The organism is Vibrio sp. Vb1980, assembly GCF_033338615.1.
GTDB lineage: Bacteria > Pseudomonadota > Gammaproteobacteria > Enterobacterales > Vibrionaceae > Vibrio > Vibrio alginolyticus.
Genome location: NZ_JAWOSZ010000005.1, coordinates 173,015 through 230,685 on the forward strand (window position 1 = coordinate 173,015; position 57,671 = coordinate 230,685).

At 46.0% G+C, this 57,671-nt stretch carries 50 protein-coding genes (2 of these 50 running past the window's edge); 30 read left to right on the forward strand and 20 right to left on the reverse strand.

Annotation, left to right across the window (positions count from 1 at the left end):
• Positions 1–1,353, forward strand: partial view of an alpha-glucoside-specific PTS transporter subunit IIBC gene (locus R7F64_RS11000; RefSeq protein WP_318071683.1) — the 3' portion only. Its footprint begins 198 nt before the window's first position; the window shows 1,353 of its 1,551 coding nt (coding positions 199–1,551); its start codon lies beyond the left edge, outside the window; the stop codon is at positions 1,351–1,353.
• 178 nt (positions 1,354–1,531) lie between these two features.
• On the opposite strand, the gene R7F64_RS11005 is transcribed toward R7F64_RS11000, so the two are convergent.
• The 3 genes from R7F64_RS11005 to R7F64_RS11015 all read right to left on the reverse strand — a co-directional run bounded on the left by R7F64_RS11005 (position 1,532) and on the right by R7F64_RS11015 (position 5,325).
• A complete protein-coding gene (locus R7F64_RS11005) occupies positions 1,532–3,562 on the reverse strand; it encodes an acetoacetate--CoA ligase (protein WP_258475464.1) in 2,031 nt (676 codons plus the stop codon).
• Positions 3,563–3,649: 87 nt separating this feature from the next.
• The gene (locus R7F64_RS11010; protein WP_239945278.1) at positions 3,650–4,576 is read right to left on the reverse strand and encodes an electron transfer flavoprotein subunit alpha/FixB family protein; all 927 of its coding nucleotides are present in this window, start codon (positions 4,574–4,576) and stop codon (positions 3,650–3,652) included.
• Positions 4,573–5,325: an electron transfer flavoprotein subunit beta/FixA family protein gene (locus R7F64_RS11015; RefSeq protein WP_042523555.1), complete on the reverse strand. Its 753-nt coding sequence runs from the start codon at positions 5,323–5,325 to the stop codon at positions 4,573–4,575. The genes R7F64_RS11010 and R7F64_RS11015 overlap by 4 nt, the downstream gene beginning before the upstream one ends.
• A gap of 155 nt (positions 5,326–5,480) precedes the next feature.
• Here R7F64_RS11015 and R7F64_RS11020 point away from each other — a divergent pair, with 155 nt between their 5' ends.
• The 9 genes from R7F64_RS11020 to R7F64_RS11060 all read left to right on the forward strand — a co-directional run bounded on the left by R7F64_RS11020 (position 5,481) and on the right by R7F64_RS11060 (position 16,221).
• Positions 5,481–7,118: an electron transfer flavoprotein-ubiquinone oxidoreductase gene (locus R7F64_RS11020; RefSeq protein WP_262671654.1), complete on the forward strand. Its 1,638-nt coding sequence runs from the start codon at positions 5,481–5,483 to the stop codon at positions 7,116–7,118.
• A gap of 241 nt (positions 7,119–7,359) precedes the next feature.
• A complete protein-coding gene (locus R7F64_RS11025) occupies positions 7,360–8,160 on the forward strand; it encodes an ABC transporter ATP-binding protein (RefSeq protein ID WP_005373297.1) in 801 nt (266 codons plus the stop codon).
• The gene (locus tag R7F64_RS11030) at positions 8,160–10,112 is read left to right on the forward strand and encodes a long-chain fatty acid--CoA ligase (protein ID WP_318071684.1); all 1,953 of its coding nucleotides are present in this window, start codon (positions 8,160–8,162) and stop codon (positions 10,110–10,112) included. The genes R7F64_RS11025 and R7F64_RS11030 overlap by 1 nt, the downstream gene beginning before the upstream one ends.
• Complete coding sequence (locus tag R7F64_RS11035; protein ID WP_005373295.1) at positions 10,112–11,005, forward strand: branched-chain amino acid ABC transporter permease; 894 nt, start codon at positions 10,112–10,114, stop codon at positions 11,003–11,005. The genes R7F64_RS11030 and R7F64_RS11035 overlap by 1 nt, the downstream gene beginning before the upstream one ends.
• Positions 11,006–11,016: 11 nt before the next feature.
• Positions 11,017–12,084, forward strand: a complete 1,068-nt coding sequence (locus R7F64_RS11040; RefSeq protein WP_005382737.1) for a branched-chain amino acid ABC transporter permease — start codon at positions 11,017–11,019, stop codon at positions 12,082–12,084.
• Positions 12,085–12,129: 45 nt separating this feature from the next.
• Entirely contained in the window at positions 12,130–13,374 is a 1,245-nt protein-coding gene (locus R7F64_RS11045) for an ABC transporter substrate-binding protein (protein WP_005373285.1), read from the forward strand.
• A gap of 80 nt (positions 13,375–13,454) precedes the next feature.
• On the forward strand, positions 13,455–14,276 hold the full coding sequence (locus R7F64_RS11050; RefSeq protein WP_005373283.1) for an ABC transporter ATP-binding protein: 822 nt from the start codon (positions 13,455–13,457) through the stop codon (positions 14,274–14,276).
• 9 nt (positions 14,277–14,285) lie between these two features.
• Positions 14,286–15,488, forward strand: coding sequence for a phenylacetate--CoA ligase family protein (locus R7F64_RS11055; RefSeq protein ID WP_005382734.1), 1,203 nt, complete (start codon positions 14,286–14,288; stop codon positions 15,486–15,488).
• 136 nt (positions 15,489–15,624) lie between these two features.
• On the forward strand, positions 15,625–16,221 hold the full coding sequence (locus tag R7F64_RS11060) for a methyltransferase domain-containing protein (protein ID WP_033906432.1): 597 nt from the start codon (positions 15,625–15,627) through the stop codon (positions 16,219–16,221).
• 288 nt (positions 16,222–16,509) lie between these two features.
• On the opposite strand, the gene R7F64_RS11065 is transcribed toward R7F64_RS11060, so the two are convergent.
• The 3 genes from R7F64_RS11065 to budA are packed head-to-tail and all read right to left on the reverse strand — an operon-like array spanning position 16,510 to position 19,783.
• Positions 16,510–17,268 (reverse strand): SDR family oxidoreductase, encoded by a 759-nt coding sequence (locus tag R7F64_RS11065; protein ID WP_318071685.1) that lies wholly within the window; start codon positions 17,266–17,268, stop codon positions 16,510–16,512.
• Entirely contained in the window at positions 17,265–18,968 is a 1,704-nt protein-coding gene (gene alsS, locus R7F64_RS11070) for an acetolactate synthase AlsS (protein ID WP_318071686.1), read from the reverse strand. Before alsS ends, R7F64_RS11065 begins: the two co-directional genes overlap by 4 nt.
• A gap of 29 nt (positions 18,969–18,997) precedes the next feature.
• Positions 18,998–19,783, reverse strand: coding sequence for an acetolactate decarboxylase (gene budA, locus R7F64_RS11075; protein WP_318071687.1), 786 nt, complete (start codon positions 19,781–19,783; stop codon positions 18,998–19,000).
• Positions 19,784–19,880: 97 nt separating this feature from the next.
• Between budA and R7F64_RS11080 the strand changes: the two genes are divergently transcribed.
• Complete coding sequence (locus tag R7F64_RS11080) at positions 19,881–20,762, forward strand: LysR family transcriptional regulator (protein WP_158173446.1); 882 nt, start codon at positions 19,881–19,883, stop codon at positions 20,760–20,762.
• A gap of 177 nt (positions 20,763–20,939) precedes the next feature.
• A complete protein-coding gene (locus R7F64_RS11085) occupies positions 20,940–21,704 on the forward strand; it encodes a PhzF family phenazine biosynthesis protein (RefSeq protein WP_213961566.1) in 765 nt (254 codons plus the stop codon).
• A 47-nt stretch (positions 21,705–21,751) separates the two neighbouring features.
• On the opposite strand, the gene R7F64_RS11090 is transcribed toward R7F64_RS11085, so the two are convergent.
• Genes R7F64_RS11090 through R7F64_RS11100 form a run of 3 tightly spaced genes read right to left on the reverse strand, consistent with a single transcriptional unit; the run spans position 21,752 to position 24,301 of the window.
• A complete protein-coding gene (locus R7F64_RS11090) occupies positions 21,752–21,880 on the reverse strand; it encodes a DUF2474 domain-containing protein (RefSeq protein ID WP_005373267.1) in 129 nt (42 codons plus the stop codon).
• A gap of 20 nt (positions 21,881–21,900) precedes the next feature.
• Positions 21,901–22,908, reverse strand: a complete 1,008-nt coding sequence (cydB, locus tag R7F64_RS11095) for a cytochrome d ubiquinol oxidase subunit II (RefSeq protein WP_047101326.1) — start codon at positions 22,906–22,908, stop codon at positions 21,901–21,903.
• Between the two features lie 28 nt (positions 22,909–22,936).
• Positions 22,937–24,301: a cytochrome ubiquinol oxidase subunit I gene (locus R7F64_RS11100; RefSeq protein WP_182015882.1), complete on the reverse strand. Its 1,365-nt coding sequence runs from the start codon at positions 24,299–24,301 to the stop codon at positions 22,937–22,939.
• 154 nt (positions 24,302–24,455) lie between these two features.
• On the opposite strand from R7F64_RS11100, the gene R7F64_RS11105 reads away from it, so the two are divergent.
• The gene (locus R7F64_RS11105; protein WP_318071688.1) at positions 24,456–25,871 is read left to right on the forward strand and encodes a PLP-dependent aminotransferase family protein; all 1,416 of its coding nucleotides are present in this window, start codon (positions 24,456–24,458) and stop codon (positions 25,869–25,871) included.
• Between the two features lie 9 nt (positions 25,872–25,880).
• Here R7F64_RS11105 and R7F64_RS11110 read toward each other — a convergent pair whose 3' ends face one another.
• A complete protein-coding gene (locus tag R7F64_RS11110) occupies positions 25,881–26,429 on the reverse strand; it encodes a sugar O-acetyltransferase (RefSeq protein ID WP_318071689.1) in 549 nt (182 codons plus the stop codon).
• A gap of 334 nt (positions 26,430–26,763) precedes the next feature.
• Here R7F64_RS11110 and R7F64_RS11115 point away from each other — a divergent pair, with 334 nt between their 5' ends.
• Positions 26,764–27,630, forward strand: coding sequence for a mechanosensitive ion channel family protein (locus tag R7F64_RS11115; RefSeq protein WP_005373258.1), 867 nt, complete (start codon positions 26,764–26,766; stop codon positions 27,628–27,630).
• A gap of 98 nt (positions 27,631–27,728) precedes the next feature.
• Here R7F64_RS11115 and R7F64_RS11120 read toward each other — a convergent pair whose 3' ends face one another.
• The 7 genes from R7F64_RS11120 to R7F64_RS11150 all read right to left on the reverse strand — a co-directional run bounded on the left by R7F64_RS11120 (position 27,729) and on the right by R7F64_RS11150 (position 35,360).
• Positions 27,729–28,049, reverse strand: a complete 321-nt coding sequence (locus R7F64_RS11120; protein WP_318071690.1) for a DUF1840 domain-containing protein — start codon at positions 28,047–28,049, stop codon at positions 27,729–27,731.
• Positions 28,050–28,224: 175 nt separating this feature from the next.
• Complete coding sequence (locus R7F64_RS11125; RefSeq protein WP_318071691.1) at positions 28,225–29,127, reverse strand: hydroxymethylglutaryl-CoA lyase; 903 nt, start codon at positions 29,125–29,127, stop codon at positions 28,225–28,227.
• Entirely contained in the window at positions 29,108–31,156 is a 2,049-nt protein-coding gene (locus R7F64_RS11130) for an acetyl/propionyl/methylcrotonyl-CoA carboxylase subunit alpha (protein WP_318071692.1), read from the reverse strand. Before R7F64_RS11130 ends, R7F64_RS11125 begins: the two co-directional genes overlap by 20 nt.
• The gene (locus R7F64_RS11135) at positions 31,149–31,931 is read right to left on the reverse strand and encodes an enoyl-CoA hydratase-related protein (RefSeq protein WP_054702315.1); all 783 of its coding nucleotides are present in this window, start codon (positions 31,929–31,931) and stop codon (positions 31,149–31,151) included. The genes R7F64_RS11130 and R7F64_RS11135 overlap by 8 nt, the downstream gene beginning before the upstream one ends.
• A gap of 104 nt (positions 31,932–32,035) precedes the next feature.
• On the reverse strand, positions 32,036–33,643 hold the full coding sequence (locus R7F64_RS11140) for a carboxyl transferase domain-containing protein (protein WP_053304724.1): 1,608 nt from the start codon (positions 33,641–33,643) through the stop codon (positions 32,036–32,038).
• Positions 33,644–33,758: 115 nt separating this feature from the next.
• Positions 33,759–34,928, reverse strand: a complete 1,170-nt coding sequence (locus R7F64_RS11145; RefSeq protein ID WP_033906445.1) for an isovaleryl-CoA dehydrogenase — start codon at positions 34,926–34,928, stop codon at positions 33,759–33,761.
• A 45-nt stretch (positions 34,929–34,973) separates the two neighbouring features.
• The gene (locus R7F64_RS11150) at positions 34,974–35,360 is read right to left on the reverse strand and encodes a MerR family transcriptional regulator (protein WP_005373242.1); all 387 of its coding nucleotides are present in this window, start codon (positions 35,358–35,360) and stop codon (positions 34,974–34,976) included.
• Positions 35,361–35,569: 209 nt separating this feature from the next.
• Here R7F64_RS11150 and R7F64_RS11155 point away from each other — a divergent pair, with 209 nt between their 5' ends.
• From R7F64_RS11155 to choV, 14 genes are all read left to right on the forward strand, one after another.
• Positions 35,570–36,748 carry a thiolase family protein gene (locus tag R7F64_RS11155; RefSeq protein ID WP_046264876.1) on the forward strand — a complete coding sequence of 393 codons (1,179 nt, stop codon included), beginning with the start codon at positions 35,570–35,572 and terminating at the stop codon, positions 36,746–36,748.
• A 70-nt stretch (positions 36,749–36,818) separates the two neighbouring features.
• Entirely contained in the window at positions 36,819–38,312 is a 1,494-nt protein-coding gene (locus tag R7F64_RS11160) for a CoA-acylating methylmalonate-semialdehyde dehydrogenase (protein WP_318071693.1), read from the forward strand.
• A gap of 95 nt (positions 38,313–38,407) precedes the next feature.
• Positions 38,408–39,562 carry an acyl-CoA dehydrogenase family protein gene (locus R7F64_RS11165; RefSeq protein ID WP_006741037.1) on the forward strand — a complete coding sequence of 385 codons (1,155 nt, stop codon included), beginning with the start codon at positions 38,408–38,410 and terminating at the stop codon, positions 39,560–39,562.
• A 49-nt stretch (positions 39,563–39,611) separates the two neighbouring features.
• Positions 39,612–40,388, forward strand: a complete 777-nt coding sequence (locus R7F64_RS11170; protein ID WP_005382662.1) for an enoyl-CoA hydratase — start codon at positions 39,612–39,614, stop codon at positions 40,386–40,388.
• A gap of 10 nt (positions 40,389–40,398) precedes the next feature.
• A complete protein-coding gene (locus R7F64_RS11175; protein ID WP_064376640.1) occupies positions 40,399–41,529 on the forward strand; it encodes an enoyl-CoA hydratase/isomerase family protein in 1,131 nt (376 codons plus the stop codon).
• Positions 41,530–41,548: 19 nt separating this feature from the next.
• The gene (gene mmsB, locus R7F64_RS11180) at positions 41,549–42,445 is read left to right on the forward strand and encodes a 3-hydroxyisobutyrate dehydrogenase (protein WP_054702305.1); all 897 of its coding nucleotides are present in this window, start codon (positions 41,549–41,551) and stop codon (positions 42,443–42,445) included.
• Between the two features lie 9 nt (positions 42,446–42,454).
• A complete protein-coding gene (locus tag R7F64_RS11185) occupies positions 42,455–43,213 on the forward strand; it encodes an SDR family oxidoreductase (protein ID WP_318071694.1) in 759 nt (252 codons plus the stop codon).
• Positions 43,214–43,676: 463 nt separating this feature from the next.
• Complete coding sequence (locus R7F64_RS11190) at positions 43,677–45,698, forward strand: diguanylate cyclase (protein WP_412034463.1); 2,022 nt, start codon at positions 43,677–43,679, stop codon at positions 45,696–45,698.
• Positions 45,699–46,303: 605 nt separating this feature from the next.
• The gene (gene betI, locus R7F64_RS11195) at positions 46,304–46,903 is read left to right on the forward strand and encodes a transcriptional regulator BetI (RefSeq protein ID WP_017820329.1); all 600 of its coding nucleotides are present in this window, start codon (positions 46,304–46,306) and stop codon (positions 46,901–46,903) included.
• A gap of 18 nt (positions 46,904–46,921) precedes the next feature.
• Positions 46,922–48,382, forward strand: a complete 1,461-nt coding sequence (betB, locus tag R7F64_RS11200) for a betaine-aldehyde dehydrogenase (RefSeq protein WP_064354705.1) — start codon at positions 46,922–46,924, stop codon at positions 48,380–48,382.
• Between the two features lie 180 nt (positions 48,383–48,562).
• Positions 48,563–50,278 (forward strand): choline dehydrogenase, encoded by a 1,716-nt coding sequence (gene betA / locus R7F64_RS11205; RefSeq protein WP_005373209.1) that lies wholly within the window; start codon positions 48,563–48,565, stop codon positions 50,276–50,278.
• 36 nt (positions 50,279–50,314) lie between these two features.
• Positions 50,315–51,253, forward strand: coding sequence for a choline ABC transporter substrate-binding protein (locus tag R7F64_RS11210; RefSeq protein WP_318071696.1), 939 nt, complete (start codon positions 50,315–50,317; stop codon positions 51,251–51,253).
• A 77-nt stretch (positions 51,254–51,330) separates the two neighbouring features.
• Positions 51,331–52,173 carry a choline ABC transporter permease subunit gene (gene choW / locus R7F64_RS11215; protein WP_005392552.1) on the forward strand — a complete coding sequence of 281 codons (843 nt, stop codon included), beginning with the start codon at positions 51,331–51,333 and terminating at the stop codon, positions 52,171–52,173.
• 2 nt (positions 52,174–52,175) lie between these two features.
• On the forward strand, positions 52,176–53,354 hold the full coding sequence (gene choV / locus R7F64_RS11220) for a choline ABC transporter ATP-binding protein (RefSeq protein ID WP_042523602.1): 1,179 nt from the start codon (positions 52,176–52,178) through the stop codon (positions 53,352–53,354).
• A gap of 96 nt (positions 53,355–53,450) precedes the next feature.
• On the opposite strand, the gene R7F64_RS11225 is transcribed toward choV, so the two are convergent.
• Positions 53,451–54,107, reverse strand: coding sequence for an NAD(P)H-dependent oxidoreductase (locus R7F64_RS11225; RefSeq protein WP_064354707.1), 657 nt, complete (start codon positions 54,105–54,107; stop codon positions 53,451–53,453).
• A gap of 243 nt (positions 54,108–54,350) precedes the next feature.
• On the opposite strand from R7F64_RS11225, the gene R7F64_RS11230 reads away from it, so the two are divergent.
• Positions 54,351–54,785, forward strand: a complete 435-nt coding sequence (locus R7F64_RS11230) for a globin (RefSeq protein WP_213906663.1) — start codon at positions 54,351–54,353, stop codon at positions 54,783–54,785.
• A gap of 41 nt (positions 54,786–54,826) precedes the next feature.
• On the opposite strand, the gene R7F64_RS11235 is transcribed toward R7F64_RS11230, so the two are convergent.
• Together R7F64_RS11235 and R7F64_RS11240 are read right to left on the reverse strand one after the other, a co-directional pair.
• Positions 54,827–55,609 (reverse strand): slipin family protein, encoded by a 783-nt coding sequence (locus tag R7F64_RS11235; RefSeq protein ID WP_005382637.1) that lies wholly within the window; start codon positions 55,607–55,609, stop codon positions 54,827–54,829.
• A 10-nt stretch (positions 55,610–55,619) separates the two neighbouring features.
• Positions 55,620–56,996, reverse strand: coding sequence for a nodulation protein NfeD (locus R7F64_RS11240; protein ID WP_318071697.1), 1,377 nt, complete (start codon positions 56,994–56,996; stop codon positions 55,620–55,622).
• A gap of 498 nt (positions 56,997–57,494) precedes the next feature.
• Between R7F64_RS11240 and R7F64_RS11245 the strand changes: the two genes are divergently transcribed.
• On the forward strand, positions 57,495–57,671 hold the start of the coding sequence (locus R7F64_RS11245; RefSeq protein ID WP_005373180.1) for a cytochrome-c peroxidase. 792 nt of this gene lie beyond the right edge of the window; the window shows 177 of its 969 coding nt (coding positions 1–177); the start codon lies at positions 57,495–57,497; the stop codon falls past the right edge of the window.

Here is a 57,671-nt window from a genome sequence, read left to right on the forward strand (position 1 = left end):
CTTATTTTTGCCGTTGGGTTACCTATCGCTTTAGCTAAAAAAGCATCTGGTCGCGCTGTACTTGCAACACTTGTTTCCTACATTACGTATAACTACGTTATTGGTGGAATCCTTCAATTTTGGGGGCCAGAACTGGGCGTTAACTATACGGAAGGTGAGCGAGGTTTGACTGAAGTTGGTGGCATTCTAACGCTTGATACCAACTTGCTAGGTGCGATTTTAATTGCAAGTCTCTCTGTTTGGGTTCACAACCGATTCTTTGATAAAAAGCTACCGGATTGGGCGGCTGTATTTGGCGGAACGCCATTGGTTGTGATCATTAGCTTCCCAATTATGGTCGTGATGGCAATTCTAACTTGTTTGACTTGGCCAAGTATTCAGCATGGTATTAATAATCTGCAATCATTTTTGGTTTCTGCTGGATCGTTAGGGGTATGGCTATTTACGTTTTTAGAGCGAATCATGATACCAACGGGGTTGCATCATTTCGTATATGGTCCCGTTTTTTATGGGCCAGTTGCAGTCGATGGCGGAACGGTTGCCTATTGGATTCAAAATATACAGACATTCGCCCAGAGCTCGGAAAGTTTAACGACACAATTTCCTCAGGGTGGTTTGATGTTGACGGGAATGGGTAAAGTGTTTGGTTGTACGGGTATCGCACTAGCACTCTATTCAGTTGCGAAAAAAGAAAATAAAAAGATGGTGATGGGGTTAGTGCTCGGAGCCGCAATCACAGCAATTCTTACAGGGATCACCGAACCAATAGAGTTTACATTCTTATTTATCGCACCTGCGCTGTTTGCTTTGCATGCGTTGTTATCTGCGACAATGGCAACGATCGCCTTTATGTTTGGTGTTTCCGGTAACTTTCAGACTGGCTTGATAGACTTCATTTTCCAAAACTGGTTGCCTTTGGCTGGTAACCATGCAGGAACATACGTGATTCAGATTATTATTGGTCTCATGTTTACTGGTGTTTACTTTGTTACGTTTCGCGCGCTTATTTTAAAATACAACATACTTACTCCGGGACGTGAAGGTGCAGATAGTAAGTTGTATTCCAAAGCTGACTACAAAGAAGCGAAAGCGGTCCATAACAGTAGCGCAAGTTCGTCACAAGCTAGTGCCTTTATTGAAGGTTTGGGTGGAAAAGAAAACATTGAATTGTTAACTAATTGCGCGACGCGTCTGCGTGTTAAAGTTAAAGATGTCTCTCTTGTAAAGGAGAACGCATTTTTCACACAGCACGGAGCGGTGAATATTGTTAGAAATCAAGAGAGCCTTCAAATCATCGTTGGTTTAACGGTGCCACAAGTTCGCGAAGATATGAGCCAACTGATAAAAGCTTAACCCCCAAACTAATGCTCCAGCTCATATGGCTCAAAGGTGAGATATAATTATCTCACCTTTTTTGTGTACATGAAGCATATTTCGCGCAGTTTCCACGAAAGTGGGGAGGAGTTATCGAGCGAGCTAAAAATACAGTTAGGTTATACCCGTCTGTATTGTTGGAAGACTTGTTGAGTCTCTAATTGACAGTGGCGCCACTTTCTATGTTGAAAAGCGTTTTAATTTCTTCCAGCACTTCTGGGTTAGCAATAGCACCAATGTTTTTTACAGCTTGTCCGTTTACCAATTGTTTCACTGCTAGCTCAACCAATTTGCCTGAGCGCGTTTTAGGAATATCACTGATGGCAAAAATTTGTCGTGGGACATGGCGCGGTGAACATTTTGTTTTCAATGTTTGGCGAATTGAATCGGTGAGTTGTTGGGTTAACTCGACGTTGTGAGCGAGTTTTACTAGTAACCAGATTTCTTCAGACTGCTGGTTTAACTTGCCGACAGCGATGGAGTCTTCAACCTCGGGTAACGCGTTCACTTGCTGATAGATTTCAGCGGTACCGATGCGTACGCCGCCTGGATTTAAGGTTGCGTCACTACGGCCATAAAAAATGAAGCCGCCATGTTCGGTTTGCATCACATCGTCGCCATGGTGCCAGATATCGGTAAACTTGCTCCAATAAGCGTTGTGATAGCGTTCGCCGTTGTCGTGCCAGAAGCCAATAGGGAAGTTAGGTAGTGAGTTATTGCAAGTTAGTTCGCCGCGTTGCTGTGTAATGGTTTTTCCCTCGTCGTCCAAAACACGCACGTCGATTCCCAGCCCTGCGCCTTGGCATTCACCTTTGTAAACTGGTGAGATAGGGTTTCCCAGTACAAAGCATCCGCAAATATCCGTGCCGCCAGCAATAGAAGCGAGATGCAAGTCCTGCTTGATGTGCTGATAGACATAACTAAATTGTTCTGGGTAAAGCACCGAACCAGTTGAGCAAAGAGTTTTGAGTGACTTCAGGTTATGTTCTAGTTTTGGAGAGCAGTTTGCCTGTTCCAGTGCTTCTAAGTATTTCGCTGAAGTACCAAACAGCGACACGCTATGTTCTTCTGCTAATTGCCATAAGACGGAGTGATCAGGGTAAACCGGACTACCGTCGTAAATCACTAAGGCTGCACCACTCGCAAGAGCGGAAACATGCCAGTTCCACATCATCCAACCACATGTTGTGTAGTAGAAAACCTTGTCTTGCGATTTGATGTCGCAATGCAGTTGATGTTCTTTGAGGTGATTGAGCAAGGTACCGCCTGCGGAATGGACAATACACTTAGGTTGACCTGTTGTACCAGAAGAATACAAAATGAATAACGGGTCATTAAACAGCACTGATTGATATTGAATTGATTGTGGAGAAAAGTGGTGAGTAATATCGGACCAAGAAACAAACTCAGAAGTGCTAGCACTCTCAGCGTTTTGTAAATATTCGATTTGGCATACGCTAATAGTAGTCTCTTCGGAGGCACTGCTTAACTTACTACTAAGAGTGGTGTTCTTGTCCGTCATATCGAAAGCTTTGCCTCCGAACTGGTAGCCATCACAGCAAAAAAGAACTTTCGGTTTGACCTGACCAAAACGCTCTACGACGCTATCGATACCAAAATCAGGAGAGGTTGAAGTCCAAATGGCACCAAGACTGGTGGTGGCCAGCATGGCAATAACGGTTTCAGGAAGGTAGGGCAAATAACCCGCAACGACATCGCCTTTACCGACACCACAATTGAGTAGCCATTGTTGAATGGCAGAAACTTGTTCAAGCAACTGTTTACCGGTGAGTTGTCGGTGTTCACCGCTTTCATTGCTAAAAACAATAAACTCACGCTCTGGTGATTGTTCAGCCTGAGATAGGAGGTTCTCTGCGTAGTTCAGCGTGGCGTCAGCAAACCATACTGTGTCTCTATTTACATGATGATGATTAGAACCTGTTTGTGTCCATTTGGGACTGCCAAGGCTCTTGATTTGCGAACCTATATCTCCGATTACGTTGCAAAACTGCCAAGTATGTCGCCAAAATTCATCATTGTGCTCAATGGACCACTTGTGTAGAAACGTGTAATTGTTGATTACGGTACCTTCGGCTTTGTCTTTATTAACCTTTTCGATGAACCGTAATAAGTTGCTATTGCTGACGCGCTCAGCAGATGGTGACCAAATAGGTGCAGAATTTGGCATAGGTCCCTCTAATTTCAATTCTTTTGAATATGACCAAAAACAAAATAAAGGGGCGAACATAGCAGTGTTCGCCCCTTATCTGATCGTTTAAAGTTGTTCGGCAAGCTGAGGTAGTACCTCAAATAAATCGCCAACCAATCCATAGTCGGCAACTTCAAAGATAGGAGATTCTGGATCTTTGTTGATCGCGACAATCACTTTGGATTCCTTCATTCCTGCAAGATGCTGGATGGCACCGGAAATCCCAACCGCTATATAAAGCTTAGGTGCAACGATTTTACCGGTTTGACCCACTTGTAAGTCGTTGGCAACAAACCCGGCATCAACCGCCGCGCGAGAAGCGCCAATGGCAGCACCTAGTTTATCGGCCACTTGTTCGATCAACGCGAAGTTCTCTTTGCTACCGACCCCGCGTCCACCTGACACTACCACCTCTGCCGCGCTTAATTCAGGACGTTCTGACACGGTTTTATCGACAGAAACCAATTCAACCATTGGAGCTGAGATAGTGACCTGCTGATGCTTAATATCAGCTTGGTTGTGACAAGTAACCGGCTCAAACGCAGACGCGCGCACGGTGATGACGCGAACCTTGTCGCTGGTGGTCACTTTGGCAAATGCGTTTCCCGCGTAAATAGGGCGGATAAAAGTGTTTTCATCGATAACTTGGACAATATCGGAAATTTGCCCAACGCCGAACCTCGCTGCTACTCGCGGTGCAAGATCTTTCCCTTTTGATGATGAGCTAGCCCAGATTGCGTCAAAACCTTCAGCAATACTCACTACAATAGGTGCGATACTCTCGGCAAATTGATGCTTAAGTTGCTCATCATCGACACAAATTACGTTTGATATACCATCAACGCGACAAGCTTGCTGAGCGACTTCTTCACACTGGTGGCCCACTACGATCAAAACATTGTCTTGGCTGACTTGTTTTGCTGCATTAACCACTTTGAGTGTGTCCGCATGCAATTGGTTATTGTCATGCTCTGCTATGATTAAGTTCTTCATGAAATCACCTTCGCTTCGTTACGCAGCTTATCGAGAAGCTCTGAGACAGATTCAACCTTGATGCCACCTTTTCTTTGCGCTGGCGGTGTGATTTCTTGAATGGTTTGGCTAAATACCACTTCAACACCCAGACTGTCAGGTGTGATGGTATCTAACGGCTTGCGCTTAGCTTTCATGATATTAGGCAAAGAGGCAAAACGCGGTTCATTCAGGCGTAAGTCAGTACTGATCACCGCAGGTAAGTTCATCGCGACCGTCATCAAGCCGCCGTCCACTTCTCTCACGACCTGAACTTTTTGATCTTCAATCTTCACGTCGGAAGCGAAAGTTGCTTGAGGCCAGTCAAGTAGGGCGGCCAGCATCTGAGCCACTTGGTTGTTGTCCGTATCAATGGATTGTTTACCCGTAATCACAAGCTGTGCTTGTTCTTGCTCAACTAGAGCTTTGAGCAGCTTAGCAACAACTAATGGCTCTATTTTGTCTTCAGTATCGACATGAATAGCGCGATCGGCGCCTAATGCAAGCGCGGTACGTAGTTGCTCCTGACACTGGCTACCGCCAGCACTGACAACGATGACTTCATCTGCAATACCTTGCTCCTTTAGTCGTACGGCTTCTTCAACGGCTATTTCGCAAAATGGATTAATCGTCATCTTGACGTTATTGGTTTCAACATCGCTATGGTCCGCTTTCACGCGAACTTTAACGTAGGGATCAATGACCCTTTTGATTGGCACTAGTATTTTCACGTTAGATTCCTTTTACAGTGAAGACTATGTGTTTACAGTGAAGACGATGTGATGACGTCTTTAAAATGATGTTAATTTACCTTTACGTTTGCGTCAACTTTAAATATATTGTTGATTAACAAGTTGGCAACATGCAAAGAAAAAGGAATGCAATCATGGAAAGAGACTGCATGGAATTTGATGTTCTGATTGTAGGCGCTGGTCCCGCAGGTTTGTCTGCGGCATGCCGAATCAAACAATTAGCAGCAGAAAAAAAACAAGACCTCTCTGTTTGCGTGGTAGAAAAAGGTTCTGAAGTTGGAGCGCATATTTTATCGGGTGCGGTGTTTGAAACGCGGAGTTTGGATGAGCTTTTTCCCGACTGGGAAGAGAAAGGCGCTCCGCTCAATACCAAAGTAAACCAAGATAAAACCTACTATCTAGGCAATGACATCAATGGTCATGAACTGCCTTCTTGGGCGGTGCCTAATACGTTACATAACAAAGGTAATTACATCATAAGTTTGGGCAGTCTATGCCGATGGATGGCGTTGCAGGCTGAGAACTTGGGGGTGGAGGTCTACCCAGGTTTTACCGCCAGTCAAGCGATCATCGATGAAGATAGTCGTGTTTGTGGCGTGATCACGGGCGATATGGGATTAGATAAAAATGGTGAACAAAAAGGAAATTTCGAACCTGGTATTGAACTGCGAGCGAAGTTTACTTTATTTGCTGAAGGCGCACGGGGGCATATTGGTAAGCAGTTGATTAACCGATTTAATCTTGCTGAAGAGAAAACGCCTCAACACTACGCTATCGGTTTTAAAGAGCTGTGGGAAATCCCATCAGAGCAGCATCAGCAAGGTTTAGTAGTGCACGGATTAGGTTGGCCGTTATCAAATGAAGCTACAGGTGGCAGTTATCTCTACCATTTAGAGGGAAACCAAGTTGCCGTCGGGTTGATTGTTGACTTGAATTATAAGAATCCGCACTTGAGTCCATTTGATGAGTTTCAACGTTTTAAACACCACCCGTTGATTGAGCAATACCTCAAAAATGGGAAGCGTATTAGCTATGGCGCGAGAGCGATCACCAAGGGCGGCTTTCATTCGCTTCCCACGCAGCAGTTTGCTGGTGGCTTGTTAATTGGCTGTGATGCAGGAACACTTAACGGCGCTAAAATCAAAGGCACACACACCGCAATGAAATCTGGCATGCTTGCCGCTGAAGCAGTATGTGAAGCCCTTGAGAGTCAGTCAGTTACTGCTGATTATCAAAAGCATTTCAAACAGTCTTGGCTGTATGAAGAGCTTTATCAAGCACGTAACTTCTCAAGTGGTATTCACCGCTTTGGATCGTGGCTGGGCGGTGGTTTAGCGCTGCTGGAACATAACGTATTAAAAGGCAAAGCTAAGTGGCATATCCGCTGTGATAAGCCTGATCATCAGTCTCTGTTATTGGCGGAAAACAGCAATGAAATTGTCTATCCGAAGCCTGATGGCGTGTTAAGTTTCGATCGCCTCTCTTCTATTTATCTATCCAATATCTTCCATGAGGAAGATCAACCATGCCACTTACGACTGGAGAACCAGCGGATTCCTATTGAGCAGAACCTTGAATTATATGCAGAGCCAGCACAGCGCTATTGTCCGGCTGGCGTGTATGAAATCGTACAGGGGGAGCAGCAGCCAGAGCTTCAAATAAATGCGGCCAACTGTATCCACTGTAAGACCTGCGACATCAAAGATCCAAGTCAAAATATTACCTGGACTCCACCAGAAGGTGGTGGTGGTCCGAACTATCCAAATATGTAAGCGTTTGAGAATAATTTTTATTAACAATTTATTTACTTAAAGTTTGCGTTAGTTCAAATCTTTCTCGATGAACTCGATTGCAACTTAATCTTTCAGGCACTATTCTGATTTTAAATTGACGTTTACGTAAACTGAATACAAAGTTGATGCATAGGTGTAAAAGCGGTTACCAGTATCAAAGTTAGGTTTGATCAAATAGTGCTCAATGGAACGCACTTAAATAACGAAAGGGAGATCAACTATGGTATCGGAATCGCCTCTGTTGCAGGTAAACGATATTTCATTGGCTTTTGGTGGGGTGAAAGCTTTAACTGACGTGAGCTTCCATGTGAATGAAAAGGAAATCTTTTCAATCATTGGTCCAAACGGTGCAGGTAAAACCTCAATGCTCAATTGCATCTCTGGTCGATACACACCAAACAAAGGCTCTGTAATCTTCGCTGGAGATGATGTAACTAAACGGACACCTAGCCAACGAGCTGAGTTAGGGCTGGGAAGAACCTTCCAAAACTTAGCGCTCTTTTCTCATATGTCGGTACTGGACAACATCATGGTTGGCCGACACCACCTACTGAAAAACAACTTCGTCACGGGGCCACTCTATTGGTTCTCCAATGCTCAGAAAGAGGAGATGGCGCACCGCAAATATGTGGAAGACGTGATCGATTTTCTAGAAATCCAGCACATCCGAAAAGCGACTGCAGGCACGCTATCTTACGGCTTACGTAAGCGTGTAGAGCTTGCTCGTGCCATTGCCTTAAAACCTAAGTTACTGCTGCTTGATGAACCAATGGCAGGTATGAACTTGGAAGAAAAGGAAGACATGGCACGTTACATCATGGATCTGAATGAAGAATTAGATATCACGATCATCATGATTGAGCACGACATGGGCGTGGTCATGGACATCTCTAATCGCGTTTTGGTTTTGGATTTCGGGAAACACATTGCTACAGGTGAGCCTGAAGAAGTGATGGCCAACCCACATGTGAAACAAGCGTACTTAGGCGAAGAGTTACCGACATTAGAGGAGAGTGCATAATGGCACAGCAACATAATGATTGGGCAGATATAACCCGCTTAGATACCTTTCCAAAAGTGTTGCAACACAATGCCAAGAACTGGCCCGAACAAGTCGCAATGCGTGAAAAGGACTTTGGTATATGGCGAGAGTTCACTTGGAAGGATTATGAAAACCGCGTCAAGTGGATGGCACTGGCACTACAAGATTTAGGTATTGGTGAGCAAGATGTCGTTGGTTTGCTAGGTGATAACCGCCCGGAATGGGTATGGGGCGAGTTAGCGGCACATGCGATCAAAGGTTTCTCGCTGGGCATCTATCAAGATTCTATGCACGAAGAGGTGGCGTACCTTATCAACTATGCCAAAGCAAAAGTCGTGATTGCCGAAGATGAAGAGCAATGCGACAAGCTGCTTGAGCTTGGTGATGAAATTCCTAGCGTTGAATACATTATTTACTGCGATCCTCGTGGAATGCGTAAATACGATGATCCAAGATTGATTGATGTTGAACAGGTCTACAAAAAAGGTCAGCTGATTGATAAAGCGGACCCAGACAAATATCTCAATATGGTTGTTGAAACCAAAGGCAGCGATCTTTCAATTCTTTGTACAACGTCGGGTACGACTTCTAAACCAAAATTGGCTCAGCTACACAGTGGCACGTTCTTGGATCACTGTGCGGCTTACTTGCGTGCAGACCCTCGTTCCCCAGGCGACAACTACGTTTCTGTTCTGCCTTTGCCTTGGATTATGGAGCAGGTTTACGTGGTTGGTCAGGCGTTGATTTCTCGTCAAATCGTTAACTTTGTGGAAGAACAAGAAACCATGATGTCCGACTTGCGTGAAATCGGTCCAAACTTTGTGCTGTTAGCGCCGCGAGTGTGGGAAAACATTGTGGCAGACGTGTCTGCACGAATGATGGATTCGACACCGTTTAAGCAAAAGATGTACAAACTGGGCATGAGCTTAGCCAACAAAGCGTTAGAGCAGGGCAAACGTTCTAAACTCGCCGAATGGATTCTTTTGCGTGCTTTGCGAGACCGTTTAGGCTTTTCGAACCTAACATCTGCTGCAACGGGCGGCGCGGCGATGGGGCCTGACACTTTCCGTTACCTACAAGCTATTGGTGTGCCACTTAAGCAGCTTTATGGTCAGACCGAAATGTGTGGCGCATACACCGTGCACCAAGCGGATGATGTGGATTACGATTCCGTTGGTGTTGCGTTTGATAATGCAGATGTGAAAGTCATCAACCCGGACAGCAATGGCGTTGGTGAAATCATCGCGAAAAGTACAGGCATGTTTACTGGCTACTTAAACAACCAAGCAGCATATGATGAAGATGTTCAAGATGGTTGGATGCACACAGGCGATGCGGGCTATTTTAAAGATTCCGGTCACTTGGTGGTGATTGATCGTCTGAAAGATATGTCGGAAACCAGCCATGGCGACCGTTATTCGCCACAGTTTATCGAAAACAAACTCAAGTTCTCGCCGTTTATTGCAGAAGCCGTGGTGGTAGGTAAAGGTCGACCTTGGCTGTCTGCCATCATCTGTATTCGCTATGCGATCGTCGCGAAGTGGGCAGAGCAACGCGGCTTGGCATTCACCAACTACACCAACTTATCTGCTCAACCAGAAGTGTACCAAGCGATTCGTGAAGAAGTTCAAAAAGTGAACGAATCCCTACCGGATGCACAGAAGATCAGTAAATTCATTCTACTTTACAAAGAGTTGGATGCCGACGATGGAGAGCTAACTCGCACACGTAAAGTACGCCGTGGTGTGGTTGCAGAGAAATACGGAGACATCATCGAAACCATCTACAGCGACGATCCAAAAGTCGATGTCGATACAGTGATCACTTATCAAGATGGCACTAAAACACGCATTCAAACGTCGCTAGTTATTGAAACGCTTATTGAGCATGAGCCAACACTAGTGGATAGCGAACAACGGAGGATCGCATAGTGAATACGGATTTATTACTGCAACTCGTCATTAATGGCGTGATCGTTGGCATGTTGTATGGCGTTGTCGCCATGTGCTTTGTATTGATTTACAAATCGACCCAGGTGGTCAACTTTGCTCAGGGTGAGTTCCTGTTGATTGGCGCATGGGTATGTTGGGCGGCATTGGTACACCTACAGTTACCGTTTTTTATAGGCTTTTTACTCACGCTCGCGTTCATGATGATTTTTGGTATCGCCGTGCAAACCATTGTGCTCAGACCGTTGATTGGTGAACCGATTATCTCTGTGATCATGGTGACCATCGGTCTATCGATGTTTTTCCAAGCGCTGATGAAGTGGATATTCGGCGTCTCGGCTGTTTCGTACCCGCAAGTGTTCGAAACCAACGTGGTGAATATCGGAGGTTTGAATGTTGAGTTTGCTTACATTCTGAGCTTGATCTTCTCAATGCTCATCATGGGCGCGTTCTACTGGTTCTTCAAATTCAGCAAAATGGGTCTGGCAATGCGCGCAACGGCATTCAACCAGCAAGTAGCCCAGAGTCTTGGCATTTCCATCAAGAAAGTGTTCGCCATCAGTTGGGCTATTTCGGCAATGGTATCTGCAACAGCAGGGATTGTTATCGGTATCGTTAACGGCGTATCTGACGCGCTATCCATTATTGGTATCAAAGTTTTCCCAGCCGTTATTTTAGGTGGCTTAGATTCGGTAGTCGGCGCAATTGTCGGTGGTATTACCATCGGGGTGCTAGAAAACTTGGCTGAGTTTTTTGATAGCCAATACCTGCAAGTGGGTAACTTATACAACATCGCACCATTCTATGTGCTGTTAATCATTCTTGCCTTCAAGCCATATGGCCTGTTTGGTACCAAAGATATTGAGCGTATTTAAGGAGAAATAACATGGCTCAACTTAGCATGCGCCCATGTGGGGATTTTCGAACCACATACAAAAGCGATACGCCAATTTTTGAAACCAAAACCATCAGAAGCCTTGCGATTGCTGGTGTCATCGCCATGCTGGCAGCACCGCTGGTCTTGGATATTTACTTCCTAAACCTGTTTATTCAGATTGCATACCTCGGTATCGCGGCATTGGGCTTAAACATTTTGGTTGGTTTTACCGGACAAATCTCGCTAGGTCACGGTGCGTTCTTTGGCTTTGGCGCCTTTGCATCGGCTTGGCTAAATAACCAGTTTAACATTCCAGTCGTGTTTGCGATTCCGCTCGCGGGTTACTTAACCATGATTGTGGGGATGCTGTTTGGTCTGCCAGCGGCTCGAATTAAAGGTTTATACCTAGCTATCGCAACGTTGGCGGCGCAGTTTATTCTAGAGGACTTCTTTGCTCGCGCAGATTGGTTCAGTGGCGGCTCATACGGTGCAAGCGCGAACCCAATTAATTTGTTTGGCTTTGAGTTTACGACTGACGAAAGCTTCTTCTACATCGCTCTGTTTGCGCTGATCTTCATGTATATGTGGGCATCAAACTTAATCCGTTCTCGTGACGGTCGCGCGTTTGTCTCAGTACGAGATCACTATCTGTCAGCAGAGATCATGGGCATCAACCTAACCAAGTATCGTCTGCTCTCATTTGGAGTGTGTGCATTCTATGCAGGCATCGGGGGCGCACTCTACGGACATTATCTAGGGTTTGTATCAGCAGAAGGTTTCACCATCATGATGTCTATCCAGTTTTTGGCCATGATCATCATTGGTGGCTTAGGCTCAGTCAAAGGTACGCTGATGGGTACGATATTTATCGTACTTCTACCTGAAGTTTTAGAGTTTGGCGTAACGGGGCTTTCAGCGTTTGGTGATACCACCGCTTTCACTGATGGTCTGGCTTACTTCAAAGAGATGGCGATTGGTTTAGTCATCATGCTGTTCCTCATTTTCGAACCTCAAGGATTATCGCATCGCTGGCAACAGATTCGAGCATATTGGAAACACTATCCGTTCTCATATTAACGTGGAATTAAGTGGAATATACCTCAATAACAAGGACAACGAGTTATGAACAAAGGACATTTAGCGACAACGTTGGTGCTGTCATCTGCACTGTTTACTACCGCAACTTGGGCAAAAGATTCTGTGTTTGTCGGGCAATTAGTCGACTTTTCTGGACCAACTGCCTATGTGAGCAAGCCTTATGGTTCTGGCGTGCGAGATGCATTGCGTTGGATTAACCAAAACGGTGGCATTAACGGTACCGAGCTCGAATTTGAAACAGTAGACATGGCGTACAAAGTACCAGTGGCGATTTCTAACTATAAACGTTGGGTGGCGCGTAAAGACATGGTTGCGCTGCAAGGCTGGGGTACGGCGGATACCGAAGCACTTATTTCGTTTGTTACCAAAGACAAAGTGCCGGTGTTCTCTGCTTCTTACTCTGGTCACTTAACTGACCCAACTGGCAAAAACCCAAAAACCGCGAAACCAGCGCCTTATAACTTCTTTTATGGTGCGTCGTACTCAGATGCGTGCCGTGCGCTAGTTAAGTGGGCGAAAGAAGATTGGGAATCTAAGGGCAATCAAGGTGCGCCGAAATTTACGCACATTGGCGATAACCATCCATTCCCGAATGCGCCAAAAGAAGCGTGTGCAGAGTACGCCAAAGAGCTTGGTTTTGATGTGCAAAACCCAGTCGTTGTGTCACTAAAACCAGGGGACTTTAAAGCGCAATGTTTGTCGCTGAAAGAGTCAGGCACCAACTACGGTTACATTGCCAATATCGGTAGCTCGGTTATCTCACTAGTGAAGTCTTGTAACACGGTTGGGACAGAGTTCCAGTACATGGCAAACATTTGGGGCGGCGACAAGCCAGTGCTTGAAGCAGCAGGCGATGGCCTTAAAGATTACGTTTTCCCAGGTATGACGGCGTTTTGGGGAGACGATAACGAAGGCATGAAGCTGGTTCGTGAGATTTCTAAGCAGTCTGAATCAGAGCCGGGCGAATTCAGAACTCACCATTACATTCGCGGTATTTGTTCTGCGTTCTATATGAAAGAAGCGATGGAGTGGGCGAAAGACAACGGTGGTATCACAGGTGAAAACATCAAGAAGGGCATGTATGTCCATGACAACTGGGTACCACAAGGCTTAGAAGGTGTTTGTGTCCCTGCGAACTGGAAACCGGAAGATCACCGAGGCACAACAACCGTGAACGTCTTTATGGGCAACAACGATGGCGGCGCAGTTGATATTAAGAAAGTATCTCAGGTGACATTGTCACGTCGTGACGATTGGCTAGGTTACTAATTTACGACTTATTAATAACAAAGCCTACAGAAAATAAAGATGGGTGAGAGAACACTCTCACCCTAGCAAGGAGTAGTTTGATGGCTGAATTAGCAACGAATATCGAACCGGCAGAAATACTGCTTTCAGTGAACAACATTGAAGTCGTCTACGACGAAGTAATACTAGTGCTTCGCGGTGTGAGTTTAGAAGTTCCAAAAGGGCAGATTGTGACCTTACTGGGGGCCAACGGTGCGGGTAAATCCACAACGTTGAAAGCCATTTCTGGTCTATTGAAAACCGAAGATGGTGAAGTAACGCGCGGCGAAATCAACTTCATGGGCGAGCGCATAGACAACAAAAGCCCGGAAGAGATCGTCCGTTCGGGCATCTTCCAAGTTATGGAAGGTCGCCGAATTGTTGAAGATATGACGGTAATAGAAAATCTTCGCTTAGGCGCTTATACACGCACTGACAACGAAGTTGAACAAGACATCGAAATGGTGTTTGACTATTTCCCGCGACTCAAAGAGCGCACTGGCCTGGCGGGCTATTTGTCTGGCGGTGAGCAACAAATGTTAGCGATTGGCCGAGCTTTAATGGCTCGACCGAAGATGATTTTGTTGGACGAACCGTCTATGGGGCTTTCTCCACTGCTAGTTAAAGAAGTATTCAGCATTATTAACAAGATCAACAAAGAGCAAGGTATTACCATGCTTTTGGTTGAACAGAATGCCAACTTCGCTCTTCAAGCGGCCGATTACGGTTACATCATGGAATCAGGCAAAATCGTACTAGATGGCAGCAAGCACGAATTGCTAAACAATGAAGACGTAAAAGAATTCTACCTTGGCGGCGGCGATGAAGATCGCAAGAGCTTTAAGAATCTGAAATCTTACAAACGTCGTAAGCGTTGGTTGTAAGGAGCAAGGATGAACGAACTATTTGATGCGAAAGAATCGTTGTCTCTACAGGCGCGAGAAGAGTCGCTGTTTCAACGTTTGCCAGCGCTGATTGAGAATTCGAAAGCCAATAGCGAACATTACGCAGCGCATTTTTCTGAGTTAGATCCTACATTGGCAAACAATCGTGAAGGGCTTGCTCAGTTCCCGATTACACGTAAGTTCAATGTACCTAATCAGCAGCAACTTAAACCGCCGTTTGGTGGCTTAAATAGCGTTGCCATTGGTCAAATGGCGCGTGTTTTTCAGTCTCCTGGGCCTTTATATGAGGCTCAAACGGATGAGGCCGATTTCTGGCGTATGGGGCGCGCGTTTCACGCTGCTGGGTTCTGTGCGGGTGATTTAGTGCATAACACGCTCTCTTACCATTTCTCTCCTGGCGGATTTATTATGGATGGTGGCGCAAGGGCTTGTGGCTGTTCGGTATTTCCGGCTGGGGTAGGCAATACCGAAGCGCAAATAGAGGCAATTAAACAGCTTCAACCTAATGGTTACACTGGTACACCTTCCTATTTGCTGACGTTGCTACAAAAGTACCAAGAGAAATACGATGAGCTGCCTAGCTTTGAGAAAGCTCTGGTCTCTGGTGAAGCGGTTACAGCAGACATGCAACAGATGTTTGAGGAAAAAGGCATTGCAGTCTTTCAAGCCTACGCAAGTGCAGAGCTTGGCTTGATTGCTTATCAAGTGTCTGGTGAACAAGGATTAGTGATTGCCGAGGATATTATTGTTGAAATCGTTGATCCTGATGGTGTTCCTGTACAACCGGGAGAAGTCGGTGAAGTCGTTGTAACGTCGCTCGATGAGAAGTTCCCGCTGATTCGCTACGCAACGGGAGATTTATCGGCATACCTAGAGACAAGTTCTGATTCTTCACGCACGAATGCACGAATTAAGGGCTGGATGGGACGAGCAGACTCCGCGGTGAAAGTAAAAGGGCTGTTTGTTTATCCGCATCAGATCCAAGAAGTCTGTCGTCGCCACGATATTAAAGGCTCCTTGAAAATTGAACGCGATGGCTTCAACGATGCCATTACTTTCTGTTGTCATGATGTGCATGTATCAGCAGAGGACATTCAAGCAACACTCCAGTCTGTCACTAAACTGAAAGGCAATGTCCAGTTTGTACCGAACCAAGCGGAACAGCCGTTAATCAATGATCTTCGCAGTTAACTCATTGGTGGCATAAGTGCAGTAGAAAGTGGTTGTCATAAAAAATTAACAACGTCAGACAAAAGGCTAGAAAAGGGATACCACATTGCGCTGCGTATCCCTTTATTTTTTACTACCGCAATCAGGGAGCGGGTAAATGAAACAGGCACCAATGATTAACACACAATTCTGGGATGATTTGTTTATCCGAGGCACTATGCCTTGGGATGCCCAATCGACACCTCAAGAACTCAAGGACTATCTCGACAATTCACTTCATGTAGGCCAGTCAGTGTTTATTCCTGGGTGTGGTGCCGCTTATGAACTGAGCACTTTTATTCAATATGGGCATGACGTGATCGCGATGGATTACAGCCAAGAAGCGGTAAAAATGGCGCAATCAACGTTAGGTAACTACAAAGATAAAGTCGTATTGGGTGATGTATTTAATGCCGATTTTTCTCACTCGTTTGATGTCATTTACGAGCGGGCCTTTCTCGCAGCACTACCGAGGGATATGTGGTCAGAATACTTTTCGATGGTGGATAAATTATTGCCAAGCGGAGGTTTTCTAATTGGTTTTTTCGTCATTGATGATAATTACCTATCACGCTTCCCTCCATTTTGTTTGCGAAGTGGGGAGTTGGCAGCTTTTCTAGAGCCCACGTTTGAACTTGTGAAGTCCTCAGTGGTGGCAAACAGTGTTGAGGTTTTTAAAGGCAGAGAGCAATGGATGGTGTGGCAGAAGTGTTAGTCGCTTTTAATCTTTTTGAAGAAGTATTCGCGGAAACTTTCTGGTTCTTTGTGAATCGCTGATATATAAGTCTTCACTCTATGCCTGATGGAATGCTCACATAGTTTGTCGGTTTGTGTGAAAAATTAATTTCTCGTTGCTGGTTTTAAGTTGTTGAGATATCTCTAACAGCGGTTGAGTGGTTGAGTTTATTGCTGGCACGGGTTATGTGCTCAGAGCGTAAAGCGACAGATCAGCATCGATCCGAAAGGTAGTAGAACGTCTCTTACTGATCTGTCTATTTCATGCTTATACTATTTTAGGTTGACCATCTGATGCGGTGGCACCGCCGTCTACAGGTAGGTTTGCGCCATTAATGAAAGATGCGTCATCACTTGCCAAGAAAGTCACGACAGACGCAATTTCTTCAGGTTCGGCTGCTCGGCCAAGCGCAATGCGCTCATTGAATTTATCGCGGATTTCCTGCGGCCAGCCGTTCGTCATGTTGGTTTTTACTAAGCTTGGGCATACTGCGTTAATTCTTACCCCATCCGCACCATGGTCCAATGCCATCGCTCGGGTAAGGTTCACCACTGCGCCTTTACTCGCGCAATAGAATGCGGCACCCCAGTCACCACCCAAACCGGAAACGGACGCGGTATTTACCATACAACCTTTCGTTTTTAAGAGTTCAGGCAAAGCAAACTTCGCGCAATAAACAACACCATCAATGTTTACACCAGAGATCTTCTTCCAGTCTTTCACACTACCTTCAATCACGGAACCAGGGACATGTACGCCAGCATTGTTTACTAAAATATCCAGTTTACCGAAACGGGTAACAACATCAGAAATCAGTGCTGCGACTTTTTCTGGTTCAGAAACATCAATGGAATGCGCAGACACACGCTGTTTATCAAAGCCCTCAACGGCGTTTGCCAACTGCTCTTCATTCCAATCGGCAAGAGCGACGTTTGCGCCTTCTTCATACAAACGTTTTGCGATGGCCAAACCAATACCATTGGCAGAACCAGTGACGAGTGCGACTTTATTTTTTAATCCTCTCATGCGATCTCTCCTTCGAAACTTACAAAAACGGGATCTTGATTTTTCTCGGTGCGCGGCAACATCAGTTTGTCGTTGTCGCTGTAATCTACGGGGATAGCCACCACTGCTGGTCCTTCAACGTCCATGGCTTTATTCAATGTCGGTAGCAATTCGTGTTGACTAGTCACTGCGAAGCCTTTCGCGCCAAATGATTCGGCGTACGCCTTGAAATCAATTGGTCCAAATTTCACACCAGAGCAGCGCTGATATTTGTTGATCTCTTGCATTTCTACCATGTTGTAGGCGTTATCAACCCACACAATATGGAGGATATTGCAGTTCAGTCTAACCGCGGTTTCCAACTCCATGCTCGATTGCATAAAACCGCCGTCTCCCGATATCGATACCACTTTGCTACCAGGTTTTATTAGGCTGGCACCAATGGCCCATGGTAGTGCAACGCCCATTGTTTGTTGGCCGTTAGACACCAGCATTTGGCGAGCTCGAAAACAGCTTAAGTAACGAGCGATCCAGATGTGGAAGCTCCCCATATCAAGGCATAGCGTGGTATCTGGTGTGATGATAGATTGCATGGCTTTAATTAGCGCCAGTGGATGAAACCCTTGCTTGTTATAGACATTGGGATAGGTCTTGATCACTTGCCGTTGCAGTGCTACCTCTTCCAGTACTGAAAGTGTCGTTGGGGAAAGGCGAGCATATTCAGAGATATAGCTGCCCATCTTGTCTAATGACTGCGCAATGTTTCCGACGATTTCAACACAAGGCTGATAATTAAGTTGGTATTCTGCTGGTTCAATATCGAGGTGAATCACTGGGTTGCGGTGGCTGTTCCAAAGCTCAGGGTCATACTCTATTGGGCTAAAGCCGATGGTGAGAATTAAATCGGCGTCCCGCAGTAAAACATCGCCAGGTTGGTTATTAAACAAACCGACACGCCCAGCAAAGTGATGATAGTAATTGATGTCTACCGTGCCGGCGGCCTGGTAAGTGCCGACAACGGGTAGCTGCGTATTTTGAAGAAACCGAGCGATAGCAGCTGCGTTTTGACTGCGGCTCGCGTGAAGGCCAAGTAAAACCACACAGCGCTTTGCTTTACTGATTCGACTGACCGCTTCTTCGATTGCTGCGATGTCTGCGCAACCAGGCTGTGTGTAAGGCGAGGGGACAATAATGTCCGTTTGGGTTTGCTCGGATAAAACATCTTGAGGGAGACTCAAAAAGCAAGCCCCAGGACGACCTGACTCTGCGATACGAAATGCGTTCGCCATGATCTCGCTTGCGGCGTCCACATGCTGCACTTCAGCACTGAACTTAGTTATAGAGCGAAAAATACTGACGGTATCCATGCTCTGGTGTGTTTGTTTTTGCTGGTCAGTTCGTTTCACCGCACCACCGATAGCTATCAGCGGATCGCCTTCGGAGTTTGCTGTTGCCACCCCCGTAACTAGATTTCCACAGCCAGGGCCTGACGTAACCATCGTGACGCCTGCTTTGCCGGTTAGTCTTCCCATAACACCCGCCATAAATGCGCCGTTAGCTTCGTGGCGTACCGGAATCATTTGGATGTTAGTGTCTTCAATCGCATCGAACAGTCGATCGATTTTTGCACCGGGAATACCGAAAATGTACTTAATGCCGAGAGACTCTAGCTGTTGAGCGATCAACTGAGCTCCATTTTTATTTGAAGGTTTGGATTGCATTTGTTGTCCTTATTATTTGCCTGACTTTGTTACTTTTCCGCCTTTTCTATGGCGGTATTTATATCTTCCGGAGCCAAATTGGCGTTGAGGAAGTCTGTCGATACTGGGGGATCAATCACTAGCCGTGAGACTTTGCCAATCTGGAGAAATCCTGACGAAATGCTGTAATCCTGGATATGACCACCTCCTTGGCGGTCATCGGTAATAAAATGTTCGTGATAGCCGGGTACATTGATGCCAGTCGTATATTTAGGACTGCGAAAGCCGGCGACCACGCCTTGCTTATGCGTGAAGCGGAATGTTGGTTGTTCTTTGACCACTTCAAGCATTGGTCGATAAGGGCGTGTTTGTTTAGGTACGGTACGAGTACGAACTGAATCGAAAACACCATCAATGCGCACTGCGCAAAATAGGTTATCGCTTGGAACCAGGTCGTCTATGAGGCTATGGACTTCATGACGTGACATGCGCGATGTCAATGGCAGCTCGATATCAGGCTTAAAAAAAGTCATGACAGCAAAGGGCGTTTTTTGCGCTAGGTCTGCCGGGTTTGCGGAGCCATCCGACTTGAGTTGAAAAACTTCCTTATCAAAAGCAATCAACTCACCATCCAATTCATTGAACGTACCTAAACCAAAATCCCCATGTTTCAGCAGTTCTTCTATGGTTGTTGAGCCTTCGTAAACACCAGCTATCAAAGCACTCATTAACGAAGTCTGATAAATCTCACCATCTCCGGTAACGTGATGGTATTCAGAAAATTCTTTCGCTACTTCAAGCGAACAAGCACATAGAGGGTTATAAAATCCACGCATGAGTAAGACCATTTATGCAATGAAGAGTATATTTAGATTGACTTCTACACGGTGCTAAATCCAATATAAAAAAGATTTATTTTGATATGGAAAATATATGGAATTTCGCTACCTGAAGTATTTTGTCGCGGTCGCCGAGACTCGTCACTTTACCCGAGCAGCTGAACAGCTAGGGATTGCGCAACCTCCTTTAAGTCAACAAATCAAAAAGTTAGAGCATGAGCTTGGTGTGGACCTATTTAAGCGCTTGTCTAGAGGAGTAGAGCTAACCCATGCAGGGCAAGTCTTTTATACGGATGCGGTAAATATTCTTGCTGATGTGGAACGCGCTAAAGCAAAAGCTCGTCAGATTGCTCGTGGTGAAAATACGCAGGTTAAAATTGGGTTCGCGACGTCAACATCAACCTGCATTAAGGTATTGGAGAGGATTGGGCGTATTCAAGAGAATGGGGTTCATTTACAGACGGCGGAACTGTCAATGCCAGAGCTTGCCACTCAGTTAAAAAGCAAACAACTTGATCTCGCAATCATGCGGCTACCCTGTTACGCCAGTGAGCCTTTTGAGCACAAGGTGTTGTTTAACGACCCGTTTGTCGCGGTGATTCCGGCGGGGCATGAACTGGCAAAATATCCCTGTATCCAGATGAAACAGTTGAGAGGCCATAAAATTTTACTGTTTCCACGAGAGACTGGACCCGCATTGTTTGATGGCATGAGCACACTTTTTGCCGACGCAGGAGTAAGGCTCGAACCACAGTTCGCAGCACCGCAACTTCGTACGACGATTGCCATGGCGCAGGCTGGGTTAGGTATCGCTCTCGTTCCGCGCTCACTGGCTGAACATCTCGATGATTCCGCGACAGTCGCCGAGATTGATGATATCCCTCTCACTAGTCGTGTTGTTGTTGCTTGGGAGGCATCTAATCTCAATAAACAAGCGTTAAAAGTAGCCACGAACATCGGTCATGTTGGGGCTTAAAGATGAGTCATATAGCCAGTCGATTCTACCCAACGAACAAAACTTACTGAAGATTGCGATTCTTTTGTCGTATATATTACCTACAACAAGTTGAATTGATAGCTGAACTCTCGTTTCATCGAGATGATAATGACGAGGAACTTGATTTAATGCATGGTTAAACAGTAAGGATGGCGGATGATTAAAGCACAAATATATGATGTATTTTGTGATGAGTTAGCTCAAGGTAACCCATGTGGCGTTGTCGAACTAAATCACTGGCTGAGTGATTCTGAATTACTTCAAATCACTCATCAGGTCGCTCAACCTGTTACATCATTTATGGTTCAGTCTGGCAGTGACTACCACATTCGCTGGTTTAGCCTAGAAGGAGAGATAAACCTATGCGGACACGGAAGTTTGGGCGCAGGCGCTGCAATCATTTCCAACTATCATCAGAATGAGGTCATTCTAAAAAGCCAGTATGGCCATATTACCGTTACTGGACTGGATGGAATGTACAGGATCGTGATGCCAAGTTGGCAAGCCAAGCCTCATGCCATCCCCTTGGGTATTTCAGGCTTTTCCAATGACCCCGTAGATGCTTTTACAACGCGTGATTTGGTTGTTGTTCTCGAATCCGAAGATGATGTTGTTCGCTATCAACCTAACTTTGATGAGCTGATTAAAATTGATGAGTTTCATGCGGTCATCGTGACGGCTCAAAGCTCTGATAGTGGCTATGTGCTGCGTTACTTTGCACCTAAAATCGGTATTTCAGAAGATCTTGCCACAGGCTCGGCTCAGTGCTCATTAGCGCCTTATTGGTTTGAAAAGCTGGGCAAAGAAAAATTGACGGCTCGTCAGCTATCTCGTGCTGGTGGTTATTTTGAAGTGGCTCGTGGTTCAGAATCTACGATCGTATTGTCTGCACACGTGAATGTAAACGCCTCTAGCTCCTAACGCAAGAGCTAGAGGTCCCCATTTTTTATTGACTTAAAAGTGCCGAGCTAAGATTTTAACCCTGCAGCGGTCATCATGACGCGAAATAACATAGACACTAACCCTAATGCAGCGACGCTAACGACCCATATTCCAACCATCCAAGCCCATTGGCGGCACCAATTTTTGATTTTCATACTCACTCCTTATCAACTCGTTAATGGTACGCTTCGCCTTCTTTTACTTTTCCGGAGAAGACGTAGTAACTCCAAAAGGTGTAAGCCAGAATGATCGGGATGATGATCACTGCTCCAACGAGCATAAAGCGCTGACTGCTTGCAGGAGCCGCTGCTTCCCATATTGATATGCTAGGAGGAATGATATTTGGCCAGATACTGATGCCAAGCCCAGCGAACCCGAGAATCACGATCACTAACGCCATCACGAAAGGGCTGCGCTCTTTACGCTTTTTAACGGAGTCGGCAATCTTCAAACATACCAGCCCAGTAATGACAGGTACGGGCAGTAAGTAGAACAAATTAGGCAGAGAAAACCATCTTTCCGCAATGGCAGGGTAAGCAAGTGGAGTCCAAGCGCTCACAATGACTAATGCGGAGATCATCGCCAGTAGTGTTTTGTTAGTGAAGCGGTGCATCGTGTTTTGCAGTTCACCTTCCGTCTTCATGATGAGCCATGTGCTACCAAGCAGCGCGTACGTTGCGACTAAACCCAAACCACAAAAGATGGGAAAAGGGCTGAGCCAGTCGAGTTGGCTACCTACGAAGACGCGGTTTTCCACCGCAAAGCCTTGAATTACCGCGCCAACAACGATGCCTTGGAAAAACGTGGTTAAAATCGAGCCGACCATAAAAGAGCGATCCCAGAACTTTAAGTGGTTTTCCAATGCTTTAAAGCGAAACTCAAATGCGACGCCACGAAAGATCAAAGCAATCAACATCAACGTTAAAGGGATGGTTAGCGCTTCAATAATCACCGCGTAAGCCATCGGAAAAGCGCCAAATAGAGATGCGCCTCCAAGCACAATCCAAGTTTCGTTGCCATCCCAAACTGGCGCGACACTGTTGACCATGACGTCTTTTTGTTTTTCATCCTTGATGAAGGGCATCAGTATTCCAATACCCAAATCGAAGCCATCCATGATGATGTACATCAAAGTGGCAAAAACGATGATCGCGAACCAAATCACGGATAAATCAAAATGCATATTCTTTACCTTAACTTTGTGACAAATTCTAGATGCGGCCTGAAACGGTCGTCATGTCGTGCTCATCGTGTTCGATTGCATCGGGGCCTTTCTTGATTTGGTGGATCATGTAGTAATAACCAAAACCAAATACCAAGCTGTATACAACCAGGAAACACAGCAGGCTGATGCTCATTTGTAGGTCTCCGTGTGCAGAAACCGCATCACGCGTTTTTTGTACGCCATAAACGACCCAAGGTTGCCGACCAACCTCTGTCGTAAACCAGCCAGCGAGTATTGCGATAAGACCAGATGGCCCCATAAATAATGAAAACTTGAGGAACCAACGCGAGGTATAAAGCGTGTTCTTTTTTCGTAACCATATGCTGTAGAAGCTCTGTAAAATCATCAGAAGTCCTAGCCCGACCATGATTCGAAATGACCAAAAGACGATAGGTGAGTTCGGTCGTTCCTCTTTCGGGAAGTCTTTCAGCGCCGGGATTGGCTCAGTTAAACTGTGGCGTAGGATCAAACTTCCTAAAACAGGAATTTCTAAGGCATAGTCTGTGCGTTCTTGTTCCATGTTTGGCATGCCGAACAATATCAATGGGGTTGGTTTGCCATCACTGTTATCCCAATGTCCTTCGATGGCAGCGATTTTGGCGGGCTGGTGTTCCAGAGTGTTTAGCCCGTGCACATCGCCAATCACGGCTTGGAGTGGCGCAAGGAACACTAAGATCCCGAGCGACATCGAAAACATGGTTTTTACCGCAGTCGATTGATTGCCTCTCAATAAATGCCAGGCGGCTGACGCGCCTACAAAGAGTGCTGAACTGACGAAAGCCGCGACGCTCATGTGCGCCAAACGATAAGGAAATGAAGGATTGAAAACGATAGCAAACCAGTCGGTTGGCACCACACGTCCGTCGATAATTTCATAGCCTTGTGGCGTTTGCATCCAACTGTTGGAGGCGAGAATCCAGAACGTCGAAATGATCGTTCCTAACGCCACCATCGAGGTTGCAAAAAAGTGCAGCTTTTCGCCGACGCGACGCCACCCAAACAGCATTACGCCAAGAAATCCGGCTTCGAGAAAGAAAGCCGTTAACACTTCATAAGTCAGTAATGGGCCTGTGATAGAACCAGCGAAGTCGGAGAAACCACTCCAGTTGGTGCCGAATTGATAGGCCATGACAAGACCAGATACAACACCCATTCCAAAGTTAACCGCAAAAATTTTCGACCAGAAGTGATAGAGCTTTTGGTAATCGGGATTACGTGTTTTTAGCCATAAGCCTTCCAGCACGGCGAGATAGGTGGCCAAACCTATGGTGATAGCGGGGAAAATAATATGAAAGGATACCGTAAAGGCGAACTGTATCCGTGCAAGCATAAATGCGTCGAGGCCAAACATTAAACTTCCTTTGATCTTTTAAGTTTTATGAGAGAGCTATTTTAAAAGGAGCGGAATGAGGGAAGTAGGTACAGACAGTGACTATAAACCTATAACAGATTAAATATTGAAGTGTTATTATTTTGAATTCGGCTTTAGGGAAGGGGATTTGCGTTTGGCGAAGTATCAAGAGTTAGTGGAACAGCTTAAAAGGCAGATAAAATCGGGGATATGGCATCCGGGTGACAAGCTGCCTTCTCTGCGTCGCCAATCTGAACACTCGGGTTTAAGCTTGATGACGGTGTTGCATGCCTATCAAATTCTGGAATCTCAAGGCTGGGTAACGTCACAGCCGCGCTCTGGTTATCGAGTCGCTCCCAATATTAAGAGTTCAGATGAACCCCAAGCGCCAGCCGCGGTTTCGTGGACAGAGCAGGTAGACATCAATGAGTTTATCTTTGATGTTCTGCAGGCGAGCAAAAATCCATCCATGATCAATTTTGGCTTTGCCTATCCAGACCCAAGTTTGTACCCACGATATCACGTGAATCGGGCGATGAGCGCAGCCGCTCGCAATATGCCGATTTCCACCACCTTTGATAACTTACCGCCGGGAAACGAACAATTACGCACCATCATCGCGAAGCGTTATGCTGCGAAAGGCATTGAAATTTCACCCGATGAAATTGTCATTACGGCAGGCGCGCTGGAGGCGTTAACGCTCAGTTTGCAAGCTTGTACAAGACAGGGAGATTGGGTGGTTGTGGAGTCGCCTGCATTCTATGGCGCTTTGCAATCCTTAGAGCGGTTAGGTTTGAAAGCGCTCTCAGTAAGAACAGACCCAGTCACGGGCATTGACCTAGACTCATTGGAACGAGCGCTGCAAACGCATGATGTGAAAGCGTGCTGGCTGATGTCGAACTTCCAGAATCCTCTGGGTTTTACGCTCTCCAACGAGAAAAAACAAAAGCTGATTGAACTGACACAGCGATATAACGTGCCAGTAATTGAAGATGATGTGTACAGCGAACTGCATGCTGAGAATGACTCGGTTTACCCACTAAGAATGTTTGATGACACGGGCAATACCATGTTGTGCTCCTCGTTTTCAAAATCATTAATCGCAGGGCTACGTATTGGTTGGGTTGCGGCGGGAAAGCGGGCGCTAGAGGTACAAAAGTTACAGCTAATGAGTACATTAGCGACGAGTGCACCAGTGCAAATGACATTGGTGCATTATTTAACAAGCCGCAATTATGAATTGCATTTGAAGCAGTTACGGAAAAAGCTGTTTGAACGCAAAAGTAAGATGACGGGTCTGCTCAGTGAGCTGTTACCTGAAGCAGTCAACGTGTTAAGCCAAAGCGGCGGGTACTTTATTTGGTTAGAGCTCCCCAAGCATATTGATGCCTTGCCAATATATCGAGAAGCACTAAAAGGTAATATCAGCATCGCACCGGGAAAGATGTTCAGCCTGACAGAACAATACGATCACTGTATTCGTCTTAACGCTTCTTTTGAGCTCAATGACAAATACGTTCATGCTCTCATTCTGCTTGCCAATATTATTCGCGACCATTTGGCGAAATAGCGACTTTCTTCAGTTTTTTGGTTTAATGGAGCGCGCCGGATTTCCGACAACTCGATCGCCCGGCACAACGTCTTTGGTTACGGCAGAGCCAGCGCCAACGATGGCCTGGTCGCCAATGGTCACGCCTGGCAGTATGATAGCGCCCCCACCAATCCAAACGTTATTGCCGATGTTGACCGGTTTGGCGATCTCATCTCCAGCTAAGCGCCTTTGCGTATCGAGTGAATGAGCGGCTGTGTAAATTTGCACTCTAGGCCCAATCATGACGTTCGCGCCAACCTCAACCTGTCCATTGTCCAGAATAATGGCATCCCAGTTGATGTAGGTGTTTTCTCCGATGGACAAGTGACAACCGTAGGTAAGTTGAAGCGGTGGCTCTATACAGGCGCTGTTTTTTAATTGGACGCCCATTTCCGCCAATAGTTGTCTACGGATATCTGGGTTTGGCTCGTGGTTAAATTGGAAGACAAGCTGCGCAGTTTTGGCGCGCATTAGCTTTAGTTCTTCATCCAGACAATTATAGGTTTCTCCAGAGCGCATCCGAGTCAGTTCTGACATAACAATCATTCCATCAATGTTATTCGCAATAAGGTGCATAATAATTGAAGGTGATTCGAAGTGAAAATTTGATGCTTAAAAATCAGAAAGTTATCACTGATTTGCCTTGCGTATTCAGTTGGTTTATTGGCTCGTTTAGTTCACAAAGACGTACTCCCTAAATGGCTTAATCGGTTGAAGCCAAAGTGGGAAACCACTCGAAGCGTTTTGTATAGATTACAATATAGTTAATAAGAAGAACTTAATTGAGCCGCTTGCGCTATCGATTGGGCTAAAAATATAAGACTTATGCGCTCTGGCTTGCTGGCAACGATGAATCAAGAGTGAGCACTTTATGTTCGAACGGGTCATTTCATTTTTGGAAACAACACTGTTTACCTTTAACGAACAACCTATCACGTTGTGGGCGATATTGATGGTGCCGACATGGGTCATTGTCGCTTTATGGTTATCGAAAATTTTGATCAAAACCGTTACGTCAAGAATGTCTTCATCGGGGAAAGACCCAAACGTGATTCATTTGGTTAAACGGATATTATTTGTCATCGCTCTCGCCATTATTTTTATGACCACACTTTCGATGATAAATGTGCCAATTACCGCGTTTGCCTTTCTGTCTGGTGCCATCGCTATCGGCTTCGGTTTTGGTGCGCAAAACATCATTAACAACTTCATAAGTGGCTGGATTTTGATTGGTGAAAAGCCAATCCGAATTGGGGACTTTTTAGAGGTTGAGGGCGCCAAAGGCACTGTCGAGCAAATAAATACACGCTCAACGAGAATCAGACGAACCGATGGTGTTCATATGCTCATACCCAACAGTCAGTTGATTGAGAACGTGGTGATCAACTGGACGTTATGCGACAGATTAGTTCGTGGCTCTGTCGTCGTCGGTGTCGCGTATGGGAGCGATGTCAAACAGGTTGCTGCCTTAATGGCGGAAGTGACTTCGCAGCAAGCGCAAGTTCTGAGTTCGCCAGCGCCAGATGTGTTTTTTCAAGACTTTGGTGACAATGCTTTGATCTTCGAATCTTATTTTTGGATTAACTCAACGGTTGAGGGCGGTATTCGCTCGGTCGCAAGTGCCATGCGTTTTGAAATCTACGAAGCTTTCGAAAAGCACGGCATTGAAATCGCGTTTCCACAACGAGATGTGCACATTGATGGGCAAATCAAGTTGTCTAGGGAGAGAAACGGATAGGGCGATAAGCGGTATTGGTGTTCTTATCTTGGTGTCGAGTAACCAAAGCGAGGCGGTCACAACACGGATTCACCTCGTTAGAAACCAGTTTGAAGGCGTTATTGGTTGTCCCACATGACTTCGCATTCTTCTTTGATTGCTGATTTTAGCAACTCAATCAGTGGAAACGCTCTGCGTCCTAGGCTTACCGCGGGCTCTGCTTGTTCTTCCTCCTCGTCTACATCAGTATGGAGATTTTCTTCAGCTGCATTTTTCGCAGATAGAGCAGAAGTTAATCTTGATAACGCGTCAGGAACATCTTGAGCGGAAATTGATCCCGGCACCCTGCCGCTGTGACCCATCATTTTGAGCATATCTAATGCAATATCACCAAACATTGTGACGTTTGAGTGGCTTCGACAACGAAATGTTATGAGCATTTACCTGATCCTGTTTTATACGTTCGCTTTGAAACTAAATTGTAGCTGAAATCAGGCACTAATTAATGTGATGAAGACCGTTGAGCGTTAAGGTTTTTATGAGTAACAATAAAAAACGGGCACGTACGTCTGCATGCCCGTTTAAATACATTATTTGATTATGATAGTTGATGATTTACAAGCTATACGGATCGCCTAGAGCCAATGCGACCCTAGAAGCAGGAGACTTTCCTAACGCACGGCAAATTTGCCAACCCGCTTCATTGATGACGCTAAGGTCAACGCCCGTTTCAATCCCAAGTTGCTCACACAGATAAAGTACATCTTCCGTTGCAACATTGCCACTGGCTCCTTTCGCGTAAGGGCAGCCGCCGAGCCCCGCTACTGCGCTATCAATGGTGTTGATGCCCATTAACAAGGCTTGATAGATATTGGCTAATGCTTGTCCATAAGTGTCATGAAAATGTACTGCGAGCGCGTCTTTTGGCAGTAGCGTTAACAACGAATCCAGTATGGCGATAACGCGATTAGGCGTTGCTTTACCGACAGTATCACCGAGCGAAATCTCATAACATCCCATATCAAACAACGTATTGGCGACCTTGGTAGTTTGCTCTGGCTTGACTACTCCCTCATATGGACACACCATGGTACAAGACAAGTAACCGCGTACAGGAATGTTATGCTGGTTCGCCAATTCGATAACGGGTTCAAATCGAGCGAGACTTTCGGTAATGCTGCAGTTGATGTTCTTCTGGCTGAACGTTTCTGAAGCGGAGCCAAACACCGCAATTCGCTTTACACCGCTTTCCAGCGCACGTTCTAACCCTGCGAGATTTGGTGTGAGCGCGCTATAAACCACGTCAGGCTTTTTTGAGATACCAGCAAACACCTGATCGGAATCGGCCATTTGAGGCACCCACCTTGGAGAGACGAAAGATCCCGCCTCAATATGCTTTAAGCCACTGCTGCTTAGTTGGTTAATCAAACGGATTTTATCAACCAGCGTCACTGATGTTTCATTTTGCAGACCATCACGAGCGCCGACTTCGACGATATTAACCTTCGCTGGTAGCATATTCGCGCTCCTTATCTTCACTGACGTTATCCGATATCAAAGACAAATTCAGCAGGATGGAACCGTGCTGTACTTGGTCCCCGTGCTGATAAAACAATTCGTCGACTTTTGCTGCTACCGGAGCCGTGATGGTGTATTCCATTTTCATTGCTTCGAGTACCAAAAGCGGATCGCCCGCCGCCACTTCGTCACCTTTAGCCACCATAACTGCTGAAATTATGCCGTTGAGTGGTGCGGTTGGACTTAGTTCATCGTCAATATCTTTTGCAGAGTCAAAGTTAGGTTGATGAGCAAACGTGCGTTGCTGGCCAAGATAAAACAGTGTTGTCTGTTGCTCATCGCTAAGTGCATTAAAGGTGTAACGCACATTATCAATATCGACGATAAACTGGTTGCCACTTTCAAGCAGGATGACTTGATGCAATTCCTCGCCGCATCGGACAGTGACGTGAGAACCTGTATCTTGCGATGATTGTTGCAAACGTATCTGATGGTTGGCATTGGCATCCGTGAAGTTAAATCGATATACGTTGTCAACTGACAGTCTAAAACCTCGTTTGGTTGGCGCGGGTAACGTTGAGTTGACTGATTTTGAAATGAGATCATTCCAGTGAGCAACAGCCGCCAACGTTAGCCAAATAGAATCCGGCACGTCTTGCTGCTCATTTATGCCTTGTTGATGTGTGACGAGGAAACCTGTATCAAGCTCAACCTCGGCAAAGGCTGGCTGAGAAATAATGCTGTGCAGATAACCAATGTTTGTCGTTACGCCACGTACGTGATATTGATTTAACGCCTGCTTAAGCTGCTTGAGCGCGATATCACGAGTTTGCCCCCAGACGATCAGTTTGCTGATCATTGGATCGTAATATTCGCTGATGCTATCGCCTTGGGTAACACCACTATCAACGCGCACGCACGCTAGGCGCACATTACTGTCTGATACGGGTTCTTTTAAGTAGTCAATGCGGCCAGTCGACGGCATAAAGTCATTGTCTGCATCTTCGGCGTAAATTCGCAGCTCGATTGAATGACCGTTGTGGGTGATTTCAGATTGCGAAATAGGTAAATGCTCGCCAGCTGCGACTTTGAATTGCCACTCCACCAAATCAACGCCGGTGATCAATTCAGTGACAGGGTGTTCAACTTGCAGACGGGTATTCATCTCCATGAAGTAGAATTGACCTCGGCTATCGAGTAAAAACTCTACCGTGCCCGCGCCAACATAGTCGATCGCTTGAGCGGCCTGAACCGCAGCTTCACCCATTTGTTTACGCAGTTCATCACTAAGACCGGGAGCTGGTGCTTCTTCCACAACTTTTTGGTGACGGCGTTGAATGGAGCAATCGCGATCAGAAAGATAGACACAGTTGCCATGTTGGTCTGCAAATACCTGAACTTCAACGTGGCGAGGCTGCAATATACATTTTTCGATTAGAAGCTGCTTATCGCCAAAGCTTGAAAGTGCTTCACGCTGCGCACCGTCGATGGCCAGCGGCATTTCGGCTGCGCTATTGACCACTCGCATGCCTTTACCGCCGCCACCTTGTGTTGCTTTAAGCATCACTGGGTAACCGATTTTTTCAGCTTCCGCTAATAAGTGCTCTACGCTGTTGTCTGTGCCGTGATAGCCGGGAACCAAGGGCACGTTCGCCTCAGACATGATGACTTTGGCGTGCGACTTGGAACCCATTGCTTCAATTGCGCTGGTGGAAGGGCCAATAAAGGCGATGCCATTTTCGCTGCACGCTTTGGCTAGTTTCGGGTTCTCGGAAAGAAAACCATACCCAGGGTGGATAGCATCGGCTTGCCATTTTTTCGCAGCACCGATAATCGCATCGATATCGAGATACGATTCACTCGCCGGAGCGGGGCCAATGAATTCAGCGAAATCCGCTTGTTTAACATGTAAGCTGCTACGATCCGCTTCGGAATAGACGGCAACCGTCTCGATAGCCATGGCTTTTGCGGTTTTAATGATTCGGCAGGCAATTTCACCGCGGTTTGCGATCAGTATTCTTTTAAACATGATTCCTCCAATTGGCGGCGCGCTTTTCAAAAAATGCAGCTAGTCCTTCTTGTCCTTCTGCGGACACGCGGGCGGTTGCAATAGCTTGGCTGGTGTATTCAATTAATGAATGCTCGATAGGTTGATTGTCACAACGTAAGCAGAGCGTTTTTGCTGCCTGCATGGCTTGTGGACCGTTGTTGAGCAGGTGATCAATGGTGCGATTGACGGCTTCACGTGGTTGAGCGTCTATCTGATGAAGAATACTCATCGATAGAGCGGTTTCGGCATCGATCATTTCCGCAGTCAAAAAGTAGCGTCGGCTTTGGCGTTGTCCAATCGCTCGAATTACGTAGGGTCCGATGGTCGCGGGCAATAAGCCGAGTTTCACTTCACTCAAACAGAAGCGGCTTTCAGGTGTGCCGATAGCGATATCGCAGCAGCAGATAAGCCCAAGTGCGCCACCAAATGCTGCGCCGTGCACCATAGCAATGGTTGGTTTGCTAAAGGTATCCAGTTTATGCAGGAGCATCGCCAATTGCTGTGCGTCTTGCAGGTTTTCACTCTCGGTTTTGGTGGCCATTGACTGCATCCAGCCAAGGTCTGCACCCGCAGAAAAGTGTTTCCCTTGTGCCGTTAATACTAACGCGCGTAGAGAGTCGTCTCGCTCAAGTTGTTCCAAGGTTTCGATAAGTGAAGCAATTAATTCATCATTAAACGCGTTGTGTTTTTCTGGTCGATTCAGGCTCAACCAGGCAACGCCATTGCTGTCTTTTTCAAGCAGTAGTCCGGTCATGTGACTTCCTTTGTCTGACATTTCAGTCTGTATTTCAATGCTCGCTAACCATTACTTGTTAAACATCGGTATTCGCGAGGAGTTAAGGTTTGCCTTGCATCCGACTACATACGGAAGATGCCAAATTTACTGTCTGGTATGGGCGCATTAAGCGCAGCAGACAGAGCAATGCCGACAACATCACGGGTTTTCGCAGGGTCAATAATGCCGTCGTCCCACAGGCGTGCACTGGCGTAGTATGCATGGCTTTGAGTCTGATATTGCTCCGCAATTGGACGTTTGAACGCTTCTTCTTCCTCTACGCTCCAGCTTTCACCTTTGCGAGTTTTGATATCGCGGGTCACTTGCGCCATCACGCCAGCCGCTTGCTCTCCACCCATGACGGAGATGCGCGCGTTTGGCCACATCCACATCATGGTTGGATCATAAGCGCGGCCACACATGCCGTAGTTCCCTGCGCCATACGAGCCACCAATAACCACGGTAAACTTCGGCACGTCTGCACACGCAACAGCAGTTACCATTTTCGCACCATGTTTGGCGATGCCTTCGGCTTCGTACTTCTGACCGACCATAAAGCCCGTGATGTTCTGTAAGAAGAGCAGAGGAATTTTGCGTTGTGCGCACAGCTCAATAAAATGCGCGCCTTTTTGTGCTGATTCCGAAAATAGAATGCCGTTGTTAGCGACAATGCCAATCGGCATACCGTGAATATGGGCAAAGCCACAGACCAAGGTTTCGCCGAACAAGGCTTTAAATTCATCGAACTGGGAATCATCAACAATTCGGGCAATGACCTCTTTAACATCAAACGGCTTTTTGAGATCGGTTCCGACGATGCCGTACAGCTCTTGGGCAGGAAAACGCGGCTCCAGTGGCGTTTTTTGCTTGAGTTGGACGGGTTTCAAGTGGTTAATTTGAGAAACCGCTTGTCTTGCCAACTCTAACGCGTGGTGATCATTTTCTGCGTAATAGTCCGCCACGCCAGAGGTGCGACAGTGAACGTCTGCGCCACCAAGATCTTCCGCGCTGACTTCTTCACCTGTCGCTGCTTTTACAAGAGGTGGACCTGCCAAAAAAATCGTGCCTTGTTCTTTGACTATGATGGATACGTCGCACATGGCAGGAACATAAGCGCCGCCAGCGGTACATAGCCCCATGACCACCGCAATTTGTGGAATGCCTTTGGCCGACATACGGGCTTGGTTGTAGAAAATACGGCCAAAATGGTCTTTATCTGGGAATACCTCATCTTGGCGGGGTAGGTTAGCGCCGCCAGAGTCGACTAAGTAAACACACGGCAGTTGGCATTTTTCTGCAATTTCTTGTGCTCTTAAGTGCTTTTTCACGGTGAGTGGGTAGTAACTGCCGCCTTTTACAGTCACGTCGTTGGCAACGATCATACACTCGGTGCCGTCAATTACACCCACACCGGCAACCACTCCAGCACATGGAACGTAATCTGGATACACATCCCAGCCAGCAAATTGACCAATTTCTAGAAAGGACGAACCAGGGTCGAGTAGGGCAAGAATGCGCTCACGTACCGGAAGTTTGCCTTTCTTCTGCTGATGCTCGCGGGCTTTCTCACCGCCACCATCTTCTATTTGGGCAGTCACGGTATAAAGTTGATCTACAAGTGACGCCATAGAGCGGTAGTTTTCCTGATACTGCTCTGAATGGGTATTAATATTGGTCGTCAAACAAGCCATAAATAGCCGATCTCCATTCGGTAGACGGGTGTCACCACCCGTCTTTATTTAGGTTGAATAAGATTTAGATTGAATAAGGAAGTTGTTTCGAGTTCGAACCGCCTAGGTATGATGATTAGGCGCTTTCGTTAAACAATTCGCGACCAATAAGCATGCGGCGAATTTCTGAAGTGCCCGCACCGATTTCATACAGCTTGGCATCTCGCAACAAACGGCCCGTATCAAACTCGTTGATGTAGCCGTTACCGCCAAGTAGTTGAATCGCATCCAGTGCCATCTTGGTTGCCAGCTCTGCGCTGTAGAGGATCGCGCCAGCAGAATCTTTACGTGTGGTTTCACCGCGATCACAAGCGGCAGCGACGGCGTAAACATACGCTTTAGCGGCATTCATTTGTGTGTACATATCCGCGATTTTTGCTTGAACTAGCTGGAATTCACCGATGGATTTACCGAACTGTTTACGGTCGTGAATGTAAGGCACAACGATATCCATACACGCCTGCATGATGCCAAGTGGGCCGCCTGCAAGCACCACACGTTCGTAGTCGAGGCCGCTCATCAATACTTTCACGCCTTGGTTTTCTTCGCCGAGAATATTTTCCGCAGGGACTTCGCAGTTTTGGAAGACCAGCTCACACGTATTCGAGCCGCGCATACCCAACTTGTCGAGTTTTTGTGCTTGAGTAAATCCAGGGAATCCGCGTTCCACAATAAATGCCGTGATGCCTTTGGAGTGCTGGCTTGGGTCGGTTTTTGCGTAGACAACATAGGTGTGTGCATCAGGGCCGTTTGTGATCCACATTTTGTTGCCGTTTAGCAGGAAAATATCGCCTTTACGTTCGGCTTTAAGCTGCATAGAGACCACATCAGAGCCGGCGCCGGGTTCACTCATTGCAAGGGCGCCGATATGTTCACCGGAGATGAGCTTAGGTAGGTATTTCTCTTTTTGCGCTTGTGTGCCGTTACGGTGGATTTGGTTGACGCAAAGGTTGGAGTGAGCGCCGTAACTTAACGCAACCGAAGCGGATGCTCGGCTGATTTCTTCCATAGCGATAACGTGGGCGAGATAGCCCATGCCTGCACCACCAAACTGTTCGCTGGTGGTCACACCTAAAAGACCCATGTCACCTAATTTGGACCAAAGATGGTTTGGAAAGTCGTTAGTTTGGTCGATAGATTGCGCTAGCGGCGCAATTTCTCTTGCAGCAAAACTATTGATTTGCTCGCGAAGCAAATCGGTATTTTCGTCATAAACAAAGTTCAGGGAAGAGTAGGTAGATTTCATTGCGTGTCCTTGCCTTTACGTCACCTACATCCCAGAGTTGAGGTGTTAGGTGACTTTTTCGCCTTTCATGGATCTCAGTGTGTTTTGGCATCGCAACTGCGCAGCATTTAACTCCATCATTACCGCTTGAATGTCGTTTGCTTGCTGTTGCAATGCTGCCTTCTTCTCTTCGATCAACCGAATCATATAGTTCAACTGCTCAGTACTTTGATCGGTATCGTAGAGTTCAAATAACTCTTTGATATCTGCAAGAGAAAAGCCCAATCGCTTACCTCGCAAAATCAGTTTTAGTCTAATTCGATCACGACCATTGTAGATTCGAGTGTTGCCTTTACGTTCTGGAGTTAGGAGACCTAAATCTTCGTAGAAGCGAATGCTTCGAGTAGTAATGTCGAACTCTTTCGCGAGCTCGCTGATCTTAAATGTGTTCATTCCTTAACCTTACGACTTTCGTATAACATTTACATGAATATACAATTCGTTAACGTTAAAGTAAACAAACAACATTCACTCTTGAGCCTTGATATCACTCGCATTTACTCGAAATCAAAGAATCACTCGAACAAACAATAACCTCAAACTTGACGTTAACGTAAATGTTAGTATAGTTATGACGTAAACGTCAACAAAAGGTTAATGGAATGAAAAATGAAACATGGATTGTTGCCGCTAAGCGAACGCCTATCGGCTCTTTTCAAGGTGCATTAGCTTCAACAGATGTCACGGAACTCGGTGCGAAAGCCATTCAAGGGGCGCTAGCCGAAAGCCAACTCGATGTGCACAAAATAGACGAAGTGTTGATGGGGTGCGTTTTACCCGCCGGTGTGGGGCAAGCGCCGGCAAGACAAGCAAGCCTTAAAGCTGAAATGCCACAATCGATTGGTTGTACGACACTGAACAAAGTTTGTGGATCGGGTATGAAAACCGTGATGCTGGCATATGACCTTATTCAATCTGGTAATGCGCATGCTGTCATCGCTGGTGGCATGGAAAACATGTCGTCTTCTCCTTATCTATTAAAGAAAGCGCGTGATGGTTTCCGTTTAGGTCACGAGCAAGTGCTTGATCACATGTTTTATGACGGGTTGCAGGATGCCTACCAAGGCGAGCTGATGGGTGTCTTTGCAGAACAGACGGCGCAAAAGTATCAGTTCAGCCGTGAAAGTATGGATGCCTGGGCGCAGCAGTCGGTGACTCGTGCGCAGCAAGCAATCGAGCAAGGTTTGTTCAAAGAAGAGATCGTGCCTGTTAACGTAAAAAGTCGGCGCGGCGAAACCTTGGTTGTAGATGATGAGCAACCGAGCAAACTCGACGTCACTAAAATTCCTACCTTACGCCCTGCGTTTGCCAAAGATGGCGGCGTAACCGCAGCAAACTCTAGTTCCATTTCGGATGGTGCGTCGGCAATGATCTTAGTCGATAGTGAGTTTGGTCGTCAGGAAAACCTTCAGCCTCTAGCCAAAATTGTCGCGTACAGCACGCATGCAAGACAGCCTGATGAGTTCACCATCGCACCAGTCTTCGCGATTGAATCGCTGCTGGAAAAAACGGGCTGGGACAAATCAGACGTGGACCTTTGGGAAATCAATGAAGCTTTTGCTGTCGTGACTCAATACGCGGTGAAAGCACTCGAACTGGACGAGAGCAAAGTGAACCCTCGCGGAGGGGCTTGTGCGCTGGGGCATCCAATAGGCGCAAGTGGCAATCGAATCCTTGTCACTTTGATTCATGCGCTAAAACAAACTGGTGGTAAGCGTGGCGTTGCATCGCTTTGTATTGGCGGCGGCGAAGCTACCGCTATCGCGATTGAAATCTGCTAAATCACTCTCAACAAAGTTTCACTTACATAACAGTAGTCAGTAACAAGCTGAAAAATGCAAGGATGTCATCATGACAGAACAAGTAAAGCAGTATATCGGTGGTGAATTTGCCATCTCCGATTCAAAACAATGGCTAGATGTAACCAACCCGGCAACCAACGAAGTGATTGCACAAGTACCTTGTGCCACGGAATCGGAAATGAATGCGGCGATTGCCAGCGCAACAGAAACGTTCAAACGCTGGAAAGAAGTTGCAGCGCCGGAGCGTGCTAGATTGATATTGCGCTACCAACATCTGTTAAAAGAGCAACACGATGAGTTGGCGATACTGCTTTCAAGTGAGACAGGCAAAACCCTCGCGGATGCAAAGGGTGACATTTGGCGCGGAATTGAAGTGGTAGAGCAAGCTGCAAACATTTGTAGCTCAATGATGGGCGAAACGGTGGAAAACGTCGCGACCAATATTGATGGTTACTCTTACATTCAACCGCTCGGTGTTTGTGCTGGCATCACACCGTTTAACTTCCCTGCGATGATCCCATTGTGGATGTTCCCGATGGCGATCGCTTGTGGCAACACCTTTATTTTGAAGCCGTCAGAGCAAGTGCCACTAACGGCAATGAAACTGGCGGAGCTGTTTGAACAAGCTGGCGCACCAAAAGGCGTATTGCAAGTTGTTCACGGTACCAAAGAGCAAGTCGACCGCATTCTGACTGATCCAGTTGTTCGTGCGATCTCTTTTGTTGGCTCTGTGCCCGTTGGTGAGTACATCTACAAAACAGGTACAGACAACCTGAAACGCGTGCAGTCATTTGCAGGTGCTAAGAACCACATGGTCATCATGCCGGATGCAAACAAACAGCAAGTCATCAATAACCTAGTTGGCGCGTCAGTTGGTGCTGCAGGCCAACGCTGTATGGCGATTTCGGTTGCCGTATTTGTCGGCGAAACCAAAGAATGGATTCCAGAGCTTAAAGAGGCGTTAGCTCAGGTTCAGCCTGGCGCGTGGGATGATGAAACCGCCGGTTATGGTCCACTGATTAGCCCTCAAGCGAAGCAGCGAGTGGTGAATCTGATTAATGAAGGCAAAGCGTCAGGCGCGAATTGTGTTCTGGACGGGACAGACTGCCAAGTACCTGGCTTCCCGAACGGTAACTGGGTGGGGCCAACACTGTTTACCAACGTGACCACAGACATGTCGATTTATCAGGAAGAAATTTTCGGGCCTGTACTGTTAACTATGGAAGTGGATGACCTAGATGAAGCGATTGAACTGATAAATGCAAACCGCTTTGGTAATGGTACGTCTATTTTCACGGCGAACGGCGCTGCCGCGAGAAAGTATCAACACAATATCGAAGTAGGTAACGTAGGAATCAACGTACCGATTCCGGTGCCATTGCCGTTCTTTTCGTTTACTGGGTGGAAAGGCAGCTTCTACGGCGACCTGCATGCTTACGGTAAACAAGCGGTTCGCTTCTACACCGAGACGAAAACTGTCACCGCGCGTTGGTTTGAAGATGACATTCCAAGCGGTCCAAACATGACTATTCAACTTAGCTAATTACTGGATTAGCGACACCTCTAGCCAAGCCCTTCATCCTTTTAGAGGGCTTGGCTCGGATACAAATGCAACGAATTAGACCTTAGGACTTCAAGATGGATTTTGAATTAAACGAAGATCAACTCGCGTTTGCCGAAGTAGCAAAGCAGTTTGCAGACCAAATGTTAGCGCCGCACGCGGCCGAGTGGGATGAAAACCATCACTTCCCTAAAGATGTACTGCGTCAGGCGGGTGAGCTGGGCTTTTTGAGTATCTACACGCCACCAGAGCACGGTGGCTTGGGGTTATCTCGTTTGGATGCGGCGATCATTTTCGAGCAGTTGGCTATGGGTTGTACCGCGACTACTGCGTTTATGACCATTCACAACATGGCGACGTGGATGATCACCAGCTTTGCCAAAGCCGAAGTGGCGCAGCAGTTTAGCGCGGATCTAATTTCGGGTGAAAAGCTCGCTTCCTACTGTTTAACCGAACCTAATGCCGGCTCTGACGCCGCTTCTCTAACGACTAGCGCAGTGCGTGATGGTGATGAGTTTGTCCTCAATGGCGCAAAAGTGTTTATCTCGGGTGCGGGTGATACAGATGTTCTCGTCGTGATGGCGCGTTCCTGTGGTGAAGGAGCGAGTGGCGTTTCTGCATTCGTTGTTCCTGCTGATTGCGAAGGCATTAGCTACGGTAAAAAAGAAGCCAAAATGGGTTGGAACTGCCAGCCAACTCGCATGATTACCTTCGAAAATGTCCGCATTCCGGCTGACTATCTGTTGGGTGAAGAGGGAGAAGGCTTTAAGTTCGCCATGCTTGGTCTGGATGGCGGTCGAATCAATATCGCCACGTGTTCCGTCGGTACTGCGCAACAAGCACTGAACGAAGCCAAGCAATACATGAACGAACGCAAACAGTTCGGCCGTTCACTGGCGCAATTTCAAGCGTTGCAGTTCAAGCTTGCTGATATGGCGACTGAGCTGGTCGCTGCGCGTCAAATGGTGCGACTCGCTGCCGCTAAACTCGATGCCCAGCACGCAGAAAAAAGTGCGTACTGTGCCATGGCAAAACGCTTTGCTACTGATGTGGGCTTTAAGGTCTGTGACCAGGCACTGCAAATTCACGGTGGCTATGGCTACATCAAAGAATATCCAGTCGAGCGCCATTTCCGAGACGTTCGTGTTCACCAAATCCTTGAAGGTACCAACGAAATCATGCGTCTGATCGTCGCAAGACGATTACTAACGGAAGGCGTTGAGCTGCTTTAGTCAGCGAGACACAGCCTTACCTAAAGAAATTAAAAAGGACTGAAAGATTATGACGGCACAAATCAAACTAGAGCGCGAAGCGCATATTGCCAAGCTCACGATTAGTAATCCGCCAGCGAACACTTGGACGCTTGAGTCTTTGAATCAGCTAAAAGAGTTGGCGATTGAACTTAGCAATGATCGCTCTATTTATGCGTTGGTTTTAACAGGCGAAGGCGAGAAATTCTTTTCTGCTGGAGCAGATCTTAATAACTTTGCATCGGGTGATAAATCACAAGCAGCAGACATGGCGTTCGCATTTGGTGAAGCGTTTGAAGCGCTTTCTGCATTCGATGGGGTTTCTATCGCAGCGATTAATGGCTATGCGATGGGCGGCGGTCTGGAAGTGGCGATGGCGTGTGACATTCGTATCGCAGAAGAACAAGTACAAATGGCACTTCCTGAAGCATCAGTAGGTTTGTTGCCGTGTGCGGGTGGGACGCAAAACCTGACCGCGTTGGTAGGTGAAGGTTGGGCGAAGCGTATGATCCTGTGTGGCGAGCGTGTGACGGCCGAGCGAGCGGAAAAAATTGGGTTAGTCGAAGAGGTGGTGGCGAAAGGTCAAGCACTCGAAGCGGCTATGGAGCTAGCACAGCGTGTTGCAGGTCAATCACCGAAATCTGTGTCTGCGTGCAAAACGCTCATTCAAGGTCGACGCAGCCAAACTCATGCGGCTGGATTGGTTTTGGAGCGTGAACTGTTTTTACAGCTGTTCAATACACAAGATCAGACTGAGGGTGTGAATGCGTTTTTGCAAAAGCGCAAGCCACAATGGACAAACAGCTAGCGGAGGCCAAATGACAGGTACAGTAAATGTTTCAAAACTTAAGTGCGCTGATGGCTCTGTTATTGGTGTGCTGGAGCTTGATAATCCAGCTGCTCTCAACGCGTTGAGTTACGTGATGATTGAGAAGTTGTACAAACAGCTTAGTGAATGGCAAACGGACGACAGCGTCGTCGCGGTATTCTTGCATGCTCAAGGTGAAAAAGCGTTTTGTGCTGGTGGCGATATTCAAGCGATCTACCGTGCACTTGAAAACAAAGAGCAAGATTTTGATTCTGCGTTTTCAGCGATGGAAACCTTCTTTGACCTCGAATATCGCTGTGATCATCTTATTCATACTTATCCAAAACCGATCATCGCGTGGGGACATGGTTATTTGATGGGCGGGGGAGTTGGCCTGTTTATGGGCGCAAGTCATCGCGTAGCAGAAACCACCACCCGCTTTGCAATGCCAGAGATTAAAATTGGACTTTACCCAGATGTAGGCGCGACGTACTTCCTAAACCAGTTGCCAAAACATTTGGCACTGTTCTTAAGTTTGACGGCTTGTCAAATTAACGCAACAGATATGAAAGCGTTGGGGTTAAGCCAATGGATTACACAGCCAGAAAACAAGCAAGTGCTGCTGGATCTGCTGGCATCGGTAAGTTGGCAAGATGAAGCAAACATTAATGAAAAAATCGCCACTATGCTGCGTTCGGTACAAGTTGATGAGCCAACCGAAGGGATGTTGATGCCCTATGCGGAATTGATTGAGCAGTTATGTTCGGGTGACTTAGCGTCAATTGTTGATGCAATCAGCCGTGCTAACGTTGATAACAAGTGGTTCGTCAATGCGCAGAAGTCACTGAACTATGGCAGTCCGCTGTCGCTCAGTATCACTTATCAGCAGTTAACGCAGTATCAAAACCTCTCTTTGAAAGCGTGTTTTGATATGGAATTTAACCTAACACTACGTTGTGGCTTAGAAGGTGATTTTAGAGAAGGGGTTCGTGCGCTGATTATTGATAAAACCAATCAACCGACTTGGCAACATCGCACGGTTTCTGACGTAACGCCACAAGTTTTGGAGCGCTTCTTCTCGCCAATTGACTCAGCAGAATACCCACTGACCGCATCGTCGGTAGCTATAGCGGCACTTTAGTACAAGGAAGAAATACGATATGGACAAAATTGCATTTATTGGCCTTGGTAACATGGGTGCGCCTATGGCTAAGAATCTACTCAAAGCGGGCTTGAACGTCGAAGTATTTGATTTGAACCCAAACGCAGTTGAGGAGTTGACCGCATTGGGCGCTTCAAGTGCCGATTCCGTTCAGCAGGCAGTACAAGGTGTTGACGTGGTTGTCACTATGCTGCCAGCGAGCCAACACGTTCAAAGCGTTTATCTTGGTCAAGATGGCATCTTAGATAGCGTCGAATCAGGTTCCTTGCTGATTGATTCTTCCACCATCGATCCGGCGACTGCTCGCTTGGTTGGCGAAAAAGCATCGCAACTTGGTATCAGTTTTGTTGATGCACCAGTATCTGGCGGCGTTGCGGGCGCAGCAGCAGGTACGTTAACTTTCATTGCTGGCGGCTCACAAGAGAACTTTGTTCAAGCCAAAGCGGTGCTTAGCCACATGGGTAAAAACATCTTCCATGCGGGTGATGCTGGAGCTGGTCAGGTCGCGAAGATCTGCAATAACATGATGTTGGGCATTTTGATGAGCGGCACCTGTGAAGCACTCAATTTAGGGATGGAAAACGGACTCGATCCCAAAGTGCTTTCCGACATCATGTTGCAAAGTTCAGGGCGTAACTGGGCGCTAGAGCTTTATAACCCTTGTCCAGGTGTGATGGAAAGTACGCCTGCAAGCAATGGTTATCAAGGCGGCTTTATGAGCCAGTTAATGGCTAAAGATCTGGGTCTTGCGATGGAAGCGGCGGTTGCCAGTCAAACATCAACGCCAATGGGCAGCTTGGCTCGTAATCTGTTTAATTTTCACAACAGTCAGGGCAACGGGCAAAAAGATTTTTCAAGCTTGTTTGAGTTCTACCAAAAGCAAAATCAGGCCTAAGGAGCGCTTATGGAGTTAGCAAATAAGGTCATTGCGATCACGGGGGCAGGGCAGGGGCTGGGTAAACAAATGGCACTGTCACTGGCGGAAAATGGCGTTCATCTTGCGCTTATCGACCTCAATTCAGAGCAACTGGCTGAAACGAAAGCGGAATGTGAATCTCTCGGCGTTACCGCTCGCTTTTATGTGACGAACGTGACTGACGAACAGCAGGTGTGCACTGCTTTTGAGCAAATTGAGGCAGATTTCAAGCAGCTCAATGGCGTTATCAATAACGCAGGTATTATGCGTGATGGTATGTTCATTAAAGTCAAAGATGGTCAGGTTAACACGATGTCGCTGGAACAATTTCAGTCTGTTCTAGATGTGAATGTAACAGGCACTTTCCTGTGTGGCCGTGAAGCGAGCAGGGTAATGCTGAACACCGATAGCAAAGGGGTTCTGATCAACATATCCAGCGTTGCGCGTGCCGGGAATATTGGTCAAACCAACTATTCAGCATCTAAAGCGGCGGTATCCACCATGGCAACGGTGTGGGCGAAAGAGTTAGGGCGTTTCGGAATTCGCTCAGTGGCGATTGCTCCGGGTGTCATCAAAACTGCCATGACAGACCAAATAAAACCTGAAGCGATGGAACGTTTAATCGGAATGATTCCGGTTGGACGTTTAGGTTTGGCGGATGAAATTGCATCGACCATAAAATACGTGTTAACCAACGAATTCGTGACCGGACGAGTGTTCGAAGTCGATGGCGGAATGCGAATGTAACCCCCTCTGCAACATAAAAAAAGGGGAGCGAGTTTGATTGTCCGCTTCCTTCCACTTTCTTCTTTCTTTTATTGCTTCTATCTGAAAAATGTATTGGATGCATGGTCGACTGCTATCTCATCGAACGGTATAAAAATTGACTCTATTTCTAATGTGAATGGTTAGTTCTATATTGCTTGTCATGTAAATGTATCAACTCACAACTAAGACGAACTTTTGTCTCACTAACGAGATCATTATTCTTGGTGTGTAAAAAACACTCTCATTGGTTATATTGTGACCGAAAACTATTTCGGCATCTAAAGATGGTGATTTATTATTCAGCGCAAAATACATGGGAATATGAGGCTGACTGAATAACCTTCAGTTGTCTTAATAATAAATAATCAGAATTCTCAATTACACTGAAGTAACTACCCATTAGGGAAGAGCAATAATGTCACTATTTCATTCGCTTAGGACGATGCCGCTATTATTGGGGTGTCTGTGTTTTTCTGTTCAGGCCTCCACAGAAAAGGTGGAACAGGAAGGTAAGTTTTTACAGTCGTTAGAAGGCATCGAAAATCAAATTTACGCATTACCTCAGAGTTCTTTAGCTTTGATTGAAGCGTTAGAAGAAGAGTCTTTACTACAAAACCAACCAACAGCGCTGTTGGTGCGTTACTGGCTTGCCAAGGCCACGGTTTTAGAGCTGCTAGGGCGCGTAGAAGAGAGTCAGAGTGTCGTTCAAAAAGGATTGGAGCTTGTGCGTCCACAGAGCCATGAGTATCTCCTGTTTAAGTTGATTCAGATGCGAACTATGGTTGGAAAGAGCGATATCGATACCGCGCTTTCTGCGTTGGATAGCTTGTTGGAAACATCGCGTGAGAATGGTGATAAGCAACTTGAATCAGAAATCCTGTTGCTAAAAGGACGCTATTACGATGAGCAAGGTGAGTTTAAAAAATCCTATGCTGCACTTATGTCGTCCATGGATGCGGCTGAATCTTCAGGTGTTCACGGGCTGGTCGAACGTGCAGCACTAGAGCTAGGTGACGTACTTGTCAAAATTCAGGGTTACGACCGATCTGAGGCGCTTTTGGAACAAGCATATCGCTATTTTAGGGATAGGCGTATGTCGTTCAATGAGTTGTTGAGCGTTTTGACGATAGCGAAACTTCATAAAGCACAGTTCCAATACGAAGAGGCGATAGCGTCATATCAGCGAGCGTTAAAGCTGGCTCAAATTATCGGTGATGGACGCTTTAGATTTCGAGTTAACCTTGAACTTGCAGCTTTATATCGCGAGACGAAACAAGAAAAGAAGATGGTTAACCACTTGAAGCTGGCGGAGAATTTACAGTACAGAGAAACGTCTAGCGCGTATTTGGCAACATTTAAGTTGTTACAAGCCGAATATATGTTAGAGCAGCAGCAATTTGAAATACTTTTAGCGATGATCGCGCCAATGCTGCCGGAGATTATAGAGAGTCGATACGTCAAGCAACAGCAAATGGAGCTACTAAAAGTCGCCGCTATGGCCTATGCGGGAAGCAATGACTTTAAACTAGCATTCGAAACTTACGGTAACTATCACGATAAATTTATCCAATTTAGCAATCAAAGAGAAGTTGAAAATCTTGAGCGCCAGCAGACGTTATTTGAGTTGGAACGACTTGAATATGAGAACGAAGATCTCAACTGGAACAATGTTTTGCAGCGTATGGAGCTAGAAAATAACCGTCGTACTTTTTACTTATTGGGTGAAGCGCTACTTGCGCTCATCGGTGTTCTATTTTTGATGGCGGTAGTATTTCTCGTCGTCAATCGCTCGCGTTTGAGAATGCGTCGCCTCGCAAAGACAGACACATTGACAGGGTTGTTCAATCGCCGTTTTTTAGAGGACTGGTTCACTATGCCAGTAGAAGTGAGGCGTGAGCGAAAAGAGAAACCGGTACCTCAATCTAAGCAAGAAAAAATACAACACTTTGTTTTTGAGCAAGTCGAGCAAGTTAAGTACGGTTATCTAGCTTTAAATAAATGGGTAGATAGCAAACTCGATAAACAGAAAATGGTGCCAAATAAACCACAATCGGGGCCAGTAACTTTAGCGTTAATCGATGTGGATTATTTCAAGCAGGTAAATGATACCTATGGGCATGTGTTTGGATATACCGTACTAACGGGCGTTGCCAAAGTGTTGGAGGAAACTGTACGTGAAAACGACATTGTTGCTCGCTTTGGTGGTGAAGAGTTTGTTGTTGTTATGCCCAATACAGACCATGAAAACGCCCTTATTACTGCCGAACGTTTACGTAGCGCTTTATCCCTACATGGCTTTGTTACGGAACAGAAAGAAGAAGTGAGAGTGACCTGTAGTTTTGGAGTCGTTACCACTGAAGATAATGAGATGAGCTTTAAATCACTTTGCGATCAGGCCGATAAATTGCTTTATCAAGCGAAAGCGAACGGACGCAACTGCGTGAAAGGTCGCTCGCTAGCGTAACAGAAATCAAGAGTTCAGGCTCATCGCACGATGAATCTGAACTTATCCCTCCCATTTACTTTGATAGCCAAGTGACTTTGAGATCCTTGCTTCGAATATAAAACGCTGAATCTAACATCTTAAAGTCACTTGGCGATATTACTTAAAAATGGCTTAAGGATATCGAATCGCATATTCATGGCGTTCAACATAACCTCTCTTTTTGCCTCCTTCACCTTCAAAGTGCGAATGCCACTTGTGTCTACAAAACTATAACAAACTAGTGTGTCTATTCTTTGTACAAATAAACCGTGTACAGGTGAAATGATTAGTGGTCGATATAAATTTTTTGTGGCACAGATTTTTGTTGTTCAAAAATCAACTCGTTCATCATCGTTTTAAAAATAGAGAAAGAGTTAAGTGTTTGATTTTGTTTTTCTTGTTTGTTTGTTCTTAAACTGAAATCTAGTTATCCCGACAAGTTCTTACCGAGCGATTTTTCGTACACCCTCAACTTTTCATCCTTTTTTACTAACATTTTTCTTTAAAAATAATTTGAGTTCGAATTAATTTTCAGGCATTTTATATTTAACTAACCGTTCAATTAAAAATAACAGGGACGCAAAATGCCAAAGGTGGGGATGCCTGAAATCAGAAAACCGCAGCTTGTGAAAGCGACAATGTCAGTGATTGATAGAGTCGGTTTACACGCGGCGAGTATTTCGTTAATCAGCAAAGAAGCCGGTGTATCAACGGGGATTATCAACCACTATTTCGGTGGTAAGCACGGATTGCTGGAGGAAACGATGCGAGAAATCTTGCGTCAGCTTTCGTCCACTATCACACAGAAGTTACGTGAGCTGCCAAGTGATGCTCATCACCAAAGAATTAATGCAATCATTGACGGTAACTTTGTCGGCTATCAGGCAGAAAACCAAGTTGCTAAGACTTGGCTGGCGTTTTGGTCGTACTCAATGCATGACGAGCAGCTCAAGCGTTTACAGCGTGTCAACGAACGACGTCTATTGTCCCACCTAAGAAAAGAACTCAAAGCATTATTAAATGCAGAGCAGGCTGAATTGGTTGCTCATGGTATTGCATCACTTATTGATGGAATTTGGCTGCGCGGAACGCTCAACCCGCAAGGCATTGATGCAGAAAGAGCGAGAATCATCATCAACGATTATCTCGAAAAACAACTTACGTTTTATTCTGAAAAAATATAAAAGTTACAGGTCTTCAAAATGGAAATGAAAGCACACTATATCAATGGTGCGATGTACGACGGGTGTTCAGATGAACACTTCACCACTTACAATCCGGCGAATGGTGAGCCATTGGCCAACATTAAACAAGCGAACCAAGACGATCTTCAAGCAGCGATTGAATCGGCAAAAAAAGGTTTTGCTGCATGGTCGGCGATGACTGCGATTGAGCGCAGCCGTATTTTACACAAAGCCGTTGCCATTTTACGTGAGCGTAATGACGAGTTGGCTGCATTGGAAGTGGCAGATACTGGTAAGCCCATTCAAGAAGCTATCGCGGTTGATGTCACAACAGGTGCCGATGTTCTTGAGTACTACGCTGGCCTTGCTCCAAGTCTACAAGGTGAACAGCAGCCGCTCAGCGACGATCAGTTTTTCTATACACGTCGTGAGCCATTGGGCATTTGCGCGGGTATTGGCGCTTGGAATTATCCAATTCAAATTGCGATGTGGAAATCGGCGCCAGCACTGGCTGCGGGCAACGCAATGATCTTCAAGCCATCAGAAGAAACACCATTAACGGCGCTTAAGCTCGCCGAAATTTATTCAGAAGCGGGCATGCCAGATGGCGTATTTAATGTCGTGCAAGGGGATTACCGAGTAGGACAGATGCTAACGGCGCATCCTGATATCGCAAAAGTGTCATTCACGGGTGAGTCAGGCACCGGTAAAGTCGTCATGAGTGACAGCGCTAAGACACTAAAACAAGTAACGATGGAGCTTGGTGGTAAGTCTCCACTGATTATTTTTGATGATGCGAAGTTAAACGATGCCGTTTCTGCGGCCATGGTGGCGAACTTCTACACCCAAGGTGAGGTTTGTACGCACGGTACACGTGTATTTGTCCATGAAGGTATTTATGACGACTTTATCGCACAGCTTAAAGCCCGAACCGAGTTGTTAGTCGTCGGCGATCCGCTTGATGAGAACACGCAAATTGGCGCGCTAATCTCTAAAGATCATGAATCGAAAGTTCTAGGAGCGATTGAAGCCGCGAAAGCGAGTGGCGCGACGTTACTGACTGGCGGCTACAAAGTAACAGACAATGGCCTAGCTAATGGTAACTTTGTTGCTCCAACCGTATTTGTCGATTGCGATGATGACATGAGCCACGTTCAACAAGAAATCTTTGGCCCGGTAATGTCAGTTCTGAAATTCCGCGATGAGTCGGAAGTGATTGCGCGTGCAAATGGCACCGATTATGGCTTAGCGGCAGGTGTATTTACTCAAAACCTATCTCGTGCGCACCGTGTGATCCATCAAGTTCAAGCGGGTATTTGTTGGGTGAACACATGGGGTGACTCACCTGCGGAAATGCCAGTTGGCGGCTACAAGCAATCAGGTGTTGGCCGTGAAAACGGAGTCGAAACCCTTAAACATTACACACAAACGAAGAGTGTTCTGGTTCAGCTAAGCGACTTCGAAAGCCCTTACAAATGATACTACTCATAGTAGATAACTGACCACTTTAGCTTGTTAAAATGCTCGATAACTACGTTGTCAATTTTGATTGTAGGTTAACTACTTATCAAAATTTCCGCCTTGTTCTCAAGCATTTTTCCTACGCTAATTTCGTTCACTTATCTACGGTGATGAGTATTAACTCCTAGGAGAATAAAAATGCAACAACACTACGATTACATCATCGTCGGTGCGGGTTCGGCCGGCTGTGTGTTAGCGGATCGCTTAAGTGAAAGTGGTCAAAATTCGGTCCTATTACTCGAAGCGGGTGGGTCGGATAAAAGTATTTTTATCCAAATGCCAACAGCGCTTTCTTACCCGATGAACACTGAAAAATACGCGTGGCAGTTTGAGACGGTTGAAGAGCAAGGGTTGGATGGTCGCCAACTTCATTGTCCTCGCGGAAAAGTTCTGGGCGGTAGCTCATCTATCAACGGCATGGTTTACGTTCGCGGACACGCTTGTGACTTTGACCAGTGGGAAGAGGAAGGCGCGAAAGGCTGGAATTATCAGTCGTGTTTGCCTTATTTCCGTAAAGCAGAGTCTTGGATTGGTGGTGCTGATGAATATCGGGGTGATCACGGTCCAGTCGGCACATGTAACGGCAACGATATGAAGCTCAACCCGCTGTACCAAGCTTTTATTGATGCAGGCAAAGAAGCGGGCTACCCAGAAACAAAAGATTACAACGGTTATCAGCAAGAGGGCTTTGGCCCAATGCATATGACCGTCGACAAAGGCGTACGCGCTTCGACCTCTAATGCATACTTAAGCCGTGCTAAAAAACGCAAAAACTTCACCCTAATGAAGAGGGTGACGGTTCATCGAGTTTTATTAGAAGAAACTGGTGCAGAAGGAAAGAAAGCGGTAGGCGTTGAATTTGAAAAGTCAGGTTCAATTCAGCAATGTTTTGCGAATAATGAAGTGATTTCGAGTGCGGGTTCGGTTGGCTCCGTTCAGCTGTTGCAGCTTTCAGGCATTGGCCCTAAGGCAGTATTAGAAAAAGCGGGCATTGAGGTGAAACACTCGTTGGAGGGAGTAGGTAAAAACCTGCAAGATCACTTAGAAGTGTACTTCCAATATCACTGTAAACAACCTATCACGCTCAACAGCAAATTAGGTTTGGTGAGCAAGGGCTTGATTGGCACTGAGTGGATATTAACTCGCAAAGGCCTTGGTGCGACTAACCACTTTGAATCGTGTGCATTTATCCGCTCTCGAGAAGGGCTAAAGTGGCCAAATATTCAATATCACTTCTTGCCAGCGGCAATGCGTTATGACGGGCAAGCTGCTTTTGATGGTCATGGTTTCCAAGTGCACGTTGGACCTAACAAGCCAGAAAGTCGCGGGTCGGTCGAAGTTGTCTCTGCGAATCCGAATGATAAGCCGAAGATTGAGTTTAACTACATTTCCACTGAACAAGATAAGCAGGATTGGCGTGATTGTATTCGCCTTACTCGCGAGATCCTCAATCAGCCAGCCATGGATGAGTTTCGTGGGGATGAGATCCAACCCGGTCTGAACATCACAACGGATGAACAGATTGATGAATGGGTGAAGCAAAACGTCGAGAGTGCTTACCATCCATCTTGTACCTGCAAAATGGGCGCAGATAATGACCCATTAGCCGTCTTAAATGAGCGATGCCAAGTACGCGGTATTCAAGGCTTGCGTGTGGTGGACTCTTCTATTTTCCCAACCATTCCGAACGGTAATTTAAATGCGCCAACGATTATGGTGGCAGAACGCGCCGCGGATATGATTTTGGATAACGCCCTAGAAACGTCGAACAACGTACCAGTTTGGATTGCACCGGACTGGCAAGAGATGCAACGAATGCATCCGCCAAAAAGAGATCTCGATTCGATCTCATAAAATGAAAAAGTCAGTAATCATTACAAGGAATTCAACATGTCTAAGATGACAAAAATCTTCTCAACAATTGCACTAAGTACTTTAGCAACAGGCGCTTACGCCAACCAATGTGAAATGGTTCGTTTCGCAGATGTAGGTTGGACTGACATCACAGCGACCACTGCCGTTACATCAGAGTTACTTAAAGGGTTGGGGTACAAAACGAAGACCGATCTTCTGTCTGTGCCTGTAACTTACTCCTCTATGGCTAATGGCGATATCGACATTTTCTTAGGTAACTGGATGCCAACGATGGAAGGTGATATCGCGAAATACCGTGATGCAGGTACTGTTGAAACCGTACGCGCGAACCTCGTTGGCGCAAAGTACACGCTAGCGGTTCCAAAATACGTTTATGACGCAGGCGTAACCAACTTCGCTGACCTAGTAAAACATGCCGACAAATTTAAAGACCGCATTTACGGCATTGAACCAGGAAACGATGGCAACCGCTTAATTCAGTCAATGATTGATAGCAACGCATTCGGCCTAAAAGATTTCAGCCTAGTTGAGTCCAGTGAAGCTGGCATGGTGTCTCAAGTATCACGTGCCGCACGCCGCAATCAATGGATTGTGTACCTAGGTTGGGCGCCGCACCCAATGAATAGTAACGTTGAAATGGAATATCTAGCGGGTGGTGATGACTTCTTCGGTCCTAACTACGGCGGCGCGAACGTCTACACAAACGTACGTAAAAATTACCTCGCTGAGTGTCCAAATGTAGGTCAGCTAGTGAAAAATCTAGAGTTTAACCTAGAAATGGAAAATGAACTGATGGAAGCGATTCTTAACCAGAAACAGAAGCCATCAAAAGCAGCGCAAGCATGGTTGAATGCAAACCAAGAGCAAATTGAAGCGTGGCTAGAGGGCGTGAAAACGGTAGATGGCCAAGATGCGCTAACAGCTATTACAAACTACTTAAAAACAAACGCTTAATAAGCAGTATTTGAGCTCGTTTTTTTAAAAGAAAGTGGGCAGAGTTTTGCCCGCTTCATTAACACAAAGGTTTTATTTTGAATTTTATTACGGACAACAAACTACCGTTGGGCCAATGGATGGAAACTGGCGTCGATTGGTTAACCATCAATGCATCGGGTTTTTTCGATGCAATCTCTATTACACTTGAAACGATCATTCTTTTCGTGGTGGACATTTTTAAATGGATGCCACCTGCAGCGCCAATCATTATGACGGCGGCAATTGCTTGGTTCTTACATCGCAGCATTCCTCTTGTCGTATTTATCGTGTTGGCCTTACTCGCAATTCTCAACCTTGGTTACTGGCAAGAAATGCTGGAAACCTTTGTCCTTGTGTTTGCAGCGACAACGATTTCCGTATTAATTGGCGTGCCGTTGGGCATTATGGCGGCGCACCGTCCTTGGTTATACACCTTGTTGCGGCCAATACTCGATTTAATGCAGACCGTCCCGACATTCGTTTACCTAATTCCAACCTTGGTTCTGTTTGGATTGGGTATTGTCCCAGGTCTAATCTCGACCATCATTTTCGCTATCGCTGCGCCAATTCGATTGACGTACCTCGGCATTATTAAAGTGCCGGAGGAGCTACTTGAAGCGGGTAAAGCATTTGGTGCCAGCCGCATGAAGCTACTGTTTAAGGTGGAGTTACCTGCGGCATTGCCAAGTATTATGGCTGGCGTTACTCAGTGCATTATGTTGTCTCTTTCTATGGTGGTCATTGCGGCGCTTGTTGGTGCTGATGGGCTTGGTAAGCCAGTCGTACGTGCACTGAATACGGTAAACATTTCACAAGGTTTTGAAGCTGGTTTAGCGATTGTACTCGTTGCCATCATTCTTGATCGCTTGTGTAAAGCACCAAACCAGAAGGAGGCATAATCATGGACGCTATTACTATTAAAAATCTTGATGTCGTTTTTGGTCAGCAACAAGCACAGGCGCTAGCACTACTAGATCAAGGGAAGTCTCGACAAGAAATCATTGATGAAACTGGCCAAGTGGTTGGGGTTGATAATGTTTCGCTGAACGTGAAACAGGGTGAGATCTGTGTCTTGATGGGGCTTTCGGGCTCGGGTAAATCAAGTTTGCTGCGAACGGTTAACGGGTTGAACGATATTTCTCGTGGCTCTCTGAAAATTAAAGACGGCGACGACATGGTTGAGCTCTCTAACTGTGACGAACAGAAGTTGCGCCACCTTCGTACTCACCGCGTATCCATGGTGTTTCAGAAGTTTGCATTGATGCCATGGTTAACGGTATTAGATAACGTTGCGTTTGGTCTAGAAATGCAAGGCATTGGCAAAGCAGAGCGCCGTAAAAAAGCGCGTGAACAGCTCGAAATGGTCGGTTTGTCTGAGTGGGAAACGAAATTCCCGCACGAGCTCTCTGGTGGTATGCAGCAGCGTGTTGGCCTAGCGCGAGCGTTCGCGATGGACACTGATATCTTGTTAATGGATGAACCGTTTTCAGCACTTGATCCATTGATTCGTGCTCAGCTTCAAGATGAATTGATTCTGCTTCAGGAAAAGCTAAACAAAACCATTCTTTTTGTGAGTCACGACTTGGATGAAGCACTTAAAATCGGTAACAACATCGCCATTATGGAATCAGGAAAGCTGATTCAACATGGCAAGCCAGAACAGATCATTCTTGCTCCAGAAAACGATTATGTGGCGGACTTTGTTGCTCACACTAATCCATTAAATGTGCTGAAGGGACGTTCCTTAATGCGTGACGATTTGGTTCGCGAAGATACGCGTGTTCTGATTTGCCCTGATAAAGATATTTGGGTGATACAAGAGAGCAAGGGGTTAAGTTTAGCGGATAAAGATAAATCGTTGATTCAATGGAAGAGCGATTCTTCGAACCTTGACGAAGTTAATGAAAACTCTCTGGTTCAGGTTAGTCCAGAAATCAGTATGCGAGAAGCGATTGAACTTAAACAGCGTAGCAATCAGCCTCTGCTTATGGTTGAAGATAATAAGCTGGTTGGTGTGTTAAGCGACAATGAGCTTTACGATGCATTGCTTGGTAATTTTAAGTCAGAGCAAGTTGCGTAAAGTTGACGCAGAACCAAGTAAAAAAGAGCCGCATTAATGTGCGGCTCTTTTTAGTTTAAACAATGATTTAAGTCGCTAAGCTAAGACAATGGTCGACTATAGAGTCGTAATTACGTCATCCATTGCAAGGCGCGCTTTTGGAAGACCATGATTGTAATCTTCCCCATCTTTATGGTAGCCAATCGCCAGCGCAACTTCACAAATATGGCCCTCGAGCTCTTCTTTAAACTCTTCTCCAATCAGAGCCGGATCGACACCTTCCATCGGTGTTGAATCAATGCCTAGTCGTGCCAATGTGTGTAGTAGGTTGCCTAGTGCCAAATAGACTTGTGCTTTTGTCCAGTTTCCGTTGAAGCCATTTTCGTCCGTATTTGCATCGGCAAAAGCGTAAGCACCCATAAAGTTGTTGTACATCTCCGCTGGCAAGTGGCCAGATGTTACTTCTGCATCCACACGCTTCGCAAATTTCTCTTTAGTAAATTTAGGATCGTAAGCAAACAGAATCGTATGTGATGCGGCTTTCGCGTGTGGTTGGTTAAACTGATGCATATTTGCAAACGTATTGTGGAAACGTTGCTTCGCTTCATCACTTTCAATAACGATGAATTTCCATGGTTGTGAGTTGATAGAAGACGCCGACAAACGCAGTGCTTCTTTGATTATCGCCATGTCTTCTTGAGAAACGCGCTTGGTTTCATCATATTTTTTTGCAGTGTAACGGCTATTTAGATCGGTAATGATTTGATGGGACACGTTTATATCCTCTTTATGTGATGACAGATGAGGATGCACTAGCATCGACAACCATGCGTACCTCGAATATGGGTTCATGATAATGGATATTTTTTCATTGATAAGAGGGTGTTTATTTAAATCACTTTTTACTTTTTGTTGAAAATCGATGTGAGTTGATCGATTTGAAACTTAAAAGTCCTTATTTGGAAGCTTTTATTTGATATTAAATTAAACTCATATTGAGGCGTAGGGGAAAGCAACATGAACGTGATTGAAGTTTTTAATGATAGCTATGAACGTTGTACTTCAGATCAGGAGTTTTTCGACTTGTTCTACAAAAATTTATGGTCGAAAAGTGCCAACTTTAGACAGAAGTTTGACGGTATAGACATGCACCAACAAGTGAGAATGCTTAGAGGGTCTATTGTATTTTTTATGATGGCAGATACCTCGACCGAAGCGCACAAAATGGTGGAAAAGTATGGGAAAAAGCATGCAAGTGCAGATATTGGTATAGAGCCGCAGGATTTTGATGTTTGGCTTGAGAGTTTGTTAGAAACGGTTCGACAGTGTGATTCCGGGTATGATGCCGATGTTGAAACCGCTTGGCGAACATGCTTTAAAACGGGCTTAGAAGTAATGAAACAAGAATGTGATAAAGAAGATAGGCACATCCTTAAAGAGAGTACCAAATAAGGAAGTAACGTGAGTGGTCGTTACTTCCTAGGGGCAGAATCTTACTTATCTTGTGTCTCTTTATTCTTTTTCACCGCTTCGGCGATATCACTGACAGCTTCGACAAGATTGATCGGCATTGGAAAAATAATAGTGGATGTTTTGTCTGTAGTGATTTCAGTGAGTGTCTGCATGTAACGTAATTGCAGTGCATTCGGTGCTTCGTTGAGCATTTGCGCTGCTTCTTTTAATTTATTTGAAGCCTCTAACTCACCAGTAGCGTGAATGATCTTTGCCCTACGGTTACGCTCTGCTTCTGCCTGACGGGCTAGGGCTCTGACCATGCTGTCATTTAAATCAACATGTTTGACTTCAACCGTAGCAATCTTGATTCCCCAGTCATCAGTCTGTTGATCGAGAATGGATTGTAAATCCTTATTGAGGCGTTCTCGCTCTGATAGCAATTCATCGAGTTCATGCTGACCCAATACCGAGCGCAGCGTGGTTTGTGCTAACTGGCTGGTGGCATCGTTGTAGCTTTCAATATTGTTAATCGCCATTTGAGGATCGACTACGCGAAAATAAACGACCGCGTTGACGCGCACAGAAACGTTATCTTTGGTAATTAAATCTTGTGTCGGCACATCCAAAACGACAGTACGTAAATCAACCCTCACCATTTGCTGAATAAATGGGATAAGGATGATCAAACCAGGTCCTTTGACTTCTTGAAATCGACCAAGAAAGAACACAACCCCACGTTCGTATTCTCTCAAAACCTTGAACATTTGGGTCGCTAGTGCGAACAGCAGCACCACGATCACCGCAACGGTATAGAGCATCATAAAGCGCCTCCTATTTATTTTGGCGGTCATCAGGCATCACAGTTAAGGTCAGCCCTTTAACATTAACAATGGTGACGTGATCACCTTGTTTGAATTGTTGATGGTCTTTGGCTTTAGCTCGCCATAACGCACCGTTGAGTTGAACGCGTCCTTCGCCATCGATAAAGTCATCGCTTACCACGGCGACCTTCCCAGGGTAAGTCTCTAAACCCGTCGTTACACGCCGGCGACGAATTTTGAGCAGCAGGCCGACGGTCAGCACGATTAGAGCCACGGAAAATATGGCAATACCAAAAATCAAAGGAAGGGCGATCTGGAATCCTGGTAACTCACTGTCCATGAGAAATATCGAACCGAGTACAAAGGCGACAACGCCGCCTACGCCCAAAATACCAAAGCTCGGGCTGAATGCTTCCGCCATCATTAGTGCAATACCGAGTAACAGCAGACCAAGACCTGCGTAGTTGACGGGCATCATTTGTAGTGCGTACATGGCAAGAAGCAGACAAATCCCACCTAGCACACCGGGTAAGCCAATTCCTGGGTTGTAAAATTCAAGAAGTAAACCGTAGATGCCGATGAGCATTAGAATGTAGGCAACGTTTGGATTGGTTATAACGGCTAGCATTTCTGCTCGCCAATCGGGTGTTCTTTCAATCCATACGGGATTTTCCAGTGACAATGTCACATCACGATTGTTAACTTTAACAGTTTGTCCATCAATGGCTTTGACTAAATCCTCTGGTGAGTTGGCTATATAATCAATAACGTTTAATTCCAATGCCTCTGTGGCGTCCAAACTCGCTGCTTCGCTCACTGCTTTCTCTGCCCACTCTGCATTTCGGCCATGAAGCTTTGCTAAGCCTTTAATATAGGCTCTAGCATCATTAATCACCTTTTTCTCCATTGCGGTTTTCGCGGGAACTTTCTCTGAACCTTCGTTGGTTCCTTCTGACGTTTCTTCCGCGTTTTGATCTTTGCCATCATCCGATGAAGGGGGCTGAGGGGCACCACCTAACGCGACGGGCGTTGCCGCGCCAAGGTTGGTGGCTTCAGCCATGGCGGCAACGTGGCTGGCGAGTAAAATGTATGTCCCTGCGCTAGCCGCTCTAGATCCTGACGGGCCAACCCAAGTCGCAATTGGAGTGGAGGAGGTGGTAATCGCGTGAATAATATCTCGCATTGCGCTATCTAAGCCGCCTGGTGTGTCCATCTCTAAGATCACTAAACTGACACCGTTTAGTTGAGCTTCTTCTATTTCACGAGATAAATAGTCGCTAGTAGCAGGCCCTATAGCGCCTTTGACAGGAACAATCCAAACAGTATTCGCCAGTGCTTGACTGGCCATCAAGAGTAAAGGTAAGAACCATATCCATAGTCGTTTCATGCAGTCCTCCTTGTGTGGTCACAGGGACTTTTTGAAATCCTAATTCAAGTATATCCAAATAACTTAGAGATGCTTGAGTATAGGTTCTAATGAATAAGTTGCCGAGGCTAATTAGGAGACTACTTTTTTATATATAAACGCTGTGTGAGATAGTAAACTAAAGCAAATTATTGGTAATTGTGATGTTTATGTTTATTGTTCAGCGTTTGATTAAGTTGGCCGTTATCTGTGCCGTATTCTTTACTATTTTCGATCTGATCTCGTATGGAGAGGTGACTTGGTTTCAACGGTTTTTGGCTTTTCTACACTAAACTCAGATTTCAATACGTTAGCTACTCATAAGGCGATCGATTTCTTCCTATTCGCCTTATTACTCCCTCTTCAACCAAAGCCTTAAACAAAGCAATACTTAACTCGTTTTTTCAACTTCCTGTCGGTGGAAAAAACGCCAAAATGCAACTAAATTCATATCAATGACAAGTTTAAGGTATGTAGTTGATGAGGCAATTCAGCGCAATCGCACTAGCTGTTGTAACACTCATTTTGAGCCAAACAACAACCGCAAGAAACGCGAAGATGTTAGGTGATATCTCCCTAGTTCAGCCCATACAGGGTGATCCTAATGTGGATATTAAGCTAGCGAGAATTGGCTGGCATCTCTTCCGCGATCCTCAA

Coding starts and splice junctions, on each gene's coding strand:
- R7F64_RS11050 (WP_005373283.1), top strand. CDS start 13,455: ATGGCTGAATTAGCAACGAATATCGAACCGGCAGAAATACTGCTTTCA.
- R7F64_RS11140 (WP_053304724.1), bottom strand. CDS start 33,643: ATGGCTTGTTTGACGACCAATATTAATACCCATTCAGAGCAGTATCAG.
- R7F64_RS11025 (WP_005373297.1), top strand. CDS start 7,360: ATGGTATCGGAATCGCCTCTGTTGCAGGTAAACGATATTTCATTGGCT.
- mmsB (WP_054702305.1), top strand. CDS start 41,549: ATGGACAAAATTGCATTTATTGGCCTTGGTAACATGGGTGCGCCTATG.
- R7F64_RS11175 (WP_064376640.1), top strand. CDS start 40,399: ATGACAGGTACAGTAAATGTTTCAAAACTTAAGTGCGCTGATGGCTCT.
- R7F64_RS11020 (WP_262671654.1), top strand. CDS start 5,481: ATGGAAAGAGACTGCATGGAATTTGATGTTCTGATTGTAGGCGCTGGT.
- choV (WP_042523602.1), top strand. CDS start 52,176: ATGGACGCTATTACTATTAAAAATCTTGATGTCGTTTTTGGTCAGCAA.
- R7F64_RS11210 (WP_318071696.1), top strand. CDS start 50,315: ATGTCTAAGATGACAAAAATCTTCTCAACAATTGCACTAAGTACTTTA.
- R7F64_RS11065 (WP_318071685.1), bottom strand. CDS start 17,268: ATGAGAGGATTAAAAAATAAAGTCGCACTCGTCACTGGTTCTGCCAAT.
- R7F64_RS11240 (WP_318071697.1), bottom strand. CDS start 56,996: ATGAAACGACTATGGATATGGTTCTTACCTTTACTCTTGATGGCCAGT.
- R7F64_RS11010 (WP_239945278.1), bottom strand. CDS start 4,576: ATGAAGAACTTAATCATAGCAGAGCATGACAATAACCAATTGCATGCG.
- R7F64_RS11160 (WP_318071693.1), top strand. CDS start 36,819: ATGACAGAACAAGTAAAGCAGTATATCGGTGGTGAATTTGCCATCTCC.
- R7F64_RS11130 (WP_318071692.1), bottom strand. CDS start 31,156: ATGTTTAAAAGAATACTGATCGCAAACCGCGGTGAAATTGCCTGCCGA.
- R7F64_RS11150 (WP_005373242.1), bottom strand. CDS start 35,360: ATGAACACATTTAAGATCAGCGAGCTCGCGAAAGAGTTCGACATTACT.
- R7F64_RS11170 (WP_005382662.1), top strand. CDS start 39,612: ATGACGGCACAAATCAAACTAGAGCGCGAAGCGCATATTGCCAAGCTC.
- R7F64_RS11125 (WP_318071691.1), bottom strand. CDS start 29,127: ATGCTACCAGCGAAGGTTAATATCGTCGAAGTCGGCGCTCGTGATGGT.
- R7F64_RS11145 (WP_033906445.1), bottom strand. CDS start 34,928: ATGAAATCTACCTACTCTTCCCTGAACTTTGTTTATGACGAAAATACC.
- R7F64_RS11190 (WP_412034463.1), top strand. CDS start 43,677: ATGCCGCTATTATTGGGGTGTCTGTGTTTTTCTGTTCAGGCCTCCACA.
- R7F64_RS11045 (WP_005373285.1), top strand. CDS start 12,130: ATGAACAAAGGACATTTAGCGACAACGTTGGTGCTGTCATCTGCACTG.
- R7F64_RS11090 (WP_005373267.1), bottom strand. CDS start 21,880: ATGAAAATCAAAAATTGGTGCCGCCAATGGGCTTGGATGGTTGGAATA.
- betA (WP_005373209.1), top strand. CDS start 48,563: ATGCAACAACACTACGATTACATCATCGTCGGTGCGGGTTCGGCCGGC.
- R7F64_RS11115 (WP_005373258.1), top strand. CDS start 26,764: ATGTTCGAACGGGTCATTTCATTTTTGGAAACAACACTGTTTACCTTT.
- R7F64_RS11080 (WP_158173446.1), top strand. CDS start 19,881: ATGGAATTTCGCTACCTGAAGTATTTTGTCGCGGTCGCCGAGACTCGT.
- budA (WP_318071687.1), bottom strand. CDS start 19,783: ATGCGTGGATTTTATAACCCTCTATGTGCTTGTTCGCTTGAAGTAGCG.
- R7F64_RS11055 (WP_005382734.1), top strand. CDS start 14,286: ATGAACGAACTATTTGATGCGAAAGAATCGTTGTCTCTACAGGCGCGA.
- R7F64_RS11040 (WP_005382737.1), top strand. CDS start 11,017: ATGGCTCAACTTAGCATGCGCCCATGTGGGGATTTTCGAACCACATAC.
- R7F64_RS11230 (WP_213906663.1), top strand. CDS start 54,351: ATGAACGTGATTGAAGTTTTTAATGATAGCTATGAACGTTGTACTTCA.
- R7F64_RS11120 (WP_318071690.1), bottom strand. CDS start 28,049: ATGCTCATAACATTTCGTTGTCGAAGCCACTCAAACGTCACAATGTTT.
- R7F64_RS11185 (WP_318071694.1), top strand. CDS start 42,455: ATGGAGTTAGCAAATAAGGTCATTGCGATCACGGGGGCAGGGCAGGGG.
- R7F64_RS11100 (WP_182015882.1), bottom strand. CDS start 24,301: ATGTTTGGCCTCGACGCATTTATGCTTGCACGGATACAGTTCGCCTTT.
- R7F64_RS11110 (WP_318071689.1), bottom strand. CDS start 26,429: ATGTCAGAACTGACTCGGATGCGCTCTGGAGAAACCTATAATTGTCTG.
- R7F64_RS11235 (WP_005382637.1), bottom strand. CDS start 55,609: ATGATGCTCTATACCGTTGCGGTGATCGTGGTGCTGCTGTTCGCACTA.
- R7F64_RS11135 (WP_054702315.1), bottom strand. CDS start 31,931: ATGACCGGACTACTGCTTGAAAAAGACAGCAATGGCGTTGCCTGGTTG.
- R7F64_RS11060 (WP_033906432.1), top strand. CDS start 15,625: ATGAAACAGGCACCAATGATTAACACACAATTCTGGGATGATTTGTTT.
- R7F64_RS11165 (WP_006741037.1), top strand. CDS start 38,408: ATGGATTTTGAATTAAACGAAGATCAACTCGCGTTTGCCGAAGTAGCA.
- R7F64_RS11005 (WP_258475464.1), bottom strand. CDS start 3,562: ATGCCAAATTCTGCACCTATTTGGTCACCATCTGCTGAGCGCGTCAGC.
- alsS (WP_318071686.1), bottom strand. CDS start 18,968: ATGCAATCCAAACCTTCAAATAAAAATGGAGCTCAGTTGATCGCTCAA.
- R7F64_RS11155 (WP_046264876.1), top strand. CDS start 35,570: ATGAAAAATGAAACATGGATTGTTGCCGCTAAGCGAACGCCTATCGGC.
- betB (WP_064354705.1), top strand. CDS start 46,922: ATGGAAATGAAAGCACACTATATCAATGGTGCGATGTACGACGGGTGT.
- R7F64_RS11085 (WP_213961566.1), top strand. CDS start 20,940: ATGATTAAAGCACAAATATATGATGTATTTTGTGATGAGTTAGCTCAA.
- betI (WP_017820329.1), top strand. CDS start 46,304: ATGCCAAAGGTGGGGATGCCTGAAATCAGAAAACCGCAGCTTGTGAAA.
- R7F64_RS11030 (WP_318071684.1), top strand. CDS start 8,160: ATGGCACAGCAACATAATGATTGGGCAGATATAACCCGCTTAGATACC.
- cydB (WP_047101326.1), bottom strand. CDS start 22,908: ATGCATTTTGATTTATCCGTGATTTGGTTCGCGATCATCGTTTTTGCC.